Annotated in this window: 53 protein-coding genes and 1 riboswitch (2 of these 54 only partly in view); of the genes, 31 read left to right on the forward strand and 22 right to left on the reverse strand. The window is 67.4% G+C overall.

Going from position 1 to position 56,131, the window contains the following annotated elements; translation table 11 throughout:
• The 7 genes in view from BLV60_RS18275 to BLV60_RS18305 are tightly spaced (at most 31 nt apart) and all read left to right on the forward strand, a layout consistent with a single transcriptional unit that may run on beyond the window.
• Positions 1-365, forward strand: the 3' portion of a protein-coding gene (locus BLV60_RS18275) for a CDP-alcohol phosphatidyltransferase family protein (RefSeq protein ID WP_093056683.1). It extends 253 nt beyond the left edge of the window; the window shows 365 of its 618 coding nt (coding positions 254-618); the start codon falls outside the window, past its left edge; the stop codon is at positions 363-365.
• Positions 366-396: 31 nt separating this feature from the next.
• Complete coding sequence (locus tag BLV60_RS18280) at positions 397-2,163, forward strand: bifunctional alpha/beta hydrolase/class I SAM-dependent methyltransferase (RefSeq protein ID WP_093056684.1); 1,767 nt, start codon at positions 397-399, stop codon at positions 2,161-2,163.
• Positions 2,160-3,509, forward strand: a complete 1,350-nt coding sequence (locus BLV60_RS18285) for a phosphatase PAP2/dual specificity phosphatase family protein (protein WP_093056685.1) — start codon at positions 2,160-2,162, stop codon at positions 3,507-3,509. The genes BLV60_RS18280 and BLV60_RS18285 overlap by 4 nt, the downstream gene beginning before the upstream one ends.
• Entirely contained in the window at positions 3,499-3,948 is a 450-nt protein-coding gene (locus tag BLV60_RS18290) for a hypothetical protein (protein WP_093056686.1), read from the forward strand. Before BLV60_RS18285 ends, BLV60_RS18290 begins: the two co-directional genes overlap by 11 nt.
• Positions 3,945-4,670 (forward strand): lysophospholipid acyltransferase family protein, encoded by a 726-nt coding sequence (locus BLV60_RS18295; RefSeq protein ID WP_371127381.1) that lies wholly within the window; start codon positions 3,945-3,947, stop codon positions 4,668-4,670. Before BLV60_RS18290 ends, BLV60_RS18295 begins: the two co-directional genes overlap by 4 nt.
• Complete coding sequence (locus tag BLV60_RS18300; protein WP_093056687.1) at positions 4,667-5,623, forward strand: phosphatidate cytidylyltransferase; 957 nt, start codon at positions 4,667-4,669, stop codon at positions 5,621-5,623. The genes BLV60_RS18295 and BLV60_RS18300 overlap by 4 nt, the downstream gene beginning before the upstream one ends.
• On the forward strand, positions 5,620-6,216 hold the full coding sequence (locus BLV60_RS18305; protein ID WP_093056688.1) for a YdeI/OmpD-associated family protein: 597 nt from the start codon (positions 5,620-5,622) through the stop codon (positions 6,214-6,216). The genes BLV60_RS18300 and BLV60_RS18305 overlap by 4 nt, the downstream gene beginning before the upstream one ends.
• Positions 6,217-6,419: 203 nt before the next feature.
• Here the strand turns inward: BLV60_RS18305 and ruvA are convergent, their stop codons facing one another.
• Positions 6,420-6,992: a Holliday junction branch migration protein RuvA gene (gene ruvA / locus BLV60_RS18310; protein ID WP_093056689.1), complete on the reverse strand. Its 573-nt coding sequence runs from the start codon at positions 6,990-6,992 to the stop codon at positions 6,420-6,422.
• Positions 6,993-7,012: 20 nt separating this feature from the next.
• Here ruvA and BLV60_RS18315 point away from each other — a divergent pair, with 20 nt between their 5' ends.
• Both BLV60_RS18315 and ybeY read left to right on the forward strand, forming a co-directional pair.
• Positions 7,013-7,969, forward strand: a complete 957-nt coding sequence (locus BLV60_RS18315; protein WP_176928823.1) for a PhoH family protein — start codon at positions 7,013-7,015, stop codon at positions 7,967-7,969.
• 1 nt (position 7,970) lies between these two features.
• The gene (ybeY, locus tag BLV60_RS18320) at positions 7,971-8,438 is read left to right on the forward strand and encodes an rRNA maturation RNase YbeY (protein ID WP_093056690.1); all 468 of its coding nucleotides are present in this window, start codon (positions 7,971-7,973) and stop codon (positions 8,436-8,438) included.
• 13 nt (positions 8,439-8,451) lie between these two features.
• Here the strand turns inward: ybeY and dtd are convergent, their stop codons facing one another.
• Together dtd and BLV60_RS18330 are read right to left on the reverse strand one after the other, a co-directional pair.
• Complete coding sequence (dtd, locus tag BLV60_RS18325; protein WP_093056691.1) at positions 8,452-8,895, reverse strand: D-aminoacyl-tRNA deacylase; 444 nt, start codon at positions 8,893-8,895, stop codon at positions 8,452-8,454.
• A complete protein-coding gene (locus tag BLV60_RS18330) occupies positions 8,892-9,809 on the reverse strand; it encodes a cation diffusion facilitator family transporter (RefSeq protein WP_093056692.1) in 918 nt (305 codons plus the stop codon). Before BLV60_RS18330 ends, dtd begins: the two co-directional genes overlap by 4 nt.
• 150 nt (positions 9,810-9,959) lie before the next feature.
• Here BLV60_RS18330 and BLV60_RS18335 point away from each other — a divergent pair, with 150 nt between their 5' ends.
• On the forward strand, positions 9,960-10,505 hold the full coding sequence (locus BLV60_RS18335; protein ID WP_093056693.1) for a FecR family protein: 546 nt from the start codon (positions 9,960-9,962) through the stop codon (positions 10,503-10,505).
• Complete coding sequence (locus BLV60_RS18340; RefSeq protein ID WP_256216853.1) at positions 10,502-11,131, forward strand: OmpA family protein; 630 nt, start codon at positions 10,502-10,504, stop codon at positions 11,129-11,131. Before BLV60_RS18335 ends, BLV60_RS18340 begins: the two co-directional genes overlap by 4 nt.
• Positions 11,132-11,138: 7 nt before the next feature.
• Here the strand turns inward: BLV60_RS18340 and tyrS are convergent, their stop codons facing one another.
• Positions 11,139-12,347, reverse strand: a complete 1,209-nt coding sequence (tyrS, locus tag BLV60_RS18345) for a tyrosine--tRNA ligase (protein WP_093056694.1) — start codon at positions 12,345-12,347, stop codon at positions 11,139-11,141.
• A 184-nt stretch (positions 12,348-12,531) separates the two neighbouring features.
• Between tyrS and BLV60_RS18350 the strand changes: the two genes are divergently transcribed.
• Both BLV60_RS18350 and BLV60_RS18355 read left to right on the forward strand, forming a co-directional pair.
• Positions 12,532-13,878, forward strand: coding sequence for a M23 family metallopeptidase (locus BLV60_RS18350; RefSeq protein ID WP_093056695.1), 1,347 nt, complete (start codon positions 12,532-12,534; stop codon positions 13,876-13,878).
• Positions 13,879-13,917: 39 nt separating this feature from the next.
• Entirely contained in the window at positions 13,918-15,042 is a 1,125-nt protein-coding gene (locus BLV60_RS18355; RefSeq protein WP_093056696.1) for an anhydro-N-acetylmuramic acid kinase, read from the forward strand.
• A gap of 7 nt (positions 15,043-15,049) precedes the next feature.
• Here BLV60_RS18355 and mdtD read toward each other — a convergent pair whose 3' ends face one another.
• From mdtD to rplM, 4 genes are all read right to left on the reverse strand, one after another.
• Positions 15,050-16,474, reverse strand: coding sequence for a multidrug transporter subunit MdtD (mdtD, locus tag BLV60_RS18360; RefSeq protein WP_093056697.1), 1,425 nt, complete (start codon positions 16,472-16,474; stop codon positions 15,050-15,052).
• 81 nt (positions 16,475-16,555) lie between these two features.
• The gene (gene erpA, locus BLV60_RS18365; RefSeq protein ID WP_007827949.1) at positions 16,556-16,921 is read right to left on the reverse strand and encodes an iron-sulfur cluster insertion protein ErpA; all 366 of its coding nucleotides are present in this window, start codon (positions 16,919-16,921) and stop codon (positions 16,556-16,558) included.
• 186 nt (positions 16,922-17,107) lie between these two features.
• Complete coding sequence (gene rpsI, locus BLV60_RS18370; RefSeq protein ID WP_093056698.1) at positions 17,108-17,500, reverse strand: 30S ribosomal protein S9; 393 nt, start codon at positions 17,498-17,500, stop codon at positions 17,108-17,110.
• A 12-nt stretch (positions 17,501-17,512) separates the two neighbouring features.
• A complete protein-coding gene (rplM, locus tag BLV60_RS18375) occupies positions 17,513-17,944 on the reverse strand; it encodes a 50S ribosomal protein L13 (RefSeq protein WP_028259766.1) in 432 nt (143 codons plus the stop codon).
• A 197-nt stretch (positions 17,945-18,141) separates the two neighbouring features.
• Between rplM and BLV60_RS18380 the strand changes: the two genes are divergently transcribed.
• Positions 18,142-19,092: a 23S rRNA (adenine(2030)-N(6))-methyltransferase RlmJ gene (locus tag BLV60_RS18380; protein WP_093056699.1), complete on the forward strand. Its 951-nt coding sequence runs from the start codon at positions 18,142-18,144 to the stop codon at positions 19,090-19,092.
• Between the two features lie 19 nt (positions 19,093-19,111).
• Here BLV60_RS18380 and BLV60_RS18385 read toward each other — a convergent pair whose 3' ends face one another.
• The 4 genes from BLV60_RS18385 to ahcY form a co-directional block, all read right to left on the reverse strand.
• Positions 19,112-19,729, reverse strand: coding sequence for a septal ring lytic transglycosylase RlpA family protein (locus BLV60_RS18385; protein WP_093056700.1), 618 nt, complete (start codon positions 19,727-19,729; stop codon positions 19,112-19,114).
• Positions 19,730-19,791: 62 nt separating this feature from the next.
• Positions 19,792-20,616 (reverse strand): methylenetetrahydrofolate reductase [NAD(P)H], encoded by an 825-nt coding sequence (gene metF / locus BLV60_RS18390; protein ID WP_093056701.1) that lies wholly within the window; start codon positions 20,614-20,616, stop codon positions 19,792-19,794.
• A 10-nt stretch (positions 20,617-20,626) separates the two neighbouring features.
• Complete coding sequence (locus BLV60_RS18395) at positions 20,627-21,409, reverse strand: TlyA family RNA methyltransferase (RefSeq protein WP_093056702.1); 783 nt, start codon at positions 21,407-21,409, stop codon at positions 20,627-20,629.
• A gap of 10 nt (positions 21,410-21,419) precedes the next feature.
• Positions 21,420-22,859, reverse strand: a complete 1,440-nt coding sequence (gene ahcY, locus BLV60_RS18400) for an adenosylhomocysteinase (protein ID WP_093056703.1) — start codon at positions 22,857-22,859, stop codon at positions 21,420-21,422.
• Between the two features lie 66 nt (positions 22,860-22,925).
• Positions 22,926-22,996: riboswitch (S-adenosyl-L-homocysteine riboswitch) on the reverse strand.
• A gap of 194 nt (positions 22,997-23,190) precedes the next feature.
• On the opposite strand from ahcY, the gene BLV60_RS18405 reads away from it, so the two are divergent.
• The 8 genes from BLV60_RS18405 to BLV60_RS18440 all read left to right on the forward strand — a co-directional run bounded on the left by BLV60_RS18405 (position 23,191) and on the right by BLV60_RS18440 (position 31,470).
• Entirely contained in the window at positions 23,191-25,224 is a 2,034-nt protein-coding gene (locus BLV60_RS18405) for a hypothetical protein (protein WP_093056704.1), read from the forward strand.
• A gap of 148 nt (positions 25,225-25,372) precedes the next feature.
• Positions 25,373-26,023, forward strand: a complete 651-nt coding sequence (locus BLV60_RS18410; protein ID WP_093056705.1) for a hypothetical protein — start codon at positions 25,373-25,375, stop codon at positions 26,021-26,023.
• Positions 26,024-26,175: 152 nt separating this feature from the next.
• Positions 26,176-26,670: a TIGR01841 family phasin gene (phaP, locus tag BLV60_RS18415; RefSeq protein ID WP_093056706.1), complete on the forward strand. Its 495-nt coding sequence runs from the start codon at positions 26,176-26,178 to the stop codon at positions 26,668-26,670.
• 15 nt (positions 26,671-26,685) lie between these two features.
• The gene (locus BLV60_RS18420; protein ID WP_093056707.1) at positions 26,686-27,615 is read left to right on the forward strand and encodes an alpha/beta fold hydrolase; all 930 of its coding nucleotides are present in this window, start codon (positions 26,686-26,688) and stop codon (positions 27,613-27,615) included.
• Between the two features lie 34 nt (positions 27,616-27,649).
• Entirely contained in the window at positions 27,650-28,063 is a 414-nt protein-coding gene (locus tag BLV60_RS18425; RefSeq protein WP_093056708.1) for a hypothetical protein, read from the forward strand.
• On the forward strand, positions 28,060-29,133 hold the full coding sequence (locus BLV60_RS18430) for an alpha/beta fold hydrolase (protein WP_093056709.1): 1,074 nt from the start codon (positions 28,060-28,062) through the stop codon (positions 29,131-29,133). The genes BLV60_RS18425 and BLV60_RS18430 overlap by 4 nt, the downstream gene beginning before the upstream one ends.
• Complete coding sequence (locus tag BLV60_RS18435; protein WP_093056710.1) at positions 29,130-29,744, forward strand: GNAT family N-acetyltransferase; 615 nt, start codon at positions 29,130-29,132, stop codon at positions 29,742-29,744. Before BLV60_RS18430 ends, BLV60_RS18435 begins: the two co-directional genes overlap by 4 nt.
• A 97-nt stretch (positions 29,745-29,841) precedes the next feature.
• Positions 29,842-31,470 (forward strand): peptide chain release factor 3, encoded by a 1,629-nt coding sequence (locus tag BLV60_RS18440; protein WP_093056711.1) that lies wholly within the window; start codon positions 29,842-29,844, stop codon positions 31,468-31,470.
• 7 nt (positions 31,471-31,477) lie between these two features.
• Here the strand turns inward: BLV60_RS18440 and BLV60_RS18445 are convergent, their stop codons facing one another.
• Genes BLV60_RS18445 through BLV60_RS18455 form a run of 3 tightly spaced genes read right to left on the reverse strand, consistent with a single transcriptional unit; the run spans position 31,478 to position 34,130 of the window.
• Positions 31,478-32,281 carry an ABC transporter permease gene (locus BLV60_RS18445; protein ID WP_093056712.1) on the reverse strand — a complete coding sequence of 268 codons (804 nt, stop codon included), beginning with the start codon at positions 32,279-32,281 and terminating at the stop codon, positions 31,478-31,480.
• Between the two features lie 5 nt (positions 32,282-32,286).
• Complete coding sequence (locus BLV60_RS18450) at positions 32,287-33,138, reverse strand: ABC transporter permease (RefSeq protein ID WP_093056713.1); 852 nt, start codon at positions 33,136-33,138, stop codon at positions 32,287-32,289.
• The gene (locus BLV60_RS18455) at positions 33,135-34,130 is read right to left on the reverse strand and encodes an ABC transporter ATP-binding protein (RefSeq protein ID WP_093056714.1); all 996 of its coding nucleotides are present in this window, start codon (positions 34,128-34,130) and stop codon (positions 33,135-33,137) included. Before BLV60_RS18455 ends, BLV60_RS18450 begins: the two co-directional genes overlap by 4 nt.
• Positions 34,131-34,227: 97 nt before the next feature.
• Here BLV60_RS18455 and BLV60_RS18460 point away from each other — a divergent pair, with 97 nt between their 5' ends.
• A complete protein-coding gene (locus BLV60_RS18460) occupies positions 34,228-35,085 on the forward strand; it encodes an HAD-IIB family hydrolase (RefSeq protein ID WP_093056715.1) in 858 nt (285 codons plus the stop codon).
• Between the two features lie 53 nt (positions 35,086-35,138).
• Here BLV60_RS18460 and BLV60_RS18465 read toward each other — a convergent pair whose 3' ends face one another.
• Both BLV60_RS18465 and BLV60_RS18470 read right to left on the reverse strand, forming a co-directional pair.
• Positions 35,139-36,350 carry a porin gene (locus tag BLV60_RS18465; protein ID WP_093056716.1) on the reverse strand — a complete coding sequence of 404 codons (1,212 nt, stop codon included), beginning with the start codon at positions 36,348-36,350 and terminating at the stop codon, positions 35,139-35,141.
• 187 nt (positions 36,351-36,537) lie between these two features.
• Complete coding sequence (locus BLV60_RS18470) at positions 36,538-37,785, reverse strand: MFS transporter (RefSeq protein WP_093056717.1); 1,248 nt, start codon at positions 37,783-37,785, stop codon at positions 36,538-36,540.
• An 88-nt stretch (positions 37,786-37,873) separates the two neighbouring features.
• Here BLV60_RS18470 and BLV60_RS18475 point away from each other — a divergent pair, with 88 nt between their 5' ends.
• A complete protein-coding gene (locus BLV60_RS18475; protein ID WP_093056718.1) occupies positions 37,874-38,443 on the forward strand; it encodes a TetR/AcrR family transcriptional regulator in 570 nt (189 codons plus the stop codon).
• On the opposite strand, the gene BLV60_RS18480 is transcribed toward BLV60_RS18475, so the two are convergent.
• The 4 genes from BLV60_RS18480 to BLV60_RS18495 all read right to left on the reverse strand — a co-directional run bounded on the left by BLV60_RS18480 (position 38,430) and on the right by BLV60_RS18495 (position 43,241).
• On the reverse strand, positions 38,430-39,413 hold the full coding sequence (locus tag BLV60_RS18480; RefSeq protein WP_093056719.1) for a Bug family tripartite tricarboxylate transporter substrate binding protein: 984 nt from the start codon (positions 39,411-39,413) through the stop codon (positions 38,430-38,432). The two genes, BLV60_RS18475 and BLV60_RS18480, sit on opposite strands and share 14 nt — an antisense overlap.
• Before the next feature lie 142 nt (positions 39,414-39,555).
• The gene (locus BLV60_RS18485; RefSeq protein ID WP_176928824.1) at positions 39,556-40,596 is read right to left on the reverse strand and encodes a histone deacetylase family protein; all 1,041 of its coding nucleotides are present in this window, start codon (positions 40,594-40,596) and stop codon (positions 39,556-39,558) included.
• Between the two features lie 36 nt (positions 40,597-40,632).
• Entirely contained in the window at positions 40,633-41,682 is a 1,050-nt protein-coding gene (locus BLV60_RS18490; protein WP_093056783.1) for an ornithine cyclodeaminase, read from the reverse strand.
• A gap of 149 nt (positions 41,683-41,831) precedes the next feature.
• Positions 41,832-43,241: an aminotransferase-like domain-containing protein gene (locus BLV60_RS18495; protein ID WP_093056784.1), complete on the reverse strand. Its 1,410-nt coding sequence runs from the start codon at positions 43,239-43,241 to the stop codon at positions 41,832-41,834.
• Positions 43,242-43,411: 170 nt separating this feature from the next.
• Between BLV60_RS18495 and gabT the strand changes: the two genes are divergently transcribed.
• The 7 genes from gabT (at position 43,412) to BLV60_RS18530 (ending at position 51,572) form a co-directional block, all read left to right on the forward strand.
• Positions 43,412-44,704 carry a 4-aminobutyrate--2-oxoglutarate transaminase gene (gene gabT, locus BLV60_RS18500; protein WP_093056721.1) on the forward strand — a complete coding sequence of 431 codons (1,293 nt, stop codon included), beginning with the start codon at positions 43,412-43,414 and terminating at the stop codon, positions 44,702-44,704.
• A gap of 30 nt (positions 44,705-44,734) precedes the next feature.
• Positions 44,735-45,838, forward strand: coding sequence for an ABC transporter ATP-binding protein (locus BLV60_RS18505; protein WP_093056722.1), 1,104 nt, complete (start codon positions 44,735-44,737; stop codon positions 45,836-45,838).
• 61 nt (positions 45,839-45,899) lie between these two features.
• Positions 45,900-46,928, forward strand: coding sequence for an ABC transporter substrate-binding protein (locus BLV60_RS18510; RefSeq protein WP_093056723.1), 1,029 nt, complete (start codon positions 45,900-45,902; stop codon positions 46,926-46,928).
• Between the two features lie 30 nt (positions 46,929-46,958).
• Positions 46,959-48,215 (forward strand): ABC transporter permease, encoded by a 1,257-nt coding sequence (locus tag BLV60_RS18515; protein WP_093056724.1) that lies wholly within the window; start codon positions 46,959-46,961, stop codon positions 48,213-48,215.
• A gap of 34 nt (positions 48,216-48,249) precedes the next feature.
• Positions 48,250-49,068 (forward strand): ABC transporter permease, encoded by an 819-nt coding sequence (locus BLV60_RS18520; RefSeq protein ID WP_093056725.1) that lies wholly within the window; start codon positions 48,250-48,252, stop codon positions 49,066-49,068.
• A gap of 15 nt (positions 49,069-49,083) precedes the next feature.
• Positions 49,084-50,043 carry an agmatinase gene (gene speB, locus BLV60_RS18525; RefSeq protein WP_093056726.1) on the forward strand — a complete coding sequence of 320 codons (960 nt, stop codon included), beginning with the start codon at positions 49,084-49,086 and terminating at the stop codon, positions 50,041-50,043.
• A 50-nt stretch (positions 50,044-50,093) separates the two neighbouring features.
• Positions 50,094-51,572 (forward strand): NAD-dependent succinate-semialdehyde dehydrogenase, encoded by a 1,479-nt coding sequence (locus BLV60_RS18530; protein ID WP_093056727.1) that lies wholly within the window; start codon positions 50,094-50,096, stop codon positions 51,570-51,572.
• A gap of 45 nt (positions 51,573-51,617) precedes the next feature.
• Here BLV60_RS18530 and uvrA read toward each other — a convergent pair whose 3' ends face one another.
• On the reverse strand, positions 51,618-56,131 hold the 3' portion of the coding sequence (gene uvrA / locus BLV60_RS18535; protein ID WP_093056728.1) for an excinuclease ABC subunit UvrA. It continues 1,237 nt past the right edge of the window; the window shows 4,514 of its 5,751 coding nt (coding positions 1,238-5,751); its start codon lies beyond the right edge, outside the window; it ends in the stop codon at positions 51,618-51,620.

Here is a 56,131-nt window from a genome sequence, read left to right on the forward strand (position 1 = left end):
AGCTGGGCGCTTTTCTCAACGAACTGACCGACGTGGTCTCCGACGCGGCACTGTACCTGCCCTTTGCGCTGGTGCTGCCTTTCAGCGGCTTCTGGGTCGGCACGGTGATCGTGCTGGCCGGGCTGAGCGAATTCGCCGGCGCGCTGGGCCCCACGGTGGGCGCCTCGCGCCGCTACGACGGTCCGCTGGGCAAGAGCGACCGGGCCTTCGTGTTCGGCGCACTCGGCCTCTACGTGGCCCTGGGCTTGCCGCTGCCGGGCTGGACGGCCTGGCTGATGCCGCTGCTTGCTGTGCTGGTGGCCTGGACCACCGTCAACCGCATCCGCCGCGCACTGGCCGAGGCCGACGCCGCAGGCCGCCACTGAACAAGCTCCTACAAGATTTCACAGGGATTCAATGAACGACACCACTCCACGCGCTCCGAACGAGCTTCATTTCCAGACGCACGACGGCGAATCGCTTTTCTACCGCCACTGGCCGGCCACGGGCGCCACGCGGCGCGGCGCCATCGTGCTGTTCCATCGCGGCCATGAACACGGCGCGCGCATGGCGCACCTGGTCGACGAACTGAACCTGCCCGACTTCGACTTCTTCGCCTGGGACGCCCGTGGCCATGGCCGCTCGCCCGGGCAGCGCGGCTACAGCCCGAGCTTCGGCACCTCGGTGCGCGACGTGCAGACCTTCGTGCAGCACATCGGCACGGCACACGGCGTGCCCGAGCAGGACATCCACGTGGTCGCGCAGAGCGTGGGCGCGGTGCTGATCGCCACCTGGGCGCACGACTACGCGCCCAAGGTGCGCGGGCTCACGCTCGCCTCGCCGGCCTTCAAGGTCAAGCTCTACGTGCCGTTCGCGCGCGCCGGGCTCGGGCTGATGCACAAGCTGCGCGGCCTGTTCTTCGTCAACAGCTACGTGAAGGCGAAGTTCCTCACGCACGACCCCGAACGCATCGCCAGCTACGAGAGCGATCCGCTGATCTCTCGGCCCATTGCGGTCAACATCCTGCTGGGCCTGTACGAAGCCGCTGACCGCGTGGTGGCCGACGCGAATGCGATCACGCTGCCGGTGCAGCTGCTCATCTCGGGCGCCGACTGGGTGGTGCACCACAAGCCGCAGCACCAGTTCTTCGAGCGGCTGGGCAGCGCGGTGAAGACCAAGACCGAGCTGCCAGGCTTCTTCCACGACACGCTGGGCGAGAAAGACCGGGCGCCGGCTGTGGCGCAGATCCGCGAATTCATCCTGCAGCGCTTCGACGAGCCGGCCGTGCCGGTGGACCGCCGCGAGGCGCACTTGAGCGGCGACACGGCCGACGAGTCGCGTGCGCTGGCCGAGCCGCTGTCGCCCCTGTCGCCGCGCGGCGCCTACTGGGCCATGACCCGCGCGAGCCTGAAGCTGGGCGGCACGATGTCGGAAGGCATCAAGCTCGGCCACGCCACCGGCTTCGACTCGGGCAGCACGCTCGACTACGTGTACCGCAACCATCCGCAGGGCAGCTCCGCCATCGGCCGCTCCATCGACAAGACGTACCTGGACTCCATCGGCTGGCGCGGCATCCGCCAGCGCAAGATCCACGTCGAGGAGCTTCTGCGCATCGCGATGGAGCGCCTGGCCGACATGCACCGCGAGGTGCGCGTGATGGACATCGCCGCCGGCCACGGCCGCTACGTGCTCGACGCGGTACTGGCCAGCCCCGTCAAGGCCAGCTCCATCCTGCTGCGCGACTACAGCGACATCAACGTGCGCGATGGCCGGGCGCTCATCGCCGAGAAGGGCCTGGAAGACGTCGCGCAGTTCGTGCAGGCCGATGCCTTCGACCGTATGAGCCTCGCGAGCGTATTGCCGCGGCCCACGCTAGCCGTGGTGTCGGGCCTGTACGAGCTGTTCCCCGACAACGAGATGGTGCGCCGCTCGCTCGCGGGCGTGGGCGACGCGGTGGAAGACCGCGGCTACCTCGTCTACACCGGACAGCCCTGGCACCCGCAGCTCGAGATGATCGCGCGTGCCCTCACCAGCCACCGCCAGGGTGAGGCCTGGGTGATGCGCCGTCGCACCCAGTACGAGATGGACCAGCTGGTGGAAGAAGCGGGCTTCCGCAAGATCGACCAGCGGGTCGACGAGTGGGGCATCTTCACGGTGTCGCTGGCAGTGCGCGTCACGCAATGACCGCCTGGCTGGCGCAACGGCCCTGGAAGCGCGCCGCCGCATGGCTGGTGTTTCTGGGGCCGCTGTTCTATGCGACCTATGGTTTCGCCAACTGGTGGGCGACCACGCGGGCGAACGTGCCGTCGATGGCTTTCGAGTGGGAGCGGCAAGTGCCGTTCTGGCCGTGGACGATCTTTCCTTACTGGACGATCAACGTCTTCTATGCGCTGTCGCTGTTCCTGGCGCGCAGCCGGCACACGCTCGACCGGCACGCGCTGCGGCTGGTCACGGCCACGCTCGTCGCCTGCAGCTGCTTCATCCTCTGGCCGCTGCACTTCAGCTTCGGGCAGCCGCCGGTCGACGGGGCGCCGGCCTTTCTGTTCAACGCGCTGCGCGGGTTCGACCAGCCGTTCAACCAGGCGCCTTCGCTGCACATCGCGCTGGCCGTGATCCTGTGGGACTGGTATCGGCAGTTCATCCGGCCCCCCTGGGCGCGGCTGGTGCTGCATGTGTGGGCCTTCGCCATCTGCGCGTCGGTGCTCACGACGTGGCAGCACCACTTCATCGACATTCCGACCGGTGCCCTGCTCGGCCTGCTCTGCGTATGGCTGTGGCCGCTGGAGCGCGTGGTGTCGATGCCGCGCGCGTGGCGCATCACGCGCGATGTGCAGCGCTGGAAGCTGGTGGGTTTCTATGCAGTGGGCGCGGCGCTGTTCCTGGCGGCCGCGCTGTACGGCGGTGGCGTCGCGCTGTGGCTCGCATGGCCGGCTGCGTCGCTGGCGCTGGTGGCGTTGAACTACATCGGCTTCGGCGCACGCGGCTTCCAGATGGACGGCCGTGGCCGCATGGCTTGGGCCGCGCGCTGGATGCTGGCGCCCTATCGGCTCGCCGCCGCCATCAACGCCTGGCTCTGGACGCGCAAGCTGCCGGCTTCGGTCGAAGTGGTGCCGGGCCTGCGGCTGGGCCGACGGCCGACGCACGCCGAATGGCTGGCCGCCGGGCAGCCCCGGCTGGTGAGCCTGTGCGCCGAGCTGCAGATGCCCGCGGGCGTGCCGCATGCGCGCTGCGTGCCGCTGCTCGACCTGACGGTGCCGCCAACCGTGCGCCTGCAGCGCGCGGCGGCCGTCATCGAAGGCCAGCGCCGGAACGCGGACGGTGCCACAGTGTGGGTCTGCTGCGCGCTCGGCTTCTCGCGCAGCGCTGCGGCGGTGATCGCCTGGCTGGGCCGCTACGGCCCGGCCGGCAGCGTCGCCCAGGCCGAGGACACGGTGCGCCGCGCACGGCCGCAGATCGTGCTGCGGGGTGCCTGGCGGGTGTCACTGGAGCCGTTCAAACCTTTGCCGGAGGTACCGCCCCATGACCGATGACAACGACCGAACCACCTGCGCCGCGCTGGCGGGCCTGCTGCGCGCCATCGCGCTGCTGGGCCTCTGGGGCTTCGCGCTCACCTGCATCTCGGCGCTGGTGCTTGCGCTGACGCTGCGCTCGCTCTCGACCACGGCCACCATGGGCTTCGGCGCGGTCGTGATCCTCGGCGCGCTGGAGCGCTACTTCGCGTTCCGGCTGCGCTTCGACGAAGCGCTGTTCGATGGCCTCGCGCGCAACACCGTCGCTTCGCTCGAAGCGCTCGACAAGGCGCTCTCCACGCTCGGACTGCGCGAGCCACCGCCGTCGCAACACAACACCACGCGCCCGCTCGACGACCGCGTGCAGGGCACCCGACAGCTCATGCAGCGCCATGCCATCGTCGTGGCCTGCCAGAGCGCCTTGTTCCTCCTTGCCTTGATGACACAGGACCTCTCTTGACCGAAGAAAACAACAAGAACAACGACAAGCCCGAAAGCACCGTGCTGCGGCGCGGGCTCGCCATCGTGGCGGGCAAGCTGATCATCGGCGCGGCCGGGCTGCTGACCGGGGTGCGCGCCATCTGGTCGGGCACCACGCCGAAGGCCGAGCAGACGCTGTACTTCGCCAACCACACGAGCCACGGCGACTTCGTGCTGCTGTGGGCCACGCTGCCGCCCGATCTGCGCGCGCTCACGCGGCCGGTGGCCGGGCAGGACTACTGGATGGCCTCGAAGACGCGCCAGTTCATCGGCGCCGACGTGTTCAATGCGCTGATGATCCGCCGCGACGGATCGGGCCAGGGCGAGAACCCTGTCGAGCAGATGAAGGAGGCGCTGGACGCCGGCGACTCGCTCATCATGTTCCCCGAGGGCACGCGCAACACGGGCGACGAGATCCTGCTGCCGCTGAAAAGCGGGCTCTTCCACCTGGCGCGCGCCTGCCCCAACGTGCGGCTGGTGCCCGTGTGGATCGAGAACCTGAAACGCGTGCTACCCAAGGGCACGCTGGTGCCTATTCCGCTCGCGTGCACGGTGCGCTACGGCGCGCCGATCAAGCTGGCCGAAGGGGAAGACAAGAACACCTTCATCGCTCGCGCGCGCACGGCGATGCTCGACCTGCGCCCCGAATACGACCGCATCGAACAACAAAACGAACAAAGCAACGGAGGGAGCGCCTCGTGATCGAACTCTCTCCCTTCGCGTGGACCACGCTCAAGCTCTTCGGCGGCGTGGCCGGCGTGCTGATACTGGCCTCGGCCATTGGCGCGCTGCTCAAGTGGCGCGTGGCGCACGGCCAGCCGCATTCGGTAATCGACAACCTCAACTCGCGCGTCAATGCGTGGTGGGTGATGGTGGCGGTGATCGGCATTGCCTTTGCCTTCGGCAAGGGCGGTGTGATCGTGCTGTTCTATCTGATCTCGTTCTATGCGCTGCGCGAGTTCATCAGCCTGGCCTACACGCGGCGCGGCGACCACGCGCCGATCGCGCTGGCCTTCTACCTCGCGCTGCCAGGGCAGTATTTCCTGATCTGGATCGACTGGTACGGGCTCTACGCGATCTACATCCCGGTCTATGCCTTCCTGCTGCTGCCCATCCTGGCGGCGGTCGGCGGCGACACGCGCCGCTTCCTGGAGCGCACCTCGAAGATCCAGTGGGGGCTGATGGTGTGCGTGTTCTGCATCAGCCACGTGCCGGCGCTGCTCACACTGCAGATTCCTGGCTTCGAAGGTCGCAACCTGCTTCTGATCGCGTTCCTGGTGATCGTGGTGCAAGGCAGCGACGTGCTGCAGTACGTGTGGGGCAAGCTCTTCGGCAAGCGCAAGGTGGCGCCCGAGCTGTCGCCCTCCAAGACCTGGGAAGGCCTGATCGGCGGCGTGGCGAGCGCCACCGCGCTGGGCGCCGCGCTGTACTGGGCCACGCCGTTCAACCCGTGGCAGGCGGCGCTGATGGCGCTCACGATCTGCCTGATGGGTTTCTTCGGCGGATTGGTGATGTCGGCCATCAAGCGCGACCGCGGCGTGAAGGACTGGGGTTCGATGATCGAAGGCCATGGCGGCATGCTCGACCGGCTCGACTCGGTGATCTTCGCGGCGCCGATCTACTTCCACGCGCTGCGCTACTGGTGGGTGCCATGAGCACGAAGACGGCAGAGCGCATTCCGCACGACACGCCGATCGAATGCACCAATGCCGCGTCTTGGACACGCTGGCTCAAGCGCCACCACGCGACCGCCGCCGGCGTATGGCTTCGCATCGCGAAGAAGGACAGCGGCATCGCCTCCATCGACCACCCCGCCGCACTCGAGGAAGCGCTGTGCTACGGCTGGATCGACGGCCAGCGCAAGAGCGATGACGCGCAGTATTTCCTGCAACGCTTCACGCCGCGCACCAAGCGCAGCATCTGGTCGCAGATCAACCGCACAAAGGTGCTGAAGCTCATAGACGAAGGCCGCATGCAGCCGGCCGGACTGGCCGAGATCGAGCGCGCGAAGGCCGACGGGCGCTGGGACGCGGCCTACGAAGCCGCGAGCGTGGCAACAGTGCCGCCCGATCTTCAGGCCGCGCTGGACGCGAACAAGAAAGCTGCAAAGTTCTTCGCCACGCTGGATGCGCGCAACCGCTATTCGGTGCTGTTTCGTACTCAGGGTGCGAAGAAGCCCGAGACCCGGACGCGGCGCATCGCGCAGTTCGTGGAGATGCTGGCCAAGGGCGAGAAGATCTACCCCTGAGCGGCGAGAGTTTCGTTCTGGGGTGCGTGCGAATGACACCGGGTACTCCCCTCCGCGAATGTCCCCCGGCCTACGGCCTCCTCCTTTATTTCGCTGCGGGGAGCACCCGGTGCCATTCGCACATGGGCGCTGCCGTTGTGCCGGAGGTTTAAGCGCTGCGCTGAAAGATCACGCCGTCGGCGTGATCGCGCCCCGAACCAAGCTCACTTAGCCAGTGACTTCAGCGCCATCTTGATGCCCTCGCTCACCGTCGCATCCTTTGGCAGCGCCTTGAGCGCAAGCGCGGCCTCCTTGTCGCTGTAGCCCAGCGCGATCAGCGCCTGGAGAATGTCCGCCTGCGCATCGGACGCCGCATGCGCCGGCAGGCCGATGTCAGCGCCGAGCTTGCCCTTGAGTTCAAGCAACAGCCGCTCGGCGGTCTTCTTGCCGATGCCCGGAATCTTCACGAGCCGGCCGAGTTCCTGCGTTGTGATCGCCTGCGAAAGTTCGCCCACGCTCATGCCCGACAGCAGGCCGAGCGCGGTGCGCGGCCCCACGCCGGTGATCTTGATGAGCTGGCGAAAGGCTGCCCTTTCCTCCGCAGTGCCGAAGCCGTAGAGAATCTGCGCGTCCTCGCGCACGACGAAGTGCGTGAGCAGCGAGACTTTCGCGCCGAGGTTCGGCAGGTTGTAGAACGTGCTCATCGGCACGTCGACCTCATAGCCGACTCCGTTGCAGTCCACAACTACCTGCGGTGGGTTGCGTTCGGCCAGCGTGCCGGTCAGTTTGCCTATCATGGGTGCCCTTTTTCCTTGAAATGTCCGGCGTGATTCTGCGACACACCTTTACCCCACTGAACAATTCGCGCCTCGGCCACCTGTGCGGACCTCTGGACGCCCACCTGCGCCGCATCGAAGAGGCGTTGGGCGTGAAGATCGCGCACCGTCACGAACAGTTCAAGGTCGACGGCCCCCAGGCCTCCGCGCAGCGCGCAATGGACGTGCTGCAGGCGCTGTACGAAATTGCCCAGCGGCCCATCGACGCGGCGGTGGTGCAGCTCACGCTGGCCGGCGACGGCGGAATGCTCGATGGCGACGACGACATCGCGATGCTGGTCACCCGCCGTGCCGACCTGCGCGCACGCACGCCTACGCAGGCGCTGTACCTCGACAACATCGCCAAGCACGACATCACCTTCGGCATCGGCCCAGCCGGCACCGGCAAGACGTACCTCGCAGTGGCCTGCGCGGTCGATGCGCTGGAGCGTGCCGCGGTGCAGCGCATCGTGCTGACGCGGCCCGCGGTGGAAGCAGGCGAGCGGCTGGGCTTTCTGCCGGGTGATCTGACACAGAAAGTCGACCCGTACCTGCGCCCGCTGTACGACGCGCTCTACGACCTGATGGGCTACGAGAAAGTGCAGAAGGCCTTCGAGCGAAATGCGCTCGAGATCGCGCCGCTGGCCTTCATGCGTGGGCGCACGCTGAACAACGCCTTCGTGATCCTCGACGAGGCACAGAACACCACGCCCGAGCAGATGAAGATGTTCCTCACACGCATCGGCTTCGGCGCGCGCGCGGTGGTGACGGGCGACGTGAGCCAGATCGACCTGCCCAAGCAGCAGCTGAGCGGGCTGATCGACGCCGAACGCGTGCTCAAGCGCGTGAACGGCATTGCCATGACGCACTTCACGAGCGTGGACGTGGTGCGCCACCCGCTTGTGGCGAAGATCGTCGATGCTTACGACGGCCAGCGCAAGCGCGCGGGAGCCCACTGAGATGGCCGCATCCGCACTTCCCGCACTTTCGCTCTCGCTGCAGTTCGGGCGTTTCAAGGGCGTGGAGCGCCATCGCGCCGCGCTGCCGCGCCACAGCGTGACGCGCTGGATCCGCCATGCGCTCGACATCGACGGCGAGATCACGGTGCGCATCGTCGACGCCGACGAGGGCCAGCGCCTGAACCGCGAGTTTCGCGGTAAGGACTACGCAACCAACGTGCTGACCTTCGACTACGCGCAAAGCCCGCTGGTGATGGCCGACCTGGTGCTGTGCGCTCCGGTGGTGGCGCGCGAGGCGAAGGAAAACCGCAAGACGCTGGCCGACCACTACGCACACCTGCTGGTGCACGGCACGCTGCATGCGCAGGGCTGGGACCACGAGACCAGCGAGGCCGACGCTGACGAGATGGAGGCCTACGAAATCGAGATCCTCGCGGGACTGGGCATTCGCAGCCCGTACGGCAAATAAATAACGGCCGCCGCTACGCCGTCATCTGCAGCGGGATGGTGACGGGCCCGTCGTTCAGCAGGTGCACCTGCATGTCGGCGCCGAACTCGCCGGTGGCCACCACCGGGTGCGCGGCCCGCGCCTGCGCCACGAAGTACTCGTAGAGCCGGCGGCCTTCGTCGGGCGGCGCGGCCTGGGTGAAGCTGGGGCGATTGCCGCCGCTCACGTCGGCCGCCAGCGTGAACTGGCTCACCACCAGCAGGCCGCCGCCGATGTCCTGCACGCTGCGGTTCATCTTGCCGGCCTCGTCCGAGAAGATGCGCAGCTTGAGAATCTTGGCGAGCATGCGGTCGGCGAGCGCGTCGACGTCGCCGCGCTCTGCACACAGCAGCACGAGCAGGCCTGCGTCAATGGCGCCGACGGTGCGGCCGGCAATGTCGACGCGTGCATTTGCCACGCGTTGGAGAACAGCTTTCATAAGGCGTGATGTTCGCCAGCCTGGGTGGCGCGGGCTTCCATGGTCAGGGGCAGGAGCTGGATCGTCACGCGCAGGCCGGGCACGGCGTCCATCAGGGCCTGCTCCAGCTGGTCGCGCATGTTGGCGGCATGCTGCAGGGTCCAGTCGCCGGGCACGTGCATGTGCAGGTCGGCAAAGCGGCGCTGGCCGGCGCTGCGGGTCACCATGTCGTCGAAGCGCAGCCGCGTGCCTTCCGGCATGCGGGCGGCGAAGGCGTCGAGGGTGGCGCGCACGGTGGCGAGGGTTTCGGGGTCGAGGGCTTCGTCCATCAGGCCCTGCGACGAGCGCCACACCAGCTTGACGCCCTCGCGCACGATGTTGAGCGCTACGCCGATGGCCAGCAACGGGTCGAGCCAGAGCCAGCCGCTGAACTGCACGCCGACGATGCCGACCACAACGGCGGCGGAGGTCCAGACGTCGGTCATCAGGTGGCGGCCGTCGGCCTCCAGCGCGATCGAACGGTGCGTGCGTGCCGCGCGGAAGAGCATGAAAGCCAGCCCCGCGTTGAAGCCCGAGCTGAGCACCGACAGCGCCAGGCCCCAGCCCAGCTGCTCCAGCGGCTGCGGCGACAGCAGGCGCTGGATGGACACCCAGAGGATCGCAATGGCCGCGCCCACGATCAGGATGCCTTCGAAGCCCGAGGAAAAGTACTCGGCCTTGTGGTGGCCGTAGGGATGGTCGTCGTCGGCGGGCCGCTCGGCGATGGTCACCATGGCCAGCGCGAACATGGCGCTCGCCAGGTTCACGAAGGACTCCATCGCGTCCGAGATCAGGCCCATCGAATTCGTCATGTAGCCAGCCAGGCCCTTGAGCACAATCGTGATCAAGGCCACGGCAACGGACACACGCAGCAGCGTCTTGGGGGTCAACGTCATGCAAAAACCATGGGAATTGGGCAGAAGGCAACGCAAAAAGCGGTAAAAGGCCGCAAGAACTGCCTGAATTATCGGCTCCGTGTCTACATGTAACGCCTTCGCATTAATAATTTGCGACCAACGCGAAACTGTCCTTCGCAGAGAGCCCAGATGATGAAAAACCTCGTGATCGCCTTGGGCGGCCTCGCCATTGTGGCCTCGGCCGCGCTGGCACAAGCCCAGACGCCATCGGCCGCTCCCGTGGCGGCGCCACCTGCCGCAGCCGCGTCCGCGCCGGCGCCTGCTACAGCCGCCCCCGCCGCCAAGGCGGATTCCCAGGCGGGCTTCGTGAAGTTCGTGCGCGGCAACGTGCAACTGCTCAACGGCGCCGGCGCCACCCGCGCGGCCAGCCCCGGCGACGCGCTGGGCGCCGTGGACCGCATCGTGACCGGCCCCGACTCCTCGGCCTCCGTGGTGCTGCGCGACGACACGACACTGGTGGTCGGCCCCTCGTCGCGGCTCGACCTGAAGGAATTCCACTTCGACGGCACGACGCACGAAGGCGGCATGCTGGTCTCGCTGCTGCGAGGCTCCATGCGCATGATCACCGGCCTGATCGGCAAGACCAATCCCGACGCAGTGCGGGTCGAGACGCAGACGGCCACCATCGGCATTCGCGGCACCGACTTCATCGTGCAAGCCGACGGCCAGCCATGATGAAGACTCCCAAGCCCCAACAGTCCCGCCTCGCATTCCTTCTTCCGGCCGCGCTGGCCGCCCTGCTGCTGGCCGCATGCTCGACGCCCGGCACGCGGGTGGTGCTGCTGCCGCAGGCGGACGGCAAGCCATCGGCAGTGGTGGTGCGCGCCAAGGACGGAGAAGAAGTGCTTTCCACGCCTTACCAGCGCGCCACGGCCGCAGTGGGCGCAAAGGGCGCTCCGGTGGTCGACCAGGCCGATCCGGCCAAGGTGCAGGCAGAGAACAAGCCGCTGTTCGACATGCGCCCGCCTCCGCCGCAGCGCTACACGGTGTATTTCGAGCTCGGCGGCACCACGTTGACGCCGGCTTCGCAGCAGATCATGACCGAGGCGCTGGCTGCGGCGTTGGCGCGCAGCGGCGGCGACATCGTGGTCACGGGCCACACCGACACCAAGGGCAGCGGCGAGCAGAATGACCAGTTGTCGCGTCGTCGGGCGCAGGAAGTGGTCCAGCTCTTCGTGGAGCGCCAGTTCCCGGCCAACCGCATCGAGGCCGTGGGCCGCGGCGAGCGCGACCTGGCCGTCCCGACTGCCGACGAGGTGGACGAGCCGCGCAACCGGCGCGTCACCATCGAGGTTCGCTGAAAAACCCTCAGCTCAGGGTCACGCGGGCGAACTTGCGCTTGCCGACCTGCACCACGTAGCTGCCTGCGGGCAGCTTCAGCGCCTTGTCGCTGACCACGGCTGAATCGATACGCACGCCGCCACCGTCGATCAGGCGATTGCCTTCCGAGGTCGAAGGCGCCAGGTTCGCCTGCTTGAGCAGTTGGGCGATGCCCAGCGGAGCACCCGACAGCGACACCTCCGGAATCTCGTCCGGCACGCCACCCTTGCTGCGGTTGATGAAATCCTGCTCGGCCGCGTCCGCCGCCGCCGCACTGTGGAAGCGCGTGGTGATTTCCTTGGCCAGCGCGACCTTGGCGTCCTTCGGATTGCGGCCGCCCTCGATCTCGGCCTTCAGCGCCGCGATCTGCTCCAGCGACTGGAAGCTCAGCAGCGTGTACCAGCGCCACATCAGGTCGTCGGAAATCGACAGCACCTTGGCAAACATGGTGTTGGCGTCTTCGCTGATACCGATGTAATTGTTCTTGCTCTTCGACATCTTTTCGACGCCGTCGAGCCCTTCCAGCAGCGGCATAGTGAGTATGCACTGCGGTTCTTGGCCATATTCCTGCTGGAGATGACGACCGACGAGCAGGTTGAATTTCTGGTCGGTGCCGCCCAGTTCGAGGTCGCTCTTGAGCGCGACCGAGTCGTAGCCCTGCATCAGCGGGTAGAGGAATTCGTGCACCGAGATCGACTGGCCGCCCTTGAAGCGCTTGTTGAAGTCGTCGCGCTCCATCATCCGGGCCACCGTGTACTTGGCGGCGAGCTGGATCATGCCGCGCGCGCCCAAGGGGTCGCTCCACTCGGAGTTGTAGCGGACTTCGGCGATATCGACGTTCAGCACCAGGCGCAGCTGGTCGAAGTAGGTCGCCGCATTGGCCTCGATCTGCTCGCGGGTCAGTGGCGGCCGGGTGCTGTTGCGCCCGGAAGGGTCGCCGATGGTGGTGGTGAAGTCGCCGATAAGCGGGATCACCGTGTGGCCCAGGTCTTGCAACTGGCGCATCTTGTTGAAAACCACCGTGTGACCCAGATGAATATCCGGTGCCGTCGGGTCCAGGCCGAATTTGATGCGCAGGGGGGTCCCGGTGGCTTCGGAGCGCTGGAGCTTGCGCACCCACTCGTCCTGCGGCAGCAGCTCGTCAGCGCCGCGGAGGGATATTTCTAGCGCGCGTCCTACACTATTTGAGAGGCTCATGGATGTAACAGATTCGGCCTTTACGGGCTTTTTTAGCTGACTTTGGGGGTGCCGAAGCTATACTCAGCCCGACTTTTCAAGCGCCGAATTCTAAGCGGCGCTTTTTTCCGCACCGTCTGCTGCCGCCCTGAACGTACTGGGCCTTGCAGCACGGATTTGCAGAACCTGAGCTGGAATTCACAGTTTGATCAACGGCATTCTTGCTGCCGAGGAGCTACTTGCTTCTCGCGTGGCCTATACATTCCGGACGTACCCCAAGCAGATCACCGCGGTCATTGCTGCCGCGCTGCTGAGCGCCGGCACCCTCGCGGTGGCATCGCTCGGTCCTGACGCATCCGACCTCCCGGTCCACCAGATTCTCGAAGCGACGGCGCCAATCTCGTTCGCCGACCAGAGCGAATCGCTCGAAAACTTCAGCTTCACCCTGTTCCGCACCGACGTCACCCGTTCGAGCGACACGGCCGAGGCACTGATGAAGCGCCTGGGCATTTCCGACCCGGCCGCCACCGCCTTCGTGCGCAGCAGCGTGGAAGCCCGCAACGCGCTGTTCTCGCGCGCCGGCCGCACCGTGACGGCCGAGGCCACGCAGGAAAACCAGCTCAAGAAGCTCAGCGCCCGCTGGATTCCCGATGGCGACGGCGGCTTCAAGCGCTTCGTCATCGAACGCACGCCCACCGGCTTTGCCGGCGTGACCGAGCGCGACATGCTCACGCCGGGCACGCGCCTGGCGAGCGGCACCATCCGCACCTCGCTGTTCGCCGCCACCGACGACTCGCGCATTCCCGACGCGGTGGCAAGCCAGCTGGCCGACATCTTCGCGGGCGACGTCGACGTGCGCGCCCTGCGCAAGGGCGACCGCTTCGCCGTGGTGTACGAAACCTTCGAAGCCGACGGACAGGCGCTGCGCAGCGGCCGCGTGCTGTCGGCCGAGTTCGAGAACAACGGAAAGATCCACCAGGCCGTCTGGTTCCAGCCTCCGGGCGCGGGCCAGAAGGGCAGCTACTACCGCCCGAACGGCGACAGCCTGCGCAAGGCCTACCTGGCGACGCCGGTCGAGTTCTCGCGCGTGTCCAGCGGCTTCGCGATGCGCATGCACCCGATCCTGAACAGCTGGCGCCAGCACAACGGCATCGACTACGCGGCTCCTACGGGTACCTCGGTGCGCTCGGTCGGCGACGGCACGGTCGATTTCGCGGGCACGCAGAACGGCTACGGCAACATCGTCATCATCAATCACCGCAACAACCAGCAGACGGCGTACGCGCATTTGAGCCGCATCGACGTCAAGGCCGGCCAGGCCGTGAGCCAGGGCCAGACGGTCGGCGCGGTGGGCTCCACCGGCTGGGCCACCGGCCCGCACCTGCACTTCGAATTCCGCGTGGGCGGCGTCTATCAAGACCCGGCTTCCATCGCACAGGAAGGCGGCGCGCCGATCACCGCCGCCATGCGCCCGGCTTTCGAGCGTGTCGCCGTGGGTGCGCGCACCGAGCTGGCGGCTGCCTTCTCGGTCATCCAGGCCAGCGCCGACTGATTCCGTCGCGCGGCCGGCCTCTCCAGCCCTGATCCAAAGATGGCCGCCGAACTTTTCATCGGCCTGATGTCAGGCACCTCGCTCGATGGCGTCGATGGCGTGCTCGCCGACTTTTCCGGTGGCCGCATCGCGGTGCAGGCCTACGCCACGGCGCAGTTTCCCGTGGCTTTGCGCGCCGAACTGCTCGCACTCAACACTCCTGGCGACAACGAACTGCACCGCGCGGCACTTGCCGGCAACGGGCTGGCGCGTGCGTATGCCGGTGTGGTCGCCCAGTTGCTGGCGGACAGCGGCACCGGCGCCAAGGCCGTCACCGCCATCGGTGCGCACGGCCAGACGGTGCGCCACCGGCCGCTCGAGTTCGACGATGTCGGCTACACCCTGCAAGTCAACAGCCCCTCGCTGCTGGCCGAACTGACCGGCATCGACGTGGTCGGCGACTTCCGCAGCCGCGACCTCGCGGCCGGCGGCCAGGGTGCGCCGCTGGTGCCGGCCTTTCACCGCGCGCTGTTCGCTCGGGCCGACGAAACGGTCGCCGTGCTGAACATCGGCGGCATTTCCAACCTGAGCCTGCTGCCGGCGACGAATACGGTGGGCGGCGCCACCGTGCTCGGTTTCGACTGTGGCCCAGGCAACGCGCTGATGGATCACTGGTGCCAGACCAACCAGGGCCAGCCCTTCGACCGTGGCGGCCAATGGGCTGCCAGCGGGCAGGTGCTGCCCGCCCTGCTCTCGCAGTTGCTGGCCGACCCGTACTTCGCCAAGACGCCGCCGAAGAGCACCGGGCGCGACCTGTTCAACCCGACCTGGCTCGCCGCCCAGCTCGGCACCACGACGATGGCGCCTGCCGATGTGCAGGCGACACTGGCCGAATTGACCGCACAGGTTTGTGCGGCGGACGTGAAGAACTATGGAAAAGATAGCAAGCTGCTGATCGTCTGCGGCGGTGGCGCGCTGAACGACCATCTGCTAGACCGCCTGCGCGCCCTGCTGCCTGGCATCCATGTGGCGGCTTCGACCGATCACGGCCTGCCGCCCCAACAAGTCGAGGCGGCGGCGTTTGCATGGCTTGCCCGCGCGACCGTCCGGCGCGAGGCCGGCAATCTGGCCAGCGTGACTGGCGCACGCGGGGCACGGGTGCTCGGCGCGATCTACCCCGCCTGATTCGCCCTCAGCCCTGGCCGGAAACCTCCGGCTGCGCGGGGTGCGGTGCTCGTACTTCCGAGGGAAGATGCCAGAAGATCATCGCTGAAGCCACCGTGATCAGCCCCATACTTGCAAAGGTGGCCTGAAAGGCATCCAGCGTGTGCGCAGGCGTTTCGGTGCCGAAGATGCCGTTGTAACCCGCCAGCACGGCACCCGCGGCGGCCACGCCCAGGCTCATTGCCAGCATCTGCACCATCGACAGCAGGCTGTTGCCGCTGCTGGCCATGCTGCCGTCCAGGTCCTTCAGCGTGATCGTGTTCATCGCGGTGAACTGCAGCGAGTTGACCGCGCCGAAAGCCAGCAGCTGCAGCACATGCAGCGCCATCGGCTGGCCCGGTGCCGTCAGCCCGAAGCTGGCCATCGTGCAGCCCACGAGGATGGTGTTGACCACCAGCACCTTGCGGTAGCCGTGGCGCGTGATCAGCGGCGTGGCGAAGCGCTTCATGGCCATGCCGGCCAACGCGATCGGCAGCATCATCAGCCCGGCGCGCACCGGTGAATAGCCCATCGACACCTGAAGCAGCAGCGGCACCAGGAAAGGCATGCAGCTGCTGCCCAGCCGCGAGAACAGGTTGCCGATCAGGCCGATGCTGAGCGTCGGCACATGAAACAGCGAAGGCGCAAACAGAGGCTCGGGCGTACGCGAAGCGCGCAGCCAGTAGGCGACGATGCTCGCGAAGCCGAAGATCAGCACGACCATCACGCCGCCCTGGCGCAGGCCCACGCCGTCGAGCGAGAGCGAAATCGCTACCATGCCGAAGGCCAGCATCGCGTAGCCCACGCTGTCGAAACGCTTCTGCACCACGCCGCGCAGGTCGGGCATGTACTTGAGCGTGGCAATGCAGCCCAGCAGCCCCACGGGCACGTTGATCAGGAAGATCCAGTGCCACGAGGCGTACTGCACCAGCCAGCCGCCCAGCGTGGGGCCCAGCAAGGGTCCTATGAGGCCCGGAATGGCGACAAAGCTCATCGCCTGCAGGAATTCCCCACGCGGCACCGTGCGCAGCAGCGCCAGGCGCCCCACAGGCAGCAGCAACGCGCCGCCCAGGCCCTGAACCACCCGGGCGGCCACCAACTGGCCCAGTCCGTGCGAGAGCGCGCACAGCACCGATCCGGCGGCGAACAGCACGATCGCCGAGAAAAAGATGCGCCGCGTGCCGAAGCGGTCGGCAATCCAGCCCGAAGCGGGAATCAGCATCGCCATGGTGAGCGCATATGCCACCACCACTGACTGCATGCGCAGCGGGCTCTCGCCGAGGCTCGCGGCCATCGCCGGCAGTGCGGTGTTGATGATGGTGGCGTCGAGCGTCTGCATGAAGAAGCCGACGGCGACGAGCCACAACAGGCTCTTGCGAACGGGATTGACGGCGGCGTCAGCCTCGGAGTTCATAGGCAGGGAAAAGAGAAGCAGGAACGAAAAAGCCGCCCGGAGGCGGCTTATTGGGGAAGCTGGGTCAGCAGCATTCAGGCATCAGGCCGAGAAGCTCGATCCGCAGCCGCAGGTGCTGGTGGCGTTCGGGTTCTTGATCACGAACTGGGCGCCTTGCAGGTCTTCCTTGTAGTCGATCTCGGCGCCGACCAGGTACTGGTAGCTCATGGCGTCGATCAACAGCGACACGCCGTTCTTGGTCATGGTGGTGTCGTCTTCATTGGTGATTTCATCGAAAGTGAAACCGTACTGGAAGCCGGAGCAGCCGCCACCCTGCACGAACACGCGCAGCTTCAGGTCGGGATTGCCTTCCTCGGCGATCAGGTCGGCCACCTTGGCAGCCGCACTGTCTGTGAAGACGATCGGCTCGGGCATCTGGGTCTGGATGTTTTCGGCAACGGCGCTCATGGGGTGATAACTCCTAGGGGGCCGGACATGCGGCCAATGGAACGAATGCTACTGCAATGCCGCATTCTCGGCAGGCTGGGTGTGGCGTGCACCCCAATGCAAGTGGGGTTGGAGGCCCTGGCGCCAAGAGGGCTTCCAATGAAAAAGCCGCCCGAAGGCGGCTTTTTGTTCGCAGCGAACAGTGGATCAGCGCTTGCTGAACTGCTTGCGACGACGGGCGGAGTGCAGACCGACCTTCTTACGTTCGACTTCACGTGCATCGCGCGTCACGAAGCCGGCTTGGCTCAGGACGGGCTTGAGCGACGCGTCGTAGTCGATCAGCGCACGGGTGATGCCGTGGCGCGTGGCGCCGGCTTGACCCGATTCGCCGCCACCGTTCACGTTCACCATCACGTCGAAAGCTTCGAGGTTGTTGGTCAGCGCGAGGGGCTGCTTGGCAATCATGATCGAGGTTTCGCGGCCGAAGAACTCTTGGATGTCCTTGCCGTTGACCGTGATCTTGCCGGTGCCTTTTTTCAGAAACACGCGGGCGACGCTCGATTTGCGACGGCCGGTGCCATTGTTCCATTCACCAATCATTCTCAAGGCTCCTTACAGTTCCAGCACTTTGGGCTGTTGGGCGGTATGCGGGTGCTCAGCACCACCGTACACCTTGAGTTTCTTGATCATCGCGTAACCGAGCGGGCCCTTGGGCAGCATGCCCTTGACAGCCTTTTCCAGGGCGCGGCCCGGGTGCTTGGATTGCATGTCGCGGAAGTTCGTCGCCGTGATACCGCCCGGGTAGCCCGAGTGACGGTAGTACACCTTGTCGATCGACTTGGCGCCGGTGACGCGCAGTTGCGCGGCGTTGATGATGACGATGAAGTCACCGGTATCGACGTGAGGCGTGTAAATGGCCTTGTGTTTGCCGCGCAAACGGAGAGCAACTTCGCTGGCTACTCGTCCGAGGACCTTGTCGGTCGCGTCAATCACAAACCACTCGTGCGTCACGTCAGCGGGCTTGGCGCTGAACGTTTTGGTCATGAGTTTTTCTCTTGAAAAGAGGGTTTGTCGGGCCCTTTTCCACGGTCGGCGTTCCTCTGACGGGAATCTCTTAGGTGGGAAGGTAGTCTTCGCCGCGGGGCCACAAAAACGCTGCGAAGCCCGCGATTATATAAAGAATGGCCCTGTGCTGGCAAATTCGCATATGTGCGGCCCAACACCGTTACCATCCTCCCCCTATGTTCAGTTACCGCCACGCCTTCCATGCCGGCAACCACGCCGACGTGCTCAAGCACACGGTGCTGATTGCCACGCTCGACCATCTGCTTGAAAAAGAGGCAGCCCTGACGGTCGTCGACACCCACGCCGGCGCCGGCCTGTATCGGCTCGACGGCGACTATGCCGGCACGAGCGGCGAAGCGGCCGACGGCATCCTGCGCCTTCTTTCAGACAAGAAAGAGCCCCCCACGCCCGCCCCCGCAGCGAAGTCCGCTAGCAAAAAGGTAGCGCCCGAAGCCGAAGCCCCGCTGGCCGACGCTATCGCCCGCTACCTCAGCGTGATCCACGACTTCAACCCCAAGGGCGGCGCGCGCGTCTATCCCGGCTCGCCGTTCATCGTGCAGCACCTGCTGCGCGACCACGACAAGCTCAAGCTGTTCGAGCTGCACCCGACCGACGCCCGCACGCTGGACGCCAACATCGCCCAGCTCGAGGCCGGCCGCCAGATCGCGGTGCTGCGCGAAGACGGCTTCGGCAGCGCCACCAAGTTCCTGCCGCCGCCGTCGCGCCGCGCGCTGGTGCTTATGGACCCCAGCTACGAGATGAAGACCGACTACGGCCGGGTGCTCGATTTCGCGGCCGAGGCGCTCAAGCGCTTTGCCACCGGCACCTACGCGATCTGGTATCCGATCATTCCGCGCCCCGAGGCGCACGACCTGCCGCGCCGGCTCAAGACGATGGCGACCAAGGCCGGCAAGTCGTGGCTGCACGCCACGCTGACGGTCAAGTCCAGCAAGATCACGACGGATGCGTCGGGCGAAACCCACCGGCCGGGGCTGCCGGCCAGCGGCATGTTCCTGATCAATCCGCCGTACACGCTGAAGCCGCTGCTGGCGGCTGCGCTGCCGCAGCTGGTGGAGCGCCTGGCGCAAGACCGGCACGCCGCCTTCTCGCTCGATTCGGGCGGCTGAGCCTCCGCCTTTTCGTTTCTTATTTACGGCGACGAGGCGGCACGATCACCTTGCGCCGCGCGGGCACCGGCGACCTGGCTCGCTGCTGCACGGCCGCAGCCGCCACTGGCGCCGACGCATCGCCTGCCTCCACCGGCAAACCACCGCAGCGCATCCCTTCACGGTCGACGATCGACAGCGCCACCTGCTTGATGCCCAGGCCCGTCAGGCCGATGCGGTCGGCCGCCGCACGGCTCAGGTCGATCACGCGACCCGCTGCATAGGGCCCGCGGTCGTTGATGCGCACCAGCACCTCGCTGCCGTTGACGAGGCTGCGCACGCACACGCGCGTGTTGAAAGGCAGGGTCTTGTGGGCCGCCGTCAGGGCGGTCATGTCGAAGCGCTCGCCGCTGGCGGTCTTGCGCTGGTGGAACTGGATGCCGTACCAGGAGGCGCCGCCGCGCTCGAAGATTTCGCGCGGCCCGTCGTCGCCGGGCACGCCATCGTCCGGCGTCTGTTCGCCCATTCCGGACACCGCCAGGTCATAGCGCACCGACGGCACGCTCGAACGCGGCGCCGCGCCCGGCGGCACCGCGATGGCGCGGGGCAAGGGCAGCAGCTTCCCCGTTCCGCCTTCGGCGTCCGTGGCCGGCGGCATGGCGCAACCGGCGAGAACGCAGGTCGCAGCGACCAGGACTGCACGAAGCCCCGCGCGCCCTCTCAATCGAGGCGCTCCAGTACAGCCAGCGTGGCCGCCGACTGGTTCATCGTGTAGAAGTGCAGTGCCGGGGCGCCACCGTCGCGCAGGCGCGCGCACAGGTCGGTCACCACGTCGAGGCCGAAGGCCTTGATCGATGCCGTGTCGTCGCCGAAGCTTTGCAGACGCAGGCGGATCCAGCGCGGAATCTCGGCGCCGCAGGCGTCCGAGAAGCGCATGAGCTGCGTCGAGCTCGTGATCGGCATGATGCCCGGCACGATCGGCGTGTCGAGCCCCAGCTTGCGCGCGTCGTCGACGAAGCGGAAGTAGGCCTCGGGGCTGAAGAAGTACTGCGTGATTGCCGAATCGGCGCCCGCCTTCACCTTGGCGGCAAAGGCCTGCAGATCAGCCTCGGGCGAACGGGCCTGCGGATGGATCTCGGGGTAGCAGGCCACCTCGATGTGGAAGTCTCGGCCGGTCTCTTCGCGGATGAAGGCAACGAGGTCGCTCGCATACAGGAATTCGCCGCCGATGCCGTAGCCGCTCGGCAGGTCGCCGCGCAGGGCCACGAGGCGCTTGACGCCCATGGCCTTCAGCTCGGCGAGCTGCTCGCGCACCGTGGCGCGCGTGGCGCCAATGCACGAGAAGTGGCTCGCGGCGTCCACGCCTTCGGACAGGATCTCCTGCACCGCACCGAAAGTGCCCTGGTGCGTGGAGCCGCCCGCGCCGTACGTGACCGAGCAGAACTGCGGCTTGCGCACATACAGCTGCTGGCGCACGGCGCGCAGCTTGACCGCGCCTTCGGGCGTCTTGGTCGGGAAGAATTCGAAACTCAGCGGAAGGCGCACCTGCGTCTCCTTAGGAACCGTCGTTCGCGTCCTGGACGGCACGAACGGCGTGAATGAAAAACTCGCGGTTGCCGTCGCCTCCGGCGATCGGGCTGTCGAACCACTGCAGCACCCGCAGGCCCAGCGCCTCGCAGGCATCGTGCAGGCGCTTCTCGACCACCGCATACATCGACTCGTCGCGCACGATGCCGCCCTTGCCGACCTGGCCGGGCTGCAGTTCGAACTGCGGCTTGACCAGCATCAGCAGACGCCCGTCGTCCGCCAGAAATTCGACCACCGCCGGCAGCACCAGCGTGAGCGAAATGAACGAGAGGTCGCCAACGATCAGGTCGAAACGCGACTCGCCTTCTTCTTCCAGGTCATCGGGCGACAACGCACGCGCATTGACGCCTTCGATGGCAACCACGCGCTCGTCATCGCGCAACCGCGCATGCAGTTGCCCATGGCCGACATCGACGCCAACCACCTTCGCGGCACCACGCTGCAGCAGGCAATCGGTAAAACCGCCAGTCGACTGGCCCACGTCGAGGCACAGCTTGCCGGAAGGGTCGATGCCGCTCTCGGCCAGCGCGCCTTCGAGCTTGAGTCCGCCGCGCGACACATAGCGCGCCTCGGCCGCATCGGCCAACTCGAGCTCGGCCGACTCGGGCACGTCGTCCTTGTTCTTGACGACCGAGCGCCACGCGTCGCTCGTGCCCGCGTCGCGCCAGCGCAGGCCGCCGGCAATGAGCCGCACCGCTTGCGAACGCGACGCGGCCAGGCCGCGCTCCACCAACAGTTGATCAGCGCGCATCCGTTGTCGATCAGTAGCGGTACGTGTCCGGCTTGTACGGGCCGTTCTTGCTCACGCCGATGTAGGCGGCCTGCGCGTCGGTCAGCTCGGTGAGCATGGCGCCGACCTTCTTCAGGTGCAGGCGCGCGACCTTCTCGTCCAGGTGCTTGGGCAGCACGTAGACCTTGCCGGCCTGGTAGGCATCGGGCTTGGTGAACAGCTCGATCTGGGCGATGGTCTGGTTCGCGAACGACGACGACATCACGAAGCTCGGGTGGCCCGTGCCGCAGCCCAGGTTCACGAGGCGGCCCTTGGCCAGCAGGATGATCTTCTTGCCGTCCGGGAACTTGATGTGGTCGACCTGCGGCTTGATTTCTTCCCATTCGTACTTCTCGATCGACGCGACGTCGATCTCGTTGTCGAAGTGACCGATGTTGCAGACGATGGCCTGGTCCTTCATCTTGACCATCGTGTCGTGCGTGATGACGTCCTTGTTGCCGGTGGTCGTCACGAAGATGTCGGCCTTGTCGGCGGCATATTCCATCGTCACGACCTTGTAGCCTTCCATCGCGGCCTGCAGGGCGTTGATCGGGTCGATCTCGGTGACCCACACTTGCGCCGACAGTGCGCGCAGTGCCTGTGCCGAGCCCTTGCCCACGTCGCCGTAGCCGGCCACGCAGGCCACCTTGCCGGCGATCATCACGTCAGTGGCGCGCTTGATGCCGTCCACCAGCGATTCGCGGCAGCCGTACAGGTTGTCGAACTTGCTCTTGGTGACCGAGTCGTTCACGTTGATGGCGCGGAACAGCAGCGTGCCCTTGGCGCTCATCTCGTTCAGGCGGTGCACGCCGGTGGTGGTTTCCTCGGTCACGCCGATGATCTCGGCCGACTTGCGGGTGTACCAGGTCGAATCGACGGCCAGCTTGGCCTTGATGGCGGCGAAGAGAATGCGCTCTTCCTCGCTGCCCGGGTTGGCGAGCACGCCCAGGTCCTTCTCGGCGCGCTGGCCCAGGTGCATCAGCAGCGTGGCGTCGCCGCCGTCGTCCAGGATCATGTTCGGGCCTTCGCCCTTCGAGTCCTTGGGACCGAAGTCGAAGATGGCGTGGGTGTAGTCCCAGTAATCCTTCAGCGACTCACCCTTGATGGCGAACACCGGCGTACCTGCCGCGGCGATGGCGGCGGCGGCGTGGTCCTGCGTCGAGAAGATGTTGCACGAGGCCCAGCGCACGGTCGCGCCTAGCGCCTGCAGCGTCTCGATCAGCACGGCCGTTTGAATGGTCATGTGCAGCGAGCCCGTGATGCGCGCGCCCTTCAGAGGCTGCGCCTTCGAGAACTCTTCGCGGATGGCCATCAGGCCGGGCATCTCGGTTTCCGCGATCTTGATTTCCTTGCGGCCCCAGGCGGCGAGGGACAGGTCGGCGATCGCCTGGTCGGCGGTCGAAACGGGGGTGGGCTTGAGAACAGCGCTCATGGGAACTCCAACAAAACTGGTTTGAAAGATGCCGCTGCGTACGGGGAACGGACTCACCGCAAGAACAGCGGGTGAGCGTGGTTGCGATGTGTGGTCCGAGCCTCACGCCTGACGGCGCTGCAACGCTCCTCGGAACGGCGGATTGTAGACGGGGCAAGAGCCTGCGCCAATGCTCGGGGCTTGGCTGACATTTGTCACCCTCGGAGCGATATTGACCTCTGGTTACGATTTCCTCAGGTTTGGTTCAGCAGCCAACCGGCCTGTTGTCGAGCCTATCTGAAAACAAAAGGGCACAAAAATGAGGATGACGAGGAATCTTGCGAGTTGGTGCATGGTCGCCTTGCTGGCGGCTTGCGGGGGAGGAGGCGGCGGCTCCGGCGGCCTTTCGCTGTCGTCGGGCGGCAGCGGCAAGCCGGAGGTCGCGGCCGGCAGGACCCTGGGTGCGGACGCGCGCAACGGCAGCTATCGCGTCTACGCGGCCAATGGCACGCAACAGCAACTGGCGGTCGATTTCGACGCCGGCAGCTACACGATGACGGACAACCTCGGCCTGGCCGAGTCCGGCACTTTCAGCGAAGACTTCACCGAGCCGGGGACCTACGTCTTTGCCAGCAGTCGGATCACGACCGCAGCCAATACGTCGCGCTTCAGGGTGACGACGGACGCCATCGTCGGAGCCTTCCCGTTCCAGACCGCGTACTCGAGCCCCGCTGCGTATGCCGCGCAGCCCTTCATCGCCGCGCGCGATTTCGTGACTGACGCCGCATTGCTCGACAGCGACTACAACCGCCTCGGCATAACACGCAACGGCGCCGGCGCTTCGGACTCGCAAATCCTGTCCATGCGCGTCTCCGGCACCGGCACGACGCTCGAGATCTGTCTCGACAACGTGGTCTACCGAATCGCCTTGTGTCCCGCCACGTCGAAGCGAACCTACACAATCGCCGCAGACATCGACAGCGCGTGGGTTGCGACCAACATTGCCGATGCCGCTGACACAGTGAGGTTCCGGATGGCGCGCATCGGCGGCCAGAACGTCTATCTGGCGGCGGGCACCAGCCCGACTGCGCCGGCCACCCAGCTCTTGAGGATCGGCCTGCCCGACTCTTCGAACTGGCCCACCACCCGCGGCATCGGCGCATCGACCACGGGCAGTTGGGGCAGCAACCTGATCGACACCGCCAACTCGGTGCGCACAGCCACCAGCACGGACGGCACCTACGGCACCCTGACGATGCCGATAGGCGGCACCTTTCCGCTGCCGCCCGAAGGCATCCGCACCGTCAACAGCGGCGGCGCGAGCAGCTACTTCGCGATGCAGAACGGCCTGCTCTCGGTGGTCGTCGGTTCGCGCAACCCCAACACGCAGGGCTACATCCAGATCAACCTGCTCGATACCGGCACCGCGCCCGACGCACGCAACGGCCGCTACAAGGTCTACGCCACCAACGGCACGCGGCAGACGCTGGCGCTGAACCTCGACAGCAAGCGCTACGAGATGACCGACGAGGCCGGCACCGTCGCCTCCGGCAGCTTCGCCGAAGACGCGGCAGAAGCCGGCAGCTTCGTCTTCGACAGCAGCCGCATCACAAGCCCGGTGAACACGGCGCGCTTCCGCCTTGCGACGGACACGGTGGTCGGATCGTTCCCGTTCGCTGTCGCGCAGGTCACGCCGGTGAGCTACGGCGTGCGGCCGTTCGTGGCATCGCGTGCGCTGGTGAAGACGCAGGCAGCTCTCGACGGCGTCTACAACCGTCTGGGCATCAACCTGACGGCCACCACCGGCGATTCGTCGATCACGCAGATCCAGATCGCCAACGGAGGCGCCACGCTCTACCTGTGCAATGACAACGGGATCTACCGCATCGACAACTGCCCTGCAGCCTCCCTGCGGACCTACACCGTGTCGGCCGGCCCGACCGTCGACACCTGGCACATCGTGAGCGTGACCAATCCCTCCGACAACGGCAACTTCGGGATTGCACGCATCGGTGGCGAGAACGTCTACCTCGGGGCCGGCGTCAGCTCCTCGACGCCCACGATCTCGCAGTTCCGCATCGGCCTGCCGGAGCGCGCGACATGGCCCACCATCGCCGCACGCGGTGGCGCCACCAACGGCAGTTGGGGCGGCACGTCCATCGACGCCGTCAACTACGCCCGCGCGCAGGTGCTACCCGACGGCACCACGGCCACGCTCAGTGCGACGCTGGGTTCGATGGGCACGATCGGCCCGCTCAACATGCGCGCGGCAACGTTCGGCGGCACCGCGTTCCACTTCGCAAGCCAGAGCAGCAAGCTCTTCGCGATGGTCGGCTCGCGCAACCCGGCCACGGCCGGCGCGCTTGAAATCGGCCTGATCGACTGACGCTCCAGGCTCTTCGTAAAAAAGGCCGCACACCGCATCGCGCGGAGTGCGGCCTTTTTTCTTGCTCATTCAGGCCTAAGTCGGCGGTCTGCACGATTCGCCGCCGCGACGTACATTGGCCGGACTCCCATCGCCCCCGAAAGCCACCATGCCGATTTCCCTGTCCAACGCGTCCAAAGCCCTGCTCGCCACCACCGCCACCGCCCTTTGCCTGACCGCCGCCGTGCTGCCGGTCACCGCATCGGCGCAAAGCCCCGACACCGTACGCATCCGCGGCACCATCGTGCGCGTCGATGCCAACACCCTCGTCGTGCAGGACCGCGGCGGCGAGGTCGTCTCGCTCGCACGCCCGGCCGAGATGGCCGTGTCCGAGGTCTACCGCATCAAGCTGTCCGACATCAAGCGCGGCAGCTTCATCGGCACCGCCGCCATGCCGCAGGCCGACGGTACGCAGAAGGCGCTCGAAGTGGTGGTGTTCCCCGAGGCTGCGCGCGGCACGGGCGAAGGCCACCGCCCATGGGACCTGCTGCCCCAGAGCACCATGACCAACGCCACGGTCGCCGACCTGGCCGCGGCGCCGAAGTCGGTGCGCGGCGGCCAGCAGCTGCGGCTGACCTACAAGGGTGGCGAGAAGACCGTCATCGTGCCGCCCGATGTGCCCGTGGTCACCTTCCGCCCCGGCACCGACGCGCTGCTGGTGCCCGGCGCCCACGTGCTGGTCAATGCGCAGGAGAAGAACGGCACGCCCACGGCATTGCGCGTCACGGCCGGCCGCAACGGCTTCGCGCCGCCGATGTAAGAAGAAGCCCGGCACCCAAGGGAAATCCCGCAGGCATTTTTGTCGCTGCGGCAACCTCCGGTGCATCTGTGCGGCGTATCGTGGCGAGGGGCTTTTGCCGCCAGGCTGGTCCCTGCCATCCAACCGTTCACCGTCACAGGAGATTCCGCACCATGGCCACTGCCAAGAAAGCCGCCGCCAAGAAGACCACCGCCAGCAGCAGCACCGCCAGCGCGAAGACGGCGATGCCGACCGCCGCGGACATGCTCAATCCGCTGAAGGGCATGGCCGACAAGCTGCAGAACCTCAACCTGACCGGCGGTGCCGGCAAGCTGCTGGAGAGCGGCCGCAAGGACCTGGCGGCGCTGATGCAGGCCAACGAGAAGTCCTACCAGGGCCTGCAGACCGTCGTGCAGCGGCAGACCGAGATGATCAAGAGCGCGATTGCCGAATGGCAGACCGCCGCCAAGGCAATGCCGGGCAAGGACCCGAAGGAAAACCTGGCCAAGCTCGACGAACTCGGCCGCCAGTCTTTCCAGCGCGCCATCGACGACATCAAGGAGCTGGCCAACCTCGCCGCCAAGTCGCAGGCCGACGCCTTCGACGTGGTGCGCCAGCGCATCCAGGCCAACGTGGACGAAGTGACGAAGCTGCTGCAGCGCAAGTAAGCCGGGGCCGCAGCCATGACCGCAGTCCCGCCCCGCGTCGAGCAGCGCACGCGCGCCAACGGCATCGAGCTCGCCTGGGACAGCTTCGGCGACGCCGGTGCACCGCCGCTGCTGCTGGTCATGGGCCTCGGCGCGCAGATGGTGGCGTGGGACGACGCGTTCTGCGCCCGGCTCGCCGAAGCCGGCGGGTACCGCGTGATCCGCTTCGACAACCGCGACATCGGCCATTCGACGCATCTCTCGCACCTCGGCGTGCCCGACATCCAGGCGCTGATGGCGCAGGCGATGGCGGGCCAGCCGCTGCGAACGCCCTACAACCTGCGCGACATGGCCGCCGACTGCGTCGGGCTGCTAGACGCGCTCGGCATCGCGCGTGCCCACATCGTGGGCGCCTCGATGGGCGGCGCCATCGGGCAGGAGCTGTGCATCCACCACCCGCACCGCATGCTGTCGTTCACCAGCATCATGTCGACCACCGGCGCTCCGGGCCTGCCGCCGCCCACGCCCGAGGCGATGGCCGTGCTGTTCACGCCTTCGCCGACGACCTTCGAGGCCTACCTGCCGCACTACGCCAGGGTGTGGCGCGTGCTGCGCGGCCCGTCTGACTTTACGCTCGATGAGGCGCGCGACGCCGAAAAGGCCCAGCTCGTGTTCCTGCGCGGCCTCAACCCGGCCGGCGTGGCGCGGCAGCTCGCGGCCATCCTGGCCTCGGGCAACCGCAAGCCCGCACTGCGCGACGTGCGCGTGCCAACGCTGGTGATCCACGGCGACGCCGATCCGCTGGTGCCGGTGGCCTGCGGGGTCGACGTGGCCGATGCCATCCCGGGCGCGCAGCTGCTGCGCATTCCGCGCATGGGCCACGCGCTGCCCATTCCGATGTGGCCGCAGATCGTCGACGCCATTGCCGCGCACACGGCGCACACGGCGCGGCACCCGAACACCTGAGACGACAACAACGACAGACAAGGGAGCACCTGCCATGAACCAGTTCTCCCCGCTCGACCCGATGGCGATGTGGCGCGAGCTCACCGCCCAGTGGGAAAAGAGCACCAACGAATTCGCCAACGAGGCCATGGCCTCGGACCCCTTCCGCCAAGGCATGCACGGCGGCATGAGCGCCTCGCTCACCGCGCAGAAGGCGCTGGGCGATCTGATGGCGCGCTACCTGACGCTGCTGAACCTGCCCACGCGCGCCGACCTCCAAGTGCTGGGCGAGCAACTGCAGCGCATCGACGACCATCTCGCGCGCATCGCCCGTGCGGTGGAGGGCGGAGCCGGCCCCGCGCCAACCGCGCAAGCCGCTGCGCCGAAGCCGCGCCGCACGCGCCAGCCGCCGGCCGCAACAGCGAAGCCGGCCCGCACGCGCAAGCCAGCAGGAAAGCGCCCCACATGACCACCGCCCTCGATGCCTTCGCCCTGCCCGACATCGGCGCGGAGATCGAGCGCGCGATCCAGCGCAACATCAAGGGCCTGGACTTCCTCACCTCGGCCACGCCCACCGTCGGCCAGACGCCGAAGGACGAGATCCACCGGCGCGGTACGCTGAGCCTGTACCACTACCACCCGATGGTCGACGAGATCTACCGCGTGCCGGTGCTGATCGTCATGGCAACCACCAACCGCGGCTACATCCTCGACCTCGCTCCGGGCCAGAGCATGGTCGAGCACCTGCTGCTGCAGGGCTACGACGTCTACATGATGGACTGGAACGCGCCACGCCCCGACGAGAAGCGCCTGCGCATCGAAGACTACGTGCTCGACTTCATCCCCGATTCGCTGCGGCGCGTGCAGGAACGCTCGGGCGAGGAAGACGTCACACTCATCGGCTACTGCATGGGCGGCGTGCTCTCCACGCTCTATGCGGCGCTGCACCCCGGCGGGCCAATGAAGAACCTTGCGCTCTTCACCACGCCGATCGACTTCAGCCACATGAAGATGTTCCATGCGTGGTCGGACAAGCGCTACTTCGACGTCGACCGGCTGGTCGACACCGTGGGCAACGTGCCGCCCGAGATGCTGTTCGCCTCCTTCGACATGCTGCGCCCGGCGGGCCGCAGCGCAGGCGTGGTGCAGCTGTGGGACAACATGGACAACGACGAGTTCGTCAAGTCGTACCGCATGTTCGACCGCTGGGGCACCGAGATGCTTCCGCTGGCCGGCGAGTATTTCCGCCAGACCGTTAAGGAACTCATGTGGGGCAACAAGCTGCACAAGGGCGAACTGATGCTCGGCGGGCGCAAGGTGCTGCTGAAGAACATCAAGGTGCCGGTGCTGCACGCGCTTGCGCAGCACGACCACATCGTTCCGTATGAAGCGGGGCAGCCGCTGATTGCCGGCATCGGCTCGGCCGACAAGGAAGAAGTGGTGCTCAAGGGCGGCCACGTCAGCCTTGCCGCCGGCCCGAACGCGGTGCGCAGGCTGTGGCCCAAACTCGACGAATGGCTTGGAGTGCGATCGACATGACCATCACCGCCGTTTCCGATTCCTTTTCGCGGACCTATCCGCGCACCGTGACGAGCAGCGAAGGCAACATCGTCCTGCGCCTGATGACCGCGGACGACGCTGCCGCCGTGCTGGCCTTCGCGCAGGCACTGCCCGCGCACGACCTGCTCTTCCTGCCGCGCGACATCACCCAGCCCAAGGTGATGAACGCCTGGGTGCGTGCCATCGAGCGCGGCGACATCGACAGCGTGCTCGCGGTGCGCGAAGCCGCGGTACTTGGCTGCGCGGCGGTGATCCGCGATCCGCACTCATGGTCCAGCCACGTCGCCGAACTGCGCGTGCTGGCCGCGCCCGAGCAGCGCGGCAGCGGCCTGGGCCAGCGGCTCGCGCGCGAGGCCTGCTCGCTGGCCATCGAGCGCGGAGCGGAAAAACTCGTCGCCCGCATGACCGTCGACCAGCGCAGCGCCATCGCTGTCTTCCAGGCCCTGGGCTTTCGCCCCGAGGCGCTGCTGAGCAAGCACGTGAAGGACTGGCAGGGCGTGACGCACGACCTCGTGGTGCTGAGCCACGACGTGGCGCGGTTCGAGGCGCAGATGCGGGCGTACGGGATGAACGAAGCGCTCGGAGCCTGAAAGAAGCAGGCGTCTGCGGGGGTGCTTTGCCAGGGCCGGACGGGGCGCAAACCGCCGCCCTTCTAAAATCGCGGCATTCCCCCGCAGATTGCCCACCTTGTCTTTTGTTGCCGAAACCCGCCGCCGCCGCACCTTCGCGATCATTTCCCACCCTGACGCCGGCAAGACCACGCTGACCGAAAAGCTGCTGCTTTTCTCCGGCGCGATCCAGATCGCCGGCTCGGTGAAGGCGCGCAAGGCCTCGCGCCATGCCACCTCCGACTGGATGGAAATCGAAAAGCAGCGCGGCATCTCGGTGGCCTCGTCGGTCATGCAGATGCTGTATCGCGACCACGTCATCAACCTGCTCGACACGCCCGGCCACAAGGACTTCTCGGAAGACACCTACCGCGTGCTCACAGCCGTCGACTCGGCGCTGATGGTGATCGACGCGGCCAACGGCGTGGAAGCGCAGACGCGGCGGCTGATCGAAGTCTGCCGCCAGCGCGACACGCCCATCATCACTTTCGTCAACAAGATGGACCGCGAAGTGCGCGAGCCGCTGGACATCCTCGACGAGGTGGAGCGCGAGCTCGGCATGCCCTGCGTGCCCATGACCTGGCCCGTAGGCCAGGGCAAGACCTTCCGAGGGATCATGAACCTGCGCACGCAGGCGATGACGGTGTTCGAGTCGGGCAGCGAACGTCTGCCGCAGGACTTCGAGACCATCCCGCTGAGCGAGCGCGACACGCTCACCAAGCGCTTCGGCGCCGACTTCGAGACCGCCATGGACAGCATGGAGCTGGCCACCGGCGCATCACCCACCTGGGACCGCGAAGCCTTCCTGGCCGGCAAGCAGACACCCGTGTTCTTCGGCTCCGGCGTGAACAACTTCGGTGTGATGGAAGTGCTCGATGCACTGGTCGACCTTGCGCCATCGCCGCAGTCGCGCACCAGCACCACCATGGTCAACCGCCAGCCGGTGGTGAAGGAGATCCAGCCCGAGGACAAGGACTTCGCGGGCGTGGTCTTCAAGGTGCAGGCCAACATGGACGCCAACCACCGCGACCGCATCGCCTTCGTGCGCATGGCCTCGGGCAAGTACACGCCGGGCATGAAGCTCAAGGTGCAGCGCACCTCGAAGGAACTGCGCCCCACCAGCGTGGTGACCTTCATGAGCCAGCGCCGCGAGGCGGTGGAAGAGGCCTACGCGGGCGACATCGTGGGCTTTACCACCCACGGCGGCGTGCAGCTGGGCGACACCATCACCGACGGCGCGAGCCTGCAGTTCACCGGGCTGCCGTTCTTCGCGCCCGAGCTGTTCATGACCGTGATCCTGAAGAACCCGCTGCGCACCAAGCAGCTGCAGCAGGGCCTGGCCCAGCTCGGCGAGGAAGGTGCGATCCAGGTGTTCCGCCCCGAGGTCGGCGGCCCGATGCTGCTGGGCGCGGTCGGCCAACTGCAGTTCGAAGTGGTGCAGCACCGCCTGAAGGCCGAGTACGACGCCGACGTGCGGCTCGAAGGTTGCCAGTACACCGGTGCGCGCTGGATCACGGCTGACACGCCGGCCGAGCTGCGCGAGTTCGTCAACGCATACCCGGTGCGCATGGCCAAGGACGCGGCCGATACGCTGGCCTTCCTGTGCACCTCGCCGTACGACGTGCGGCTGGCGCAGGAGCGATTTCCGAAGATCCACTTTCATCCGCTGCGGGAGCATGCGGGGTTGGCGCTGCAGAGCGCCGGTTGATGGCGCGCTAGCTGCCCGTCGAGGCGTAGTGGCGCAACCCGAAGCGCCAAGCCCCGAACGCCGCCGCGAGAAACACGAATCCCGCGAGCGGCGACACCATGCCCACCCACCCGGGCGCCCCCAGCGGATCGGCCTTGCCCAGAATTGCCAGCAGCGGGTAATACGCCACGCAGGCCAGCGGCACGATGAAGGTCAGCACGCGGCGGAACCACTGCGCATACAGCGCCAACGGATACTGCGCCGCCTGCACGCCGCCATAAGTCAGCACATTGGCGATCTCCAGGCTCTCGACGGTCCAGAACGACAGCGTGCCCTGCAGCACCAGGATGCCGAGGAACAGCGCGACGCCGCCGGCAACGGCGAACAGGGCGATCGCCACCGTGGCCGGAGTCCATGCGATGGCCGCCTGATGCGTGGCGAACACGATCACCGCCAGACCCTGCAACAAGCGCCCTGCGCGGCTGATGCGGAAGTCGTTGCCCATCAGTTGCAGCGCCAGCGAACGCGGGCGCAGCAGCAGGCGGTCGAAGGCACCTGTGCGCAGGAACTCCGTGCCGAGCACGTCGAAGCCTCGGCCGAGCGCATCGGCGAGCGCGAACATGCAGTTCACCAGCCCGTAGAACAGCGCCACCTCGCCGATGCGCCAGCCCTGCACGTCGCCGAAGCGATGGAACAGCGCCCAGACGGCGACCACCTCGATGCCGGAGCCGAGGAACTGGCCGACGGTCAGCATCAGCGCCGAGGCCGGATAGCGCGCCTGCCCGCCGATGGACGCGCCGACCAAGCGGAAGAAAAGCGGAAGCGATCCCATCGCGTTCACCCGCCCTGCACCTGCAGGCCGCGCATGGTGCGGCCCATGGCGAAATGGCCGAAGGCCACGAGCACCGCGATCCAGAAAGCCTGCAGCCCCAAGCCGCCGACGGCCTGCCACCCCTGCAGCTGCCCGAAGTACAGGCGAGCCGGAATGTCCATCAAACCGGCCAGCGGCTGGATCAGCAGCGCGGTCTGCCAGCCATCGGGCAGCATCGCTAGCGGCAACAGGTTGCCCGAGAGCACGATGACCACCGGCGTGGCCACCGCGCTGATGCCGCGTTCGTTGAGCGCGGCGGTGGCGGCCACATTCAGAAGCATCACCATCGACGTCGAAAGCAGCAGTGCGAGCACGGCCGACAGCATGAATGCGAGCCCCGCCGCCACGCCCGCCGGCAGTTGCCAGGCCCACTCGCCGAGGCCGGCCAGCGGCAGCACGACCATCGCGAACGCAGCCATCAGCGCCACGCGCGGCAGCACGCGCGCCGCGATCCAGCCGGCGCTGCGCGCGAACCACAGCGCATAGGCATCGACGGGCCGCAGCCGGTCGTAGGCGACGGCGCCGGTCCGCACCGCCTGCCCCACTTCCGGATCGCCCAGCCAGGGCAGCAGCACGAGCAGCCCCTGCGCGAGCCACGTGTATGTGACGGCCTGCGCGAGCGACATCGAGTTGCTCGCATCCGTGGTGGCCGCGTGGCCGTAGAAGGCCGCGAACACCATCACCTTGATGCCGCCCCACCAGCACTGCGTGGCGAAGCCGGCGAGCGCGGCGGTGCGGTACTGCAGCATCTGCAGGAAGCGCGACGCGAAGGCCGCGAAGTAGGGCCTCGCAAGATCGCGCGGGCTGGTCGCCGTCATGCCTCGGCCGCTCCATGCATGGCATAGAAGCGCGCGATAACGGCTTCGATCGCCAGCCCTTCGAGGCGGATGTCTTCCACCGCGTGCGCAGCGGCGATGCGCGCGATCAGCGCGGGCGCGGCGGTCTGCGCCGGGTCGAAGTCGAGCACCAGTGTCTGTCCGTCGCGCGAATGCACGCGTGCGCCGGCCACTTCCACGGGCAGCTCGGCGTCCTGCGCAAAGTCGACCACCAGCCGGCGTTCGGCCATCACCTGCGCGCGCAGCGCCTCCACCGGGCTGTCGGCCAGCACGCGGCCGTGGCCGATGACGATCACGCGGCGGGCCAGCGCCTCGATGTCATGCATGTCGTGCGTGGTCAGCAGCACGGTGGTGCCGCGCTCGCGGTTGGCGCGGCGCACGAAGTCGCGCACGGCGAGTTTCGACGGCGCATCGAGACCGATGGTCGGCTCGTCGAGAAAAAGAATGTCGGGTTCGTGCAACAGCGCCGCAGCAATTTCTGCGCGCATGCGCTGGCCCAGCGAGAGCTGGCGCACCGGCTGGTCGAGCACACGCTCCAGATGCAGCAGCGCGACCAGCTCGTCGCGTGTGCGGCGATAGCGCACCGGGTCCACGCGGTAGATGTCGCGCAGCAGGTCGAAGCCATCGCCCACGGGCAGGTCCCACCACAGCTGCGTGCGCTGGCCGAAGACCACTCCGATGCGCGCCACGTGCCGCTCGCGGTCTGCAAACGGGTCGCGCCCGTCGATTTCCACGCGCCCGCCGTCGGGCCGCAGGATGCCCGAGAGGATCTTGATCGTGGTCGACTTGCCCGCGCCGTTCGGCCCGATGAAGCCGAGCAGCTCGCCGCGCTCGAGCGAGAACGAGACGCCCGACAGCGCCTCAACCGTGCGATGGCGGCGCTGCACGAGCCCGCGCAGCGCGCCCATCACGCCCGGGTCGCGCTCGGAGATTCGGTAGGTCTTGCGGAGGTGGTCGACGAGGATGTGAGGCATGAAGGGCGCCGCGCCGGCCTCGATGGCGCGGCGGGGGCGGGATGCTACACGAAGAAGGCACAAGTACGATCACCGACTCCCCCCAACATTCCTCGCCATGCCCTCGCTGCCCGCCTCGCCCCACCACCTGTTGCCGCTGACCCGCTGGGAGGCGACGGCACGCAGCGCGCTCGTCGGCGTCTTCACCGACATCGACGACACGCTGACCCACGACGGCGCGATCACGCCCGATGCGCTGCAGGCGCTGGGCGATCTCAAGGCCGCGGGGCTGTCGGTGGTGGCAATCACCGGCCGGCCGGTGGGCTGGAGCCTGCCCTTCGTCAATGCGTGGCCCGTCGATGCCATCGTGGCGGAGAACGGTGCAGTGGCGCTGCTGCCCGCGGCCGGCGGCCGGGTCTGGAAGCGCTACCAGCAGGATGCGACCACCCGCGCCGCCAACTTCGCGCGCATGCAGACCGTGCTGGCGCGCATCGAGCGCGAATTTCCGGGCGTCGGGCGCGCCACCGATTCGCCGGGGCGCGAGACCGACATCGCCATCGACCACAGCGAGTTCGTGCAACTCGGCGACGCCACCATCGCGCAGGTGGTGGCGCTGATGCGCGGCGAGGGCATGCACGCAACCGTGAGCAGCATCCACATCAACGGCTGGTACGGCGACAACGACAAGCTCGAAGGCGCGCGCTGGATCGTGCGCGAGCTGTGGGGCCGCACGCTCGACGACGAAATGGACCGCTGGGCCTACGTGGGCGACTCCACCAACGACCAGCTGATGTTTCGCACCTTCGCGCACAGCATCGGCGTGGCGAACGTCGCGCGCTTCGTACCGCAGCTGGAGCACCTGCCGCGCTACGTGACGCAGGGCGAGCGCGGCTCGGGGTTTGCCGAGGCGGCGCGCGCCGTGCTGTCGGCACGAATGCAACAAGGAAATAAAAAAAGCCCGCACGAGGCGGGCTAAAAGGATCGGTCTGAAGACCCTTGGAGAAAACTCGAGAGGACTGACTACCCGGCTCAGAACGCGTGGCGAATGCCGAACTCGTAGCCCATCGACGACTTGGGCTGCAGCGCGGCCCGGTTGAACGCGACGACATACGACGGGCCGGCGCCGACCGTGTTGCCCGCGCCGTTCTTGTTGCTGACGCGCGCGATCGTTCCGTAGAGCGCGGTGCGCTTCGACAGGTTGTGCACGTAGCCCAGTGCGAGCTTGTTGGACTTCGGATCGGGGGCGTTCACGACGCCGAGAACCGGCACGCGGTTGAAGTCGTACTTGACCTGCGAGTACGAAGCACGGATCTGGCCCGGGCCGATCGGCACGGTCACGCCGATCAGGTAGCCGGTCAGGTCCACGTCCGGCACACGGGTGAAGACATTCAGCGGGTCGCGCTGGTCCTTCGAACGCGAGTACTCGCCGAACAGCTTGGCCACGCCGAAGTCGTAGGTCGCGCCGAGGTTGAAGGTCTTGATCTTGCCCGGGCGCGCCACGGCCGCGGCGCCGGAGCCGGTCGTGAAGCTCGTGTCGTTCTGCGCGTAGCTGGCGGCCACGTCGAGCGGACCGGCTGCATAGCCGACGCGCCCGCCAATGTGGCGGCCGGTGTTGGTCTTGTCGGCGCCGGCCACGGAGTCCGGCGAGGTGCGGGTGAGCTCATGCAGGCTGTAGCCCACGTTGCCGTAGAAGCCGCCCAGGTTGCGCGGCAGGAAGTACTGCACCATGTTGCCGGCGCGCTTGTACGTGCTGTTGCTGCCGTAGCCGGTGCCCGACACGCTGGTTTCGTTGGCGTCGATGATCAGCGAGCCGCCGATGCCGGTGTCGGCGAACGGATCGAACTGCTCTTCGTTCAGCACGGTGGCGGTCTTGTCACGGCCGAGGCGGATTTCGCCGAAGCTGCCGGCAAGGCTCACCGTCGAGCGGCGGCTGAAATTGCTGAGGCCAGTGGCGCCGTCGTCGTTGGTGATCGGGGACTCGAGCCAGAAGCTGGCCGACAGGCCGCCGCCCAGGTCCTCCACGCCGCGGAAGCCGAGGCGGCTGGAGCTCAGGCCCGAATTGGCCAGTTCGGTGCGGCTGGCCTTCACGCTGTAGAAGGGGCCGAAGGGGTTCGTCGACTCGCTCTTGTTCGATACGTTGCGGTAGGCGGCGTCGACCACGCCGAACAGCGTTACGGTCGATTGCGCCGACGCGGCACCACAAGCCGCAAGGGCGGCCAGAACAAGCAGGGATTTTTTCATTCGTATCACTCCAGGATGGGGAATTCGCCGCTCCGTATCGGGCGACAGTTAAGAAGTCCGGGCCTTTGCGCCACAGGACTGCATCCGAGTGTTTCTTCGCTAGAAGACGAATGAATTACATAGGGTTAACGCTTGATTGACGAAGGGGTACCGCACTTGACATGTGTGAGCTGCGCGCCATTGCGCGTCAATGCGCGCCACGGCGCAACACCGACCACTGGTTCCAGACGCCGAAAGCAGCGATCAGCAGCAGCACCGCCGCATAGCCTTCCGTCGTGTTCAGCAACCCCAGCGGCGCCACCAGGAAGCCCGCCAGCATCGCGGGCAGGCTGAACGCGAGATAGCTCACGACGAAGATCGCCGCGAACAGTTCGCCGCGCTCGTGCGATTGCGCCAGTGGCGCCAGCGTTTGCACCAGCGCCGAGAACGCACCGCCGAAGCCGATGCCCGCCACCGCGGTGCCGACGAAGAACAGCGCGAGCGAACGGGTGGTAAGCGAGGCGAGCAGCAGCCCCAGCCCGACTGCGATGCTGGCCATGCCGAGGATGGCTGGACGAGGTGCAGCGAATCGGCCGAGCAACGTAGGCGCGATCGCGCCCATGCCGGAGAGCACCGCCACCGTGAGGCCGTTGACCACGCCGTTGTCGATGCCGAAAACATGCAGCATCAACGACGGCGCGAGCGACAGATACAGCCCGCCGAGCGCCCACACCACGACGAACACCGGCAGCCCGCGCACGAACTCGGCCCGTGCGCGCACGGGAATCGACACGCGCGGCACCAGCGAGGCCAGCGTACCGGCGCGCGGCGTGACGGTTTCGGGCATCCACAGCACCACCGCCGCACCCAGCGCAAACACCGCGGCCAGCACGCCGAAAACCAGCATCACCGGCTGAACCGAGAACTTCACCGCCACACCCGTCAGCAATGCGCCCAACGCCAGGCCGGCCAGCGGAGACACGCTCGTGATCAGCGCCCCCAGCCGCTTGCGCGAAGCCGGCGCAGCCTCGACCACCGCCGCGCTCAGCGCGCCGCTCGCGATGCCCGTGGCCACGCCCTGCACCACGCGAGCGACGATCAGCCCGCCGATGCCGTGCGCCAGCAGGAAGAGCCCCATCGCCACCGCCTGCAGCACCAGCGCCGCCAGCACCACGGGCCGCCGGCCGATGTGGTCAGACAGCGAACCCGCCACCAGCAGCGAGATCAGCAACGCAATCGCGTAGATCGCAAAAGCCACCGTGAGCAGCGATGACGAGAAGTGCCAGGCGTGCTGGAACACCACGAACAGCGGCGACGGTGCAGCCGCCGCGAAGAAGAAGGCGAACAGCACGGCGGCCAGCAACGGAAAAGCCGCGCGTGCCGGCAGGCGCCAGGGCTTGGCGCGGGCGGTGAGGTCGGAGGTGCTGACCGCAAGGTCGGGGCAGGTGGATGGCATGGCGAATCCTTAACGCAACTTTTTTTGCTTTTGTGATTCTAGACCTGGGAATCAACTAAAGCAAATATCTTTGCGTTAAAGTCCAGCCATGAACGACATCGCCCTTCCCCACAAACGTCCCGGTGGCCGCAGCGCGCAAGTGCAGGCGCTGGTGCGCACCGCCCTCGAAGAACTCGTGGCCGAACAGGGGCGGGAGCGTGTAACGGTGCCGGCAGTGGCCGAGCGCGCGGGCGTCAGCGCCTCCAGCATCTACCGGCGCTGGGGCGATCTGCAGGGGTTATTGGCGGAGACGGCCACCCACCGGCTGGACCCGAACCGCCCACTGCCAGACACCGGCGCGCTACGGGCCGACCTCGAAGCCTGGGCGCGCGAACTCATCGAGCACCTGGCCAAGCCGTGCAACACCTCGCTGCTGAAAGCCGCGGCCGCGCTGGCCAACGGGGATTCGGACACCGACTGCCTGCGCAACCGCCGCAAGGAGGCGCTGACGCTGGTCGAGCAGGCACGCGCTCGTGGCGAGCACGCACCGGAGCCGCAGCAGGTGATCGATCACCTGATTGCGCCGATCGTGTTTCGCCTTGTGTTTGGGGCGGATCCAGTGAAGCCGGAGTTGGCGGCGCGGCTGGTGGACGAGCTGTTCGTGCTCAGTTCGTCTTGACTTCCTTCGCCAACCCCAGCTTGTCGATGATCACCTTCTCCCGCACCACCGTCTCCTGCGCAAACTTGGTGTACGTCGCCGAGCTCATGTAGTTCGGCAGCATGTCGTAGCGCCCGAGCGCGGTCACGTAGCTCGGCTCTTCCATCGCCTGCTTGAACGCGTCGTGCAGCTTCTTCACCACCTCGGGCGGCGTGCCCTTGGGCGCGCCGATGCCGAAGGGCGAGTTCTGCACCACGTCGTAGCCCAGTTCCTTCAGCGTGGGCGCGTCGGGGAACTTGGCCAGGCGCTTCTCGCCCCAGGTGTTCAGCACGCGCAGCTTGCCCGCCTCGACCTGAGGCGCGAAGCCGGTGCTGTCGGCGGCGGCCATCAGTTGGCCGCTGACCACCGCGAGCATCAGGTCGGCGCTGCCCTTGTAGGGCACGTGCTGCAGCTCGATGCCGGCCTTCTGCGCGACGATCTCGGTCGTCAGGTGCGGGCTGGTCAGCGTGCCGGTGGAGCCGTAGGTGAGCTTGCCGGGGTTGGCCTTGGCGTAGGCAACGAAGTCGGCCCAGGTCTTGAAGGGGCTGTTGGCCGGCACCACGATGCCGAAGGCGTAGCCCGTGACGTTGATGACGTACGTGATGTCCTTCAGCGGGTCCCAGTTGATCTTGGTGGTGTAGCCCAGGCGGAACACGCCGAGCGGGATCTGCGCGACGGTGTAGCCGTCGGGCTGCGAGGTCTGCAGCGCCTGCGCGGGCAGCGTGCCGCCCGCGCCGGGCTTGTTGTCGATGATCACCGGCTGGCCGAGGATCTTGCTCGCGTTCTCCGCAAGCTGGCGCATGGTGATGTCGGTCGGGCCGCCGGCCGGGAAGGCGATCACCAGCTTGATGGGCTTGGCGGGAAAGCTCTGCGCGAACGCCGCCATGGGAGAAACAAGGCCGCAAGCGGCAAGCGCGACGGCGGCGCGGAGAAATGTGGTGCGGCGGAGCATGGCTGACTGGATCCTGACTTTGAAAGCGCCGATTGGGCCCCGCCCCGTTGGGGAAGGCAATCGGGGCTCCCCTGATTTCCCGGGGAAAACAGGGCCATTCGCGGCATCCGAGTCGCCTGCGCGTCAGCGCAGCACTGGCCGGCTACGCCTGCCCGAAACCTTCGAGCACGTTCACCGCATTCACCCCCACTTCAGCCACCGCATAGCCGCCCTCGAAGACGAACACCGTCGGCAGCCCCGCGCGCGCCAGGTCTTCGCCCATGCGCAGGTAGTCGTCGCTCTTGAGCTTGAAGCCCGAGATCGGGTCGCCCTCGAAGGTGTCGACGCCGAGCGAGACCACGAGCGCGCCGGCCTTCACCGCGGCGATGCGGTCGAGCGCGGTCTTCAGCGCCGCGCGCCAGGCGGCGAAGTCCGTGCCGCGCGGCAGCGGCAGGTTGTGGTTGAAGCCCTCGCCCTGCCCCGCGCCGCGCTCGTCGGCATGGCCCAGGTAATACGGGTAGTCGGTCAGCGGGTCGCCGTGCAGGCTCGCGAAGTGCACGTCGCTGCGCTCATAGAAGATGGCCTGCGTGCCGTTGCCGTGGTGGTAGTCCACGTCGAGCACGGCCACGCGTTCGACGCCCGCGTCGCGCAGCGCCTGCGCCGCGACGGCGGCGTTGTTGAGGAAGCAGTAGCCGCCGAAGAAATCGGCGCCGGCATGGTGGCCCGGCGGCCGCGAGAGCGAGAAGGCAGCGCGCTCGCCGCCAATGACGCGCTGCGCCGCGGTCCACGCACAGGCCGCGCCATGCCGCGCCGCCGCCCAGCTGCCTGCCATCAGCGGCGTGCCCGCATCGAACGAGAACAGCCCCATGCGCGCCGGAAAGCTCTTCGGCAGCACGTCGGTGCGCATGCCGCGCGTGGGCCAGTACGAAGGCAGCGCATCACGCGAGACGTTGGTCGGGTCCAGCGCGACCCACTCGTCCCATGCATGCGCGATGAAGTCCAGGTAGCGCGGTGCATGCACCTTGGCCAGCAGCGCCTCGTCGAATGCATCGGGTGCCTGCAGCGTGCCGAAGCCCCTGCGCTCCAGCTCATGCTTCACATGATCGACGCGGGCGGGCACCTCGAAGCACGGCACGAGTTCGCCGCGGAACATCTCGACTTTGCCCTGGTGAAGAACGTGCTGGTCGTTGTAGATGGTGAGCATGGAGAAAAGCAGGATCGGCGGTGATGAAGCCGCCCATCATGCCGCACGCCGCAGCACCGCCCGTCGCCGGCCCGAGGCCGTGAGGCCGAACAGGTCCTTCGGGTCGTCGAGCTCGGGCACCAGCGCGATCTGCTGGCCGATGCCGCGCTCCGTGGCAAGGCGCTGGATGTAGCGCAGCGCCGTGTAGTCCTCCAGCGCGAAGCCCACCGAATCGAACAGCGTGACTTGTGCGGGGGTCTCGCGGCCGGGCACTTCGCCGAGCAGCACGCGCCACAGTTCGTGCACCGGGAAGTCGGCGGGCATCTGCTGGATCTCGCCCTCGACGCGGGTCTGCGGCTCGTACTCGACGAACACGCGCGCCTTGCGCAGCACGTCGGGGTGCAGCTCGGTCTTGCCGGGCGAATCGCCGCCCACGGCGTTGATGTGCATGCCCGGCTCGATCATGTCGGGCGTGAGCACGGTCGCGCGCCCCTGGCAGGCGGTAACGGTGGTGACGATGTCGGCGCCGCGCACCGCATCGGCCACGGAGTGCGCGCGCACGATGTCCAGCGACGTGCAGGCCGACAGGTGGCGCACCAGCTTGTCGGTGGCGTGCGGGTCGGTGTCGAACACGCGCACTTCCTCGATGCCGAGCAGCGCATGGAAGGCCAGCGCCTGGAATTCGCTCTGCGAGCCGTTGCCGATCAGCGCGAGGCTGCGCGAATCGGGCCGCGCCAAGGCCTGCGCCGCCATCGCCGAGGTAGCAGCCGTGCGCAACGCGGTGGTGAGCGTAAGTTCTGACAGCAGCACCGGATAGCCCGTATCGACTTCCGCCAGCACGCCGAAAGCCATGACTGTCGGCAGCCCGACCTGCGTGTTGTGCGGATGCCCGTTGACGTACTTGAAGGCATAGGCGCCGTCGTCGGCCACGGGCATCAGCTCGATCACGCCCAGGTGCGAATGGCTGGCCACGCGCGCCTTCTTGTCGAACTCGCGCCACCGCAGGAAGTCGTCGCGCAGCGCGTCGGCCAGCGCGGTGAGGAACTGGGGAATGCCGGTCTCGTCCACCAGGCGGACCAGGCTGTGAACATCGATGAAGCGGGTCATGGCGCGGCTCCTTGCGTAGCCCCCGGCACGGCGCTTCATCCCCTCACATGTTCACTCCACCATGGCTGATTCAGGATGCGCCTGCGCCAAGGGTTCGAGCCATTGTGCGCCTGCTTGCTGGCCTTTGCGAGCCCCGGCCGTGCCAGCAGTCAGTCGTGCCTGTGCTCTTCGATGTTGCGCTCAAGAAAGCGCCACAGCCGCTCGTCTTCGCTGAAGGCCACGTTGAACCGGAGCCAGCCGGTGGGATGCGGGTTGACCAGGAACAGCTGGCCCGGGCCGAGCATGATTCCCTCCGCCGCGGCGCGCCGCGAAAGCTCGGCGCTGTCGGCAATGTCCGGGTGCCGGGCCCACAGGTACATGCCGGCCGCGGCTTCATGGAACAGCTCGAAGCCAAGCCCGTCCAGCCGCCTCGCGACACTGCCTTGCGCCTGCGCGAGCCTGTCGCGCAGGGCCTTGAGATGCTTGCGCCAGCGGCCGTCGGTCACGGTGCCGAAGGCCAGGCGCTCGGTGATGTCGGACGAGGTGAGGCCCGAAACCATCTTGAGCTGCGCCAGCTCTTCGAGCAGCTCCGGCTGGGCGACCACATAGCCGACGCGGATGTTCGGCGAGATGGTCTTCGAGTAGCTGCCCACGTAGACCACGCGGCGCAGTTGCCCCAGGCTGGCGAGCGAGGGGCGCATCGACGCGTCCATCTCGGCGTAGATGTCGTTCTCTACCAGCGTGAAGTCGTGCGTCTGGGCCAGCTGGAGCAGTTGCACCAGTTGCGGCAGCGAAGCCATCGAGCAGGTCGGGCTCTGCAGCCGGGGCTGGGTGAAGAAGGCCTTGGGCCGGTGCACCGCGAGCAGCGCCTCGAGCGCGGGCATGTCGTAGCCCGTTGGGGTGCGCGGCACGCCGATGATCTCCACGCCCAGGAAGCGCAGCATGAACATCAGGTTCGGATAACCCGGGTCGTCCACCAGCACCGAATCGCCCGGCTTGAGCAGGCGGCGCGCGACCAGGTCCAGCGCCTGGCTGGAACCCTGGGTCAGCAGGACCTGCGCGGCCTCGACCACGATCTGCTGCTCCGACAGCGCCTCGGCCGTTGCCATGCGCAGCGCCATGTGGCCGAAGGGCAGGCCGTAGCCGCCGATGTCGGTGCCTTCGGAGGCCAGGTGGCGCAGGCTGCGGCGCATGCCGTCCTCGAACAGCCAGTCGTGTGGCAGCCAGCCGCAGCCGGGCTTGAGCGGGAGGTTGCGGTTCTCGAAGATCTGCTGCAGATACCAGCGGGCGTCGAAGCGGGGGTCCGGGCGGGGCACGCTGGCCGCACCGGCGGCGCTGTCTTCGCTGCGCCGCTTGACGAAGAAGCCCGCGTTGGCGCGCGAGACCAGCAGGCCCTGCGCCACCAGCCGGTCGTAGGCCTCGACCACCGTGAAGACACTGACGCCGTGGGCCGCGGCAAAGGCGCGGATCGACGGCAGCTTGCTGTCGGCCTTGAGCTTCTGGGCGCCTATCAGTCCGCGCAGCCCTTCCACGATCTGGCTTACCAGCGGCGTCGGCTGTTCGGGGCGAAGAATGAGCATCGGGGGTGTCTCCGGCAGTCCGGCCTGCACCATATTGAGGAAAGTATGTACAGGATACAAGACCAGTACAGTCTTCCGGGCGATCACTTCCGGTGTACATGGCTGGATCGAATCGCGCGACCTAGAGTGCCGGGATTCCTTCTTCACAGCACCAAAGCACAGGTCGTACCATGCAACGCGAACCCCACCTCAGCAACGCCGCCCTCATGGCCCGCCGCAACGCGGCCGTCGCCCGCGGCGTCGGCCAGGCCCATGAAATCTTCGTCAGCCGGGCCGCCAACGCCGAACTGTGGGACGTCGAGGGCCGCCGCTACATCGACTTCGCCGGCGGCATCGCGGTGCTCAACACCGGCCACTGCCATCCGGAGATCAGCGCCGCCGTCAAGGCGCAGGTAGATCTTTATTCGCACACCTGCTTCCAGGTGGTGGCCTACGAGCCCTATGTGGAGCTGGCCGAGCGCCTGAATGCACTGGCACCGGGCGCGTTCGCGAAGAAGTCGATCTTCCTGAGCACCGGCGCCGAGGCGGTGGAGAACGCCGTCAAGATCGCCCGCGCCCACACCCGGCGCCCCGGCGTCATTGCCTTCACCGGCGGCTACCACGGCCGCACGATGATGACGCTCGGCCTCACCGGCAAGGTGGCTCCCTACAAGATCGGCTTCGGCCCCTTCCCGGGCGAGGTGTTCCATGCGCTGTACCCGAATGCGCTGCACGGCGTGAGCGTGGACGATGCACTGCATTCGGTCGAGCTGCTGTTCAAGAACGACATCGAGCCCGAGCGCGTGGCGGCCTTCATCCTGGAGCCAGTGCAGGGCGAGGGCGGCTTCTACGTGGCGCCCAACGACTTCGTCGAAGGCCTGCGCGCGCTGGCGGACCGCCACGGCATCCTGATCATTGCCGACGAGGTGCAGACCGGCGCGGGCCGCACCGGCACCTGGTTCGCCAGCGAGCAGTGGCCCGTGGCACCCGACCTGATCACCACCGCCAAGTCGATGGCGGGCGGCTTCCCCATCTCCGGCGTGGTGGGCCGCGCCGAGGTAATGGACGCCCCCGCGCCCGGCGGCCTGGGCGGCACCTATGCCGGCAGCCCCATCGGCTGCGCCGCGGCGCTCGCGGTGCTGAAAGTGTTCGACGACGAGCAACTGCTGGCGCGCAGCCGGGCGCTGGGCGAGCGGCTCACGGCCGGCCTGCGCCGCATCGCGGCCGACGTGCCGGCCATCGGCGACGTGCGCGGGCTCGGCGCCATGGTGGCCGTCGAGCTGTTCGAGCAGGGCGACACGTCGCGCCCCGATGCCGCGCTGACCCGCAAGGTGGTCGCGGAGGCGGCACGGCGCGGGTTAATCCTGCTGTCATGCGGCACCTACGGCAATGTAATTCGCGTACTGGTGCCGCTCACGGCATCCGACTTGCTTGTGGACGAAGGCCTGGCGCTTCTCGCGGACAGCTTCGCCGCACTGCGCTGATCGACAGATCCTTTCCTTAATTCCTCCTCCATGACAGCAGAACCCTTGGTGCGCTTCCAGCGCGTCCAGAAAACCTACGACGGCGAACACCTGGTGGTGCGCCAGCTCGATCTGGACATTCACCGTGGCGAGTTCCTGAGCCTGCTCGGGCCTTCGGGGTCGGGCAAGACCACCACGCTGATGATGCTGGCGGGCTTCGAATCGCCGACCTCGGGCGAGATCCTGCTCGACGGCAAGCAGATCACCGGCACGCCGCCGCACAAGCGGAACTTCGGCATGGTCTTCCAGAACTACGCGCTGTTTCCGCACCTGAGCGTGGGCCAGAACGTGGCCTATCCGCTCACCGTGCGCAAGGTGCCCAAGGACGAGCAGCAGCGCCGCGTGCAGCGCGCGCTCGACATGGTGCAGCTGCGCGGCATGACCGACCGCCTGCCCGGCCAGCTCTCTGGCGGCCAGCAGCAGCGCGTGGCGCTGGCGCGTGCGCTGGTGTTCGAGCCCCAGCTCGTGCTGATGGACGAGCCGCTCGGCGCGCTCGACAAGCAGCTGCGCGAGCACATGCAGATCGAGCTCAAGGACCTGCACCGCCAGCTGGGCGTGACCTTCGTCTACGTGACGCACGACCAGGGCGAGGCGCTCACCATGAGCGACCGCGTGGCGGTGTTCAACGAAGGCGTGATCCAGCAGCTGGACACGGTCGACCGGCTGTACGAGACGCCTTCCAACCGCTTCGTGGCCGGCTTCGTCGGCGACAACACCGTGCTCAAGGGCCAGCTGGGCCAACAGGGCCACAGTGGCGAACACGCCGAGATGAAGCTGCCCGATGGCCGCGTGCTGCACGGGCTCAACGTCAGCGGCGCTGCCGCGGGCGCGACCGTCGAGGCCTGCATCCGCCCCGAGCGGGTGGTGCTGCACCGCAGTCCCCCCGCGCCGCGCGACAACATGCTCGCCGCCCAGGTGGCGCGCGTCATCTACTTCGGCGACCACCTGCGGCTGCTGTGCAGCGTCGGCGGCGACCAGGCCGAAGCCACCGTGAAGCTGCCGCTGAACGGCCTCGAAGGTGCCGCCGCGCCGCAGGCCGGCGAAGCGGTGGTGCTCGAATTTCCGACGGCGCATGCGCGCATCTATGCCTCCTGAATCCGGCTTGTTGTTCCCTCGTTTCCTTTCTTTGCTTTCATCACCCAGGAAGACTTCCACCATGAAAAAGACTCTCCTCGCCTGCACCGTCGCCGCCAGCTTCGCACTGCCGGCCTTTGCCCAGCAGCAGCTCACCGTGGTCAACTTCGGCGGCGCCAACGCCAATGCCCAGAAGAAGGCCTACTACGAGCCCTTCGAGAAGACCGGCACCAAGATCATCCCGGTCGAATACAACGGCGAGCAGGCCAAGATCAAGGCCATGGTCGAGACGAAGAAGGTCACCTGGGACGTGGTCGAGGTCGAGTCGCCCGACGCGGCACGCGGCTGCGACGAGGGCCTGTTCGAGAAGCTCGACTATTCCAAGATCGGCAGCAAGGCAGACTTCCTGCCAGCCGCCGTCACCGACTGCGGCGTGGGCCTCTTCGTGTGGTCGACCGTCATGGCCTACAACGGTGAGAAGCTCAAGACCGCGCCCAGCAGCTGGGCCGATTTCTGGGATGTGAAGAAGATCCCCGGCAAGCGCGGCATGCGCAAGGGCGCGCGCTACAACCTCGAGTTCGCGCTCATGGCCGACGGCGTGAAGCCGGCCGATGTCTACAAGGTGCTCGGCACCAAGGAAGGCGCCGACCGCGCATTCAAGAAGCTCACCGAACTCAAGCCGAACATCCAGTGGTGGGAGGCCGGCGCGCAGCCGCCGCAGTTCCTGGTGGCCGGCGACGTGGTGCTGACCACCGTCTACAACGGCCGCATCGACGCGGCCAACCGCGAAGGCCGCGACCTCAAGATCTACTGGCCGGGCGGCATCTACGACCTCGACTACCTGGTGATCCCGAAGGGCGCGCCGAACAAGGAAGCCTCGCTGAAGTACATCCAGTTCGCGATGCAACCGGCCAACCAGGCGGTCTATGCCCAGAACATCGCCTACGGCCCCACCAACACCAAGGCGCTGACTTCGCTGAGCAGCAAGGTGCTGGCCGACCTGCCGACCTCGTCGACCAACGCCAAGGATGCGCTGCAGTTCAACGTCGGCTTCTGGGCCGACCAGGGCGAGGCGCTCGAGAAGCGCTTCGCATCCTGGGCCACGCAGTAAACGGGCAAACGAGCGAGCGCGAAAGAGTCCATGCACGCGGCAACGTCTGTCCCCCTGGTTCCAGCAGAAGCGCCGCCCGGCGAACTGCGGCGTGCGCTGGCGCGCGCCGAAGCCCGCCGAAAGTGGCGCGCGTTTGCGCTCACGGTGCCGCTGCTGGTGTTTCTGCTGCTGACGCTGCTGGTGCCCATCGTGGCGCTGCTGCAGCGTGCGGTAGAAAACCCCGAGGTGGCCAACGCGCTGCCGCGCACCGTGCGCGCGCTCGACGGCTGGAACCGCAAGGAGGCGCCCGCGCCGGCGGCCTTTGCAGCCATCGCGGCCGATCTCGCCCAGCTGCCCGACAGCTCCGACGCCGGCGCCCTGGCGCGCCGCCTCAACACCGAGATCGCCGGCGCCCGCTCGCTGGTGATGGGCACCTTCCGTGCGCTGCCGATCGCCGGCACGCCGGAAGAGGTCAAGGCGCGCATGCTGGAGCTCGACCCGCGCTGGGGCGAGGCGCCGTACTGGCAGGCGATTGCCAAGAACGGCTCGCGCTGGACGCCCGACTACCTGCTCGCCTCGGTCGACCTGCGGCGCGACGTGGCCGGCGAGGTCGAGCGCATGCCCGCCGACCAGCGCGCCTTTGCCGGCATCCTGCTGCGCACCTTCCAGATCAGCGCCGTCGTCACCTTCTTCTGCCTGCTGCTGGCCTATCCGCTGGCCTGGTGGCTGTCGACGCTGCCGGCGCGCAAGGCCAACGTGCTGATGATCCTGGTGCTGGTGCCGTTCTGGACTTCCATCCTGGTGCGCGTGGCGGCGTGGATCGTGCTGCTGCAGTCCGAGGGGCTGGTCAACCGGGGCCTCATGGGCATCGGCCTGATCGATCATCCGCTGGCGCTGCTGTTCAACCGCACCGGCGTGATCATCGCGATGGTGCACATCCTGCTGCCCTTCATGATCCTGCCGCTGTACAGCGTCATGAAGAGCGTGCCGCCCACCTACCTGCGCGCGGCCGTCTCGCTGGGCAGCTCGCCGCTGGCGGCCTTCTTCCGCGTTTACGTGCCGCAGACCTACCCGGGCATCGGCGCCGGCGCGCTGCTGGTCTTCATCCTGGCGATCGGCTACTACGTGACGCCGGCGCTGCTCGGCGGCGCGGACGACCAGATGCTGAGCTACTACATCGCGCGCTACACCAACGTCGAAATCAACTGGGGCATGGCGTGCGCGCTGGGCTCCGTACTGCTGGTCGCCACGCTGATTCTGTATGCCGTGTACCGCCGCATCGGCAAGGCCGAGCTGAGCCTCGGATGAGCCGCACGAAAAGCCGCACGAAAGACAGACAAGCATGTTGAAGCTTCCCCAATTCCCGGCCTATGCCACCTTCGCCGACAAGCTCGGCTGGTGGCTGGTGCGCGGCGGCTGTGTCGCGGTGCTGGCCTTCTTGCTGGCGCCGATCCTGGTGGTGATTCCGCTGTCGTTCTCCGACAGTTCGTTCCTGGCCTACCCGATTCCCGGCTGGTCGCTGCGGTGGTATCGCAACCTCTTCGAATCGCCCGAGTGGGCACGCGCGGCGCGCAACAGCTTCATCGTCGCGCCGGCCGCCACGGTGCTGGCCACCGTGCTGGGCACGCTGGCGGCGGTGGGGTTGTCGCGCACGAGCTTCGCCTTCAAGGGCCTGCTCATGAGCGTGCTGATCTCGCCGATGGTGGTGCCGATCGTGGTGGTGGGCGTCGCCACGTATCTCTACTTCGCCCCCATCGGCCTGGCCGACACCTACTTCGGGCTGATCGTGGTGCATGCGGCGCTGGGTGCGCCCTTCGTGCTGACCACCGTGCTCGCCACACTGGCCGGCTTCAACCAGAACCTGGTGCGCGCATCGCTGAGCCTGGGGGAGACACCGTTCAGGACCTTCATGCGCGTCACGCTGCCGGTGATTGCGCCGGGCGTGATCTCGGGCGCGCTGTTCGCCTTTGCCACTTCATTCGACGAGGTGGTGGTCACGCTGTTCCTCGCGGGGCCGGACCAGGTCACGCTGCCGCGCCAGATGTTCACCGGCATCCGCGAGAACATCTCGCCCACCATCGCCGCCGTGGCGACGCTGCTGATCATCTTCACCACCACGCTGCTGCTTGCGCTCGAATGGCTGCGCGGCCGGCGGCGTTGAACCCGCACACGCACGATGCCCACCAACACAACACCGAACCAGCCGCTGGGCGGCAACACGATGCCGCGCTTCGCCGGCCCCGGCACGATGATGCGGCTGCCCGCTGCAACGTCTCCGGCAGGGCTGGACGCGGCATTCATCGGCGTGCCGCTGGACATCGGCACTTCCAACCGGCCGGGGGCGCGCTTCGGGCCGCGCCAGATCCGTGCGGAGTCGGCATTGCTGCGGCCCTACAACATGGCCACCGGCGCGGCGCCCTTCGACAAGCTGAACGTGGCCGACCTGGGCGATGTGCCGATCAATACCTATTCGCTCGAAAAATCGATCGACATCATCTCGGACTTCTACGACACGGTGCTGGCCGCCGGCTGCGCGCCGCTGACGCTGGGCGGCGACCACACCATCGCGCTGCCGATCCTGCGCGCATTGGCGCGGAGGCACGGCCCGGTGGCGCTGGTGCATGTGGATGCGCATGCGGACGTGAACGACGACATGTTCGGCGAGCGCATCGCGCACGGCACACCTTTCCGGCGCGCCGTCGAAGAGGGCCTGCTGGCCTGCGACAAGGTCTGGCAGATCGGCCTGCGCGGCACCGGCTATGCGGCGGACGATTTCGACTGGCCGCGTGAACAGGGCTTCACAGTGGTGCAGGCGCACGAGGTCTGGTACCAGTCGCTGGCGCCGCTGATGGCGCAGGTGCGCGAGCGCATCGGGCCGACGCATCCGGTGTACATCAGCTTCGACATCGACGGCATCGACCCCTCGTTCGCCGGTGGCACCGGCACGCCGGAGATCGGTGGCCTTACCGTGCCGCAGGTGCTGGAAATCGTGCGCGGCTGCCGCGGGCTGAACGTGGTGGGCGCCGACCTGGTAGAGGTCAGCCCGCCGTACGACACGAGCGGAAACACTGCGCTGCTCGGGGCCAATCTGCTTTACGAAATGCTCTGCGTGCTTCCGGGCGTACCTTTTCGCTGACACCGGGTGCTTGCACCGGCTACTCACTTCTTTAGAGACAACACGACACCATGGACACGAAGACATCTCCCCTCGCGCTGCTGAACGACCCGACCCTGCTCAAGACCGATGCGCTGATCGCAGGCGAGTGGATTGCGGGCGCGAGCCGCTTCGACGTGAACGACCCGGCCACCGGCCGGAAGCTGGTCGACGTGGCCAACCTCACGCGCACAGACGCCGCGCACGCCATCGCCGCCGCCAACAAGGCGCTTGCCGCCTGGCGCGGCAAGACCGGCAAGGAGCGCAGCATCGTGCTGCGCAAGTGGTTCGATCTGCTGATCGCCAACACCGAAGACCTGGGCCGCCTGATGACCGCCGAGCAGGGCAAGCCTTTTGCCGAAGCCAAGGGCGAGGTTGCCTACGGCGCGAGCTTCATCGAGTGGTTTGCCGAGGAAGCCAAGCGCGTGAACGGCGAGGTGCTGCCGCAGTTCGACAACAACCGCCGCCTGATGGTGATGAAGCAGCCCATCGGCGTGTGCGCGGCGATCACGCCGTGGAATTTTCCGCTGGCCATGATCACCCGCAAGGTGGCGCCGGCACTGGCCGCGGGCTGCACGGTCGTCATCAAGCCGGCCGAACTCACGCCGCTGACCGCGCTGGCCGCTGCGGAGCTGGCCGTGCGGGCCGGCATTCCGGCGGGCGTGCTCAACGTGCTCACGGCCGACAGCCAGAACAGCATCGCGATCGGCAAGGAGCTGTGCGAGAGCGACGTCGTGCGCCACCTGAGCTTCACGGGCTCCACCGAAGTGGGCCGCATCCTGATGAGCCAGTGCGCGCCGACGGTCAAGAAGCTTTCGCTGGAGCTGGGCGGCAACGCGCCTTTCCTGGTGTTCGACGACGCGGATGTGGATTCGGCTGTCGAAGGCGCCATCGCGAGCAAATACCGCAACGCCGGCCAGACCTGCGTGTGCGCCAACCGGCTGTATGTGCAGGAAGGCATCTATGACGCCTTCGTCGAGAAGTTCGCGGCCAAGGTCAGGGCGCTCAAGGTCGGCAACGGCTTCGAGGACGGCGTGACGCAGGGCCCGCTGATCGAGGATGCGGCCATCGACAAGGTGCAGCGCCATGTAGCCGACGCCATCGCCAAGGGCGGCAAGGTGCTGGCGGGCGGCCACAGGATGCAGGGCCAGTTCTTCGAGCCGACCGTGATTGCCGAAGCCACGCCCGACATGCTGTGCGCGCGCGAAGAAACCTTCGGCCCCTTCGCGCCCGTGTTCCGCTTCAAGACCGAGCAGGACGGCATCGACGCGGCAAACAACACCGAGTTCGGCCTCGCGAGCTACTTCTACACACGCGACGTGGGCCGGATCTTTCGCGTGGCGGAAGCGCTGGAATACGGCATGGTCGGCATCAACGCCGGCGTGATCGCCACCGAGCACGTGCCCTTCGGCGGCGTGAAGCAGTCGGGCCTGGGGCGCGAAGGCTCGCACCACGGCATGGACGATTACGTGGAGATCAAGTACCTCTGCCTGGGCGATATCCAGAAATAAGAGGAGGAGGAGGAAGAAGGCGGGGCAAGCCCCGCCCTGCCCTGTCTATCGCGCCAGCACTGGCGCCAAGGCCACGCCGGTGTGCGTGCCAAGCCGCACCACCTCTTCCGGCGGCGCCGCCGCGACGATGCGCCCACCGGCGTTGCCGCCCTCGGGCCCGAGGTCGAGGATCCAGTCGGCCTCGGCGATCAGGTCGAGGTCGTGCTCGATCACCACCACGCTGTGGCCGCCGTTCACCAGCCGGTGCAGCACGTGGATCAGCTTCTCGACGTCGGCCATGTGCAGGCCCACGGTCGGCTCATCGAGCACGTACAGCGTGTGCGGCGCCTTCTGGCCGCGGCGGGTGATGTCGTCGCGCACCTTGCTCAGCTCGGTCACCAGCTTGATGCGCTGCGCTTCGCCGCCCGACAGCGTGGGCGAGGGTTGCCCCAGCGTGAGGTAGCCGAGCCCCACGTCCTTCAGCAGCTGCAGCGGGTGGGCGATGTTGGGCATGCTCGCGAAGAACTCGACGGCCTCGTCGACTTCCATCTTCAGCACGTCGCCGATGCTCTTGCCGCGCCAGCTCACGGCCAGCGTCTCGGGGTTGAAGCGCGCGCCGTGGCACACCTCGCAGGGCACCTTCACGTCGGGCAGGAAGCTCATCTCGATGGTGCGCACGCCCGCACCGTCGCAACCGGGGCAGCGACCTTCGCCGGTGTTGAAGCTGAAGCGCGCCGGGCCGTAGCCGCGCGCCTTGGCTTCGAGCGTGTCGGCGAAGAGCTTGCGGATGGTGTCCCAGAAGCCGATGTAGGTGGCCGGGCAGCTGCGCGGCGTCTTGCCGATGGGCGTCTGGTCGACTTCGAGCACGCGGTCGATGGTCTCGTAGCCCTCGACCTTGCTGCAGCCGGCCCAGGCCGGGCGCTTGCCGGCGGCGTCGGCGTCGCGGCCCGCCTTGGTCATGCGCTGCACCACGATGCCGTGCACGTTGGCCAGCAGCACGTCGCGCGCGAGCGTCGACTTGCCCGAGCCGCTGACGCCCGTGACCACCACCAGGCGGTGCAGCGGCAGCGCGGCGGTCACGTCCTGCAGGTTGTGCAGGTCGGCGCCGTGCACGGTGAGCCATTCGCCGTTGTCCGTGGCCTTGGGGTTGGGCGAAGGCACGAGGCGGCGCGCCTGCAGCGGGTGCTTGATGGCATCGCGCAGGTAGCGGCCGGTCTGCGAATCGCCGGCGTTCTGGATGTCGGCCACCGAGCCCTCGGCCACCAGCCGGCCGCCGCGCTTGCCCGCGCTCGGGCCGATGTCGATGATGTGGTCGGCGCGGCGGATTGTGTCTTCGTCGTGCTCCACCACCACCAGCGTGTTGCCCTTGTCGCCGAGCTTGTGCAGCGCGTCGAGCAGGATCTGGTTGTCGCGCGCGTGCAGGCCGATGGTCGGCTCGTCGAGCACGTAGCACACTCCCTGCAGGTTGCTGCCGAGCTGCGCCGCCAGGCGGATGCGCTGCGCCTCGCCGCCTGAAAGCGTGGGCGCGCCACGGTCGAGCGTGAGGTAGCCCAGGCCCACTTCTTCGAGGAATTCGAGCCGGCTCTTGATCTCGGGCACGAGATCGCGCGCGATCTCCGCTTCGCGGCCCGTGAGCGACAGCCCCTCGAACCACTGCCGCACCTCGGTCACGCTCATGCGCGCCAACTCGGTGATGCCGATGCCGCCCGAGCCGTCGGCCGCGGTGCCGAAGCCCACGGCGCGGGCCGTGGCGTTCAGGCGCGTGCCCTCGCAGGTCGGGCAGACCACGTCGGCCAAGTCCTCGACCTCGGGTTCGGCAAAGGTCTGCTCGCGGCCCTTGTTGTCGTCGGCCAGCACGGAGTCGTCGAACACCTTCCGCTGGTCCTTGCTGAGCTTGACGCCCGTGCCCACGCAATCGGGGCACCAGCCGTGCTTGCTGTTGTAGCTGAACAGGCGCGGGTCGAGTTCGGCGTAGCTGGTGCTGCACACCGGGCAGGCGCGCAGCGTGGAGAACACGTTCACGCGGCCGATGCCGGCGGCGGACACGCCCGCCATCATCGCGGCGCGCAGGCCGTCGAGCTGGCTCAGCACGTGCACAACGCCCTTGCCGTGTTCGAGCGCCTTGGTCAACGCCTCGCGCAGCTCGGTCTCCTTCGATGGCAGCACGTCGAGGCTGGCCACGGGCAGCTCGATGCTGTGCTCCTTGAAGCGGTCGATGCGCGGGAAGCCGGTGGTCGGCAGGAAGTCGCCGTCCACGCGCAGGTGCGTGAAGCCGCGCGGGCGCGCCCAGTCGGCCAGCTCGGTGTACACGCCCTTGCGGTTGCTCACCAGCGGCGCGAGCAGGCCGATGTGCTGGCCCTTGAAGTTGCGCATGAGCTGCGCGGCGATGCTGTCGGGCGTCTGCGGCTGCACGGCCGCGCCGTCGTGAATGCAGTGCTGGATGCCCAGCTTCACGTACAGCAGCCGCAGGAAGTGCCACACCTCGGTGGTGGTGCCCACCGTGCTCTTGCGGCCGCCACGCGACAGGCGCTGCTCGATGGCCACGGTCGGCGGAATGCCGTACACCGCGTCCACCTCGGGCCGGCCTGCCGGCTGCACGATGCTGCGCGCATAGGCGTTGAGCGATTCGAGGTACCGGCGCTGCCCTTCGTTGAAAAGAATGTCGAAGGCCAGCGTCGACTTGCCCGAGCCGCTCACGCCGGTCACCACGCTGAACTTGCCGCGCGGAATGTCGACGCTGAGGTTCTTCAGGTTGTGCTCGCGCGCGTTGACGATCTCGATCGCGTTGCTGCCCGGCGCCGTCTTCGCATTGGCGATGTAGCGGCGCGCGGCGCGCTCGGCCACCTTGTAGGCGTCGGGGCCGATGGCCAATTCATAGTCGGCCAGCGCGGCGCCGGTGAGCGAGGCGCGGTTCTCGCGCAGCTGCTCCGGCGTGCCTTCTGCCACCACCTGGCCACCGCCCTCGCCGCCTTCGGGGCCGAGGTCGATGAGCCAGTCGCTCGCGCGGATCACGTCGAGGTTGTGCTCGATGACGATCAGCGAATGGCCGGCGTCGAGCAGCTTGCGCAGCGCGCGCATCAGCCGCGCGATGTCGTCGAAGTGCAGGCCGGTGGTCGGCTCGTCGAACAGGAAGAGCGTGCCCTTGCGCGCCACCGACTGCTTGCTCGAGGTCGCGCTCTTGGCGGCCTCGGCCAGGAAACCCGCGAGCTTCAGGCGCTGCGCCTCGCCGCCGCTCAGCGTGGGCACGGGCTGGCCGAGCTTGACGTAGTCCAGGCCCACGTCGGAAATCGGCTGCAGCACGCGCAGCACGTCGCGGTCGGCCTCGAACACGGTGGCCGCTTCGGCCACGGTGAGGTCGAGCACGTCGGCCACGTTGTAGCTCTTGCCCTTGCGCTCCACGCGTACTTCGAGGATTTCGGGGCGGTAGCGCTTGCCGTCGCAATCGGGGCAGCGAAGGTACACGTCGGACAGGAACTGCATCTCGACGTGCTCGAAGCCCGAGCCGCCGCAGGTCGGGCAGCGCCCGTCGCCGGAGTTGAAGCTGAACTTGCTCGCGGTGTAGCCGCGCTGGCGCGACAGCGCCGCGGTGGCGAATATTTCGCGGATGGCGTCCCACGCGCCCACGTAGCTCGCGGGGTTGGAACGCGCGGTCTTGCCGATGGGCGACTGGTCGACGAACACCACGTCGCCCAGGTGGTCGGCGCCGAGCATGCGGTCGTGCGCGCCGGGCGTTTCGGTGGCCTTGCCGAAGTGGCGCATCAGCGCAGGCGCCAGCACGTCCTGGATCAGCGTGGACTTGCCCGAGCCGCTGACGCCGGTGACGCACACCAGGCGCGCCAGCGGGAACTCGACCGCGATGTTCTTGAGGTTGTGCTCGCGCACGCCTTCGAGAATGAGGCGGTGCGTGTTCTCGCTCACGAGCCGCTTGAAGCCCATGCCGATCTTCTTGCGCCCGCCCAGGTACTGGCCGGTGAGCGTGTCGGCGTCGCGCAGCTGGTCGGTGGTGCCGTCGAACACGATCTGCCCGCCGCGCGCGCCGGGGCCGGGGCCCATGTCGATCACACGGTCGGCGGCGAGCATCACGGCCGGGTCGTGCTCGACCACCACCAGCGTGTTGCCGGCGTCGCGCAGGCGCAGCATGGCCTCGGTGATGCGGTTCATGTCGCGCGGGTGCAGGCCGATGCTGGGCTCGTCGAGCACGAAGAGCGTATTGACCAGCGAGGTGCCAAGCGCCGTCGTGAGGTTGATGCGCTGCACTTCGCCGCCGCTCAGCGTGCGGCTCTGGCGGTCGAGCGTGAGGTAGCCGATGCCGACGTCGTGCAGGTAGCGCAGGCGCGTGGTGATTTCTTCGAACAGCAGCTTCAGCGCCTGCGTTTCGCCTTCGCTCACCGTGTGGCCGTTGCCGTGATGCTCGACGCGGTCGAAGAGCCTGCGCAGCCGCTCGATGGGCAGCAGCATCAGGTCGTGCAGGCACAGGCCCGGCAGGGCTTCGAGCTGCGCGCGCGTCCACTTGGCGCCCGTGGGCATGAAGCGCTTTTCGGGCGGCAGCACCGCGTCGGCGTCTTCCTTGCTGCCGATGC

It is taken from the genome of Variovorax sp. YR634 (assembly GCF_900106655.1).
GTDB lineage: Bacteria > Pseudomonadota > Gammaproteobacteria > Burkholderiales > Burkholderiaceae_C > Variovorax.

Coding starts and splice junctions, on each gene's coding strand:
- BLV60_RS18280 (WP_093056684.1), top strand. CDS start 397: ATGAACGACACCACTCCACGCGCTCCGAACGAGCTTCATTTCCAGACG.
- BLV60_RS18285 (WP_093056685.1), top strand. CDS start 2,160: ATGACCGCCTGGCTGGCGCAACGGCCCTGGAAGCGCGCCGCCGCATGG.
- BLV60_RS18290 (WP_093056686.1), top strand. CDS start 3,499: ATGACCGATGACAACGACCGAACCACCTGCGCCGCGCTGGCGGGCCTG.
- BLV60_RS18305 (WP_093056688.1), top strand. CDS start 5,620: ATGAGCACGAAGACGGCAGAGCGCATTCCGCACGACACGCCGATCGAA.
- ruvA (WP_093056689.1), bottom strand. CDS start 6,992: ATGATAGGCAAACTGACCGGCACGCTGGCCGAACGCAACCCACCGCAG.
- BLV60_RS18315 (WP_176928823.1), top strand. CDS start 7,013: ATGTCCGGCGTGATTCTGCGACACACCTTTACCCCACTGAACAATTCG.
- ybeY (WP_093056690.1), top strand. CDS start 7,971: ATGGCCGCATCCGCACTTCCCGCACTTTCGCTCTCGCTGCAGTTCGGG.
- dtd (WP_093056691.1), bottom strand. CDS start 8,895: ATGAAAGCTGTTCTCCAACGCGTGGCAAATGCACGCGTCGACATTGCC.
- BLV60_RS18330 (WP_093056692.1), bottom strand. CDS start 9,809: ATGACGTTGACCCCCAAGACGCTGCTGCGTGTGTCCGTTGCCGTGGCC.
- BLV60_RS18335 (WP_093056693.1), top strand. CDS start 9,960: ATGATGAAAAACCTCGTGATCGCCTTGGGCGGCCTCGCCATTGTGGCC.
- BLV60_RS18340 (WP_256216853.1), top strand. CDS start 10,502: ATGATGAAGACTCCCAAGCCCCAACAGTCCCGCCTCGCATTCCTTCTT.
- tyrS (WP_093056694.1), bottom strand. CDS start 12,347: ATGAGCCTCTCAAATAGTGTAGGACGCGCGCTAGAAATATCCCTCCGC.
- BLV60_RS18355 (WP_093056696.1), top strand. CDS start 13,918: ATGGCCGCCGAACTTTTCATCGGCCTGATGTCAGGCACCTCGCTCGAT.
- mdtD (WP_093056697.1), bottom strand. CDS start 16,474: ATGAACTCCGAGGCTGACGCCGCCGTCAATCCCGTTCGCAAGAGCCTG.
- erpA (WP_007827949.1), bottom strand. CDS start 16,921: ATGAGCGCCGTTGCCGAAAACATCCAGACCCAGATGCCCGAGCCGATC.
- rpsI (WP_093056698.1), bottom strand. CDS start 17,500: ATGATTGGTGAATGGAACAATGGCACCGGCCGTCGCAAATCGAGCGTC.
- rplM (WP_028259766.1), bottom strand. CDS start 17,944: ATGACCAAAACGTTCAGCGCCAAGCCCGCTGACGTGACGCACGAGTGG.
- BLV60_RS18380 (WP_093056699.1), top strand. CDS start 18,142: ATGTTCAGTTACCGCCACGCCTTCCATGCCGGCAACCACGCCGACGTG.
- BLV60_RS18385 (WP_093056700.1), bottom strand. CDS start 19,729: ATGCCGCCGGCCACGGACGCCGAAGGCGGAACGGGGAAGCTGCTGCCC.
- BLV60_RS18395 (WP_093056702.1), bottom strand. CDS start 21,409: ATGCGCGCTGATCAACTGTTGGTGGAGCGCGGCCTGGCCGCGTCGCGT.
- ahcY (WP_093056703.1), bottom strand. CDS start 22,859: ATGAGCGCTGTTCTCAAGCCCACCCCCGTTTCGACCGCCGACCAGGCG.
- BLV60_RS18405 (WP_093056704.1), top strand. CDS start 23,191: ATGGTCGCCTTGCTGGCGGCTTGCGGGGGAGGAGGCGGCGGCTCCGGC.
- BLV60_RS18410 (WP_093056705.1), top strand. CDS start 25,373: ATGCCGATTTCCCTGTCCAACGCGTCCAAAGCCCTGCTCGCCACCACC.
- phaP (WP_093056706.1), top strand. CDS start 26,176: ATGGCCACTGCCAAGAAAGCCGCCGCCAAGAAGACCACCGCCAGCAGC.
- BLV60_RS18420 (WP_093056707.1), top strand. CDS start 26,686: ATGACCGCAGTCCCGCCCCGCGTCGAGCAGCGCACGCGCGCCAACGGC.
- BLV60_RS18425 (WP_093056708.1), top strand. CDS start 27,650: ATGAACCAGTTCTCCCCGCTCGACCCGATGGCGATGTGGCGCGAGCTC.
- BLV60_RS18430 (WP_093056709.1), top strand. CDS start 28,060: ATGACCACCGCCCTCGATGCCTTCGCCCTGCCCGACATCGGCGCGGAG.
- BLV60_RS18435 (WP_093056710.1), top strand. CDS start 29,130: ATGACCATCACCGCCGTTTCCGATTCCTTTTCGCGGACCTATCCGCGC.
- BLV60_RS18445 (WP_093056712.1), bottom strand. CDS start 32,281: ATGGGATCGCTTCCGCTTTTCTTCCGCTTGGTCGGCGCGTCCATCGGC.
- BLV60_RS18450 (WP_093056713.1), bottom strand. CDS start 33,138: ATGACGGCGACCAGCCCGCGCGATCTTGCGAGGCCCTACTTCGCGGCC.
- BLV60_RS18455 (WP_093056714.1), bottom strand. CDS start 34,130: ATGCCTCACATCCTCGTCGACCACCTCCGCAAGACCTACCGAATCTCC.
- BLV60_RS18460 (WP_093056715.1), top strand. CDS start 34,228: ATGCCCTCGCTGCCCGCCTCGCCCCACCACCTGTTGCCGCTGACCCGC.
- BLV60_RS18465 (WP_093056716.1), bottom strand. CDS start 36,350: ATGAAAAAATCCCTGCTTGTTCTGGCCGCCCTTGCGGCTTGTGGTGCC.
- BLV60_RS18470 (WP_093056717.1), bottom strand. CDS start 37,785: ATGCCATCCACCTGCCCCGACCTTGCGGTCAGCACCTCCGACCTCACC.
- BLV60_RS18475 (WP_093056718.1), top strand. CDS start 37,874: ATGAACGACATCGCCCTTCCCCACAAACGTCCCGGTGGCCGCAGCGCG.
- BLV60_RS18480 (WP_093056719.1), bottom strand. CDS start 39,413: ATGCTCCGCCGCACCACATTTCTCCGCGCCGCCGTCGCGCTTGCCGCT.
- BLV60_RS18485 (WP_176928824.1), bottom strand. CDS start 40,596: ATGCTCACCATCTACAACGACCAGCACGTTCTTCACCAGGGCAAAGTC.
- BLV60_RS18490 (WP_093056783.1), bottom strand. CDS start 41,682: ATGACCCGCTTCATCGATGTTCACAGCCTGGTCCGCCTGGTGGACGAG.
- BLV60_RS18495 (WP_093056784.1), bottom strand. CDS start 43,241: ATGCTCATTCTTCGCCCCGAACAGCCGACGCCGCTGGTAAGCCAGATC.
- gabT (WP_093056721.1), top strand. CDS start 43,412: ATGCAACGCGAACCCCACCTCAGCAACGCCGCCCTCATGGCCCGCCGC.
- BLV60_RS18505 (WP_093056722.1), top strand. CDS start 44,735: ATGACAGCAGAACCCTTGGTGCGCTTCCAGCGCGTCCAGAAAACCTAC.
- BLV60_RS18510 (WP_093056723.1), top strand. CDS start 45,900: ATGAAAAAGACTCTCCTCGCCTGCACCGTCGCCGCCAGCTTCGCACTG.
- BLV60_RS18515 (WP_093056724.1), top strand. CDS start 46,959: ATGCACGCGGCAACGTCTGTCCCCCTGGTTCCAGCAGAAGCGCCGCCC.
- BLV60_RS18520 (WP_093056725.1), top strand. CDS start 48,250: ATGTTGAAGCTTCCCCAATTCCCGGCCTATGCCACCTTCGCCGACAAG.
- speB (WP_093056726.1), top strand. CDS start 49,084: ATGCCCACCAACACAACACCGAACCAGCCGCTGGGCGGCAACACGATG.
- BLV60_RS18530 (WP_093056727.1), top strand. CDS start 50,094: ATGGACACGAAGACATCTCCCCTCGCGCTGCTGAACGACCCGACCCTG.